Source organism: Algoriphagus sp. 4150, from assembly GCF_031457395.1.
Taxonomy (GTDB): Bacteria; Bacteroidota; Bacteroidia; order Cytophagales; family Cyclobacteriaceae; genus Algoriphagus.
This window is the reverse complement of sequence record NZ_JAVDWS010000010.1, coordinates 1-57671: the sequence shown is the minus strand read 5'-3', so window position 1 is coordinate 57671 and position 57671 is coordinate 1. Positions and strand designations below refer to the sequence as shown.

The following is a 57671-nucleotide window of genomic DNA, read 5'->3' as shown; positions in this document are numbered from 1 at the left end:
CTACGGCTTAAAAAATGCCCAATGAAAGGAGTGTGATAATTTACTATTACGCGTTTGAAGCTACCAAGATGAGCTATTCCGGTATTATTCTTCAAATTCCAATTCTCTACCACCGAAATGCCCGAATTGATGAATCTCGTAGTCTTGGATAGGTCCTCCACTACTACCAAGTATTTGTTGAGGCCGGGAAACAATCCCTCTGATCTATTGATTATCCATTCGGTATATGGAGAATCCGGGAGAAACACGAGGTTTTCAGCTATCATATTCTTCTAATATGTTCAGTAAATTTTGGCTTATATAGTCTACCTGTTCTAACGTCAAATCAATAAAGAATGGCATACGAATCAGTGTTTCTGAGTAGTGATCAGTCCAAGGCAGCTCCCTTCCATCGTGGCACCTCTTATAAAATTCACTTTTGTGAAGGCTGAGGTAATGAAATACTGCCATAATCCCGGATTCTTTCATCCTCTGGATGATAAAATCCCGCTGCAAGGCATCCTTCGCTATGATATAATACATGTGGGCATTGTTCTCCGCATAGCCGGGAATTTCAGGAGTCCTTATTCCGAATAATTTCAATTTGGCTTCAAAATGGGAATTGTACCTATTCCAAATTTTAATCCGTTTTTCCTGAATTTCTTGCAAGTGTTCCAATTGGGCCCAAAGAAAGGCAGAGGTAATCTCAGATGGAAGGAAAGATGAGCCTATATCCACCCAGCCGTATTTGTTAATTTCTCCTCTGAAAAACGAAGCTCTGTTGGTTCCTTTTTCCCAAATAATCTCAGCCCTATTGATAAATTGCCTATCATTAATAGCCAATAGGCCACCTTCTCCGGATGAAATATTTTTTGTTTCGTGGAATGAAAATGCCGCTAAATGACCTATTGATCCTAAAGGCATTTTCTGCCCATTTCTAGAAGTATAGCAGGAGTCTATTGCTTGTGCGGCATCTTCTATCACAAATAGATTATATGCTAAAGCTAAATCCATAATCACATCCATATCACAGGCAACTCCGGCATAATGCACAGGAACTATAGCTTTGGTTTTGGAGGTAATCAGAGATTCCAGTTTATTTTCATCCAATCCAGGATGGTTGGGTTTACTGTCTACAAACACAATTTTGGCTCCTCTCAAAACAAACGCATTAGCTGTAGAAACAAAGGTGTAGCTAGGCATAATCACCTCATCCCCAGGCTCTATACCTATAAGAATGGCAGCCATTTCCAAAGCATCTGTGCAGGAAGTGGTAAGCAGTGTTTTTTCTATCTGATATTTTTCCTCGAAATAAGTTTGGGCCAATCGCGTATACTTCCCGTTACCCGAGAGTTTACCTGAAGCTACAGCATCTTCAATATAAGCCAGTTCTTTGCCTGTAATGAACGGCTTGTTAAATGGAATCATTAAGTTATTGAGGAATTATACCTGTAAATATTACTTTTCCGAACGTTATTGACTGATAATCAACAGTCTTCTGTCAGAGCTCACAACCCACTCTGCTTCGATTCATGTTAACCTATGCCCGCCGAAAATGGATGCTTTGCCAAAGGACTTATTGCCAGAGGATGATAATCCCCTTTTAATCCAATAGGCTCCATATATCTGATATCGTGAACAATCTCAATACTTGGTCTTGCTTCATCCAATCCGAATCCATTTCCATCCAAAATATGCTGATAACTATGTGTATGTAATTCCGTGAATCCATCTGAGAATTCTATCTCGTTTCCTTCCATTGTAAGGGATCTGTAGGTTCTTCCACCCCTGGCTTTGACAGCATCCGGCAAGGTATCGGCATTGATGCTTAAGAACCAGCGAACGCGTGCCCGCTCCAACTCAAAATAGCCTGAAGCTCTATCGTGTGTATGGACATGTACCACGTTTTTCTTTACCGCTCCAAAAACCCATGTGAGCATATCGTAAAAGTGAACACCTATATTGGTAGCTATTCCTCCGGATTTGCTCACATCTCCCTTCCAGGAAGTGTAGTACCAATGGCCTCTAGAAGTAATATATGCCAAATCAATGTCATAAATTTTACCTTTTGGTCCCTCCTCTATCTTTTTCTTGAGTGCTATTATAGAAGGATGTAACCTGAGCTGAAGAATATTAAAGACTCTTACTCCATGCTCTTTTTCTACACCCGATAATGCATCGATATTCCAAGGGTTTAGAACCAAAGGCTTTTCACAAATCACATTAGCTCCTACCCTTAATCCGAAACGGATGTGCGAATCATGAAGGTAATTGGGAGAGCAAATACTCACGTAATCAATAGGATTATCCGTCCGCTTCAGTTTCTCTACATGCCTGTCAAATCGCTCAAATTCGGTAAAAAAGTCAGCCTCAGGAAAATGACTATCCATTACCCCTACGCTATCAAATTTGTCATACGCTGCCAAAAGTCCATTTCCGGTGTCCTTGATCGCCTTCATGTGTCTGGGCGCGATGTATCCCGCAGCACCTATTAATGCAAAATTCTTCATACTTAAAACTTGGTTACTTGGTTATTTTGGAGCAAATAGCGATCGCCTGTTTCCTTGCATTCGGCTTCGCCTTGCTCATTAAAGATTAATTTGGATCCAAATTCACTCATCCACCCAACTTGCCTGGCAGGGTTTCCCACCATCAAGGCGTATGCAGGTACATCTTTGGTAATAACTGATCCTGCTCCGATAAATGCAAACTCTCCGATATCATGCCCACATACAATCGTTGCATTGGCTCCTATGCTGGCTCCTTTTCCAACATACGTCTTGGCATATTCTGATTTTCGGTTTACTGCACTTCTTGGGTTGATTACATTGGTGAACACCATAGAAGGACCTAAAAACACGTCGTCTCCACAGGTCACTCCTGTATAGATGGAAACATTATTCTGCACTTTTACATTGTTTCCAAGCACAACTTCGGGTGACACTACAACATTCTGCCCGAGGTTACAGCGCTCGCCAATTCTACAATTCGGCATGATATGAGAGAAATGCCAAATTTTCGTGCCTGCCCCTATTACACATCCTTCATCTATGTAGGCACTTTCATGTGCAAAATATTCTTTCATTCAAAAAACGATTTTATCATTTCAATAATATATTCTTGATCCTCTATTTTCATTTCTGTGTGAATAGGAAGTGAAAGCACTTTCCTGCAAAGCGATTCGGCCACAGGGAAGTCTCCACTCTTAAATCCTAAATTCATATAGGCTTCCTGCTGATGTAGTGCAACCGGATAATAAACCATAGAAGGAACGCCTTTAGCGGATAAATATTCTTTCAAGTCATCTCTACCCGCTCCTTCAACTTGTACGGTGTACTGGTGAAATGCATGGGTGGAATAGGATGATCTTACCGGGATTTTTATAGTATCATGCCCTTCAAATGCCCGGTCATATGTATTTGCTACTTCATTTCGCGAAGCTGAATAGCGATCCAAGTGCTTGAGTTTTACATTCAGGATAGCAGCTTGTAGAGTATCCAACCTTGAGTTTACTCCGACAATATGGTGGTGGTATTTCTTTTTTTGACCGTGATTGGCAATCATTCTCAGCTTTTCGGCCAAATTTTCATCATTGGTAAACATGGCACCTCCATCTCCGTAACAGCCCAGATTCTTGGAAGGGAAGAATGAGGTAGTACCTACATCCCCCATTGTTCCTGCCTGTCTTGTTCTACCATCCGAAAAAGTGTATTTCGCACCGATTGCCTGGGCAGTGTCTTCAATCACTTTCAAATTATGCTTCCCTGCAAAGGCCAAAATCTCTTCCATATTAGAACATTGTCCATACAAGTGAACCGGTACGATCCCTACCGTTTTAGAGGTCAGTTTTGATTCCAGTTGGGAGATATCGAGTTCATAGGTCTCTGCTACCACATCTATAAATACCGGCTTCAACCCCAATAACGCAATTACCTCTGCTGTCGCTACATAAGTAAAAGCCGGAACAATGACTTCCTGTCCGGGCTGAAAACCCAGACCCATCATGGCTATCTGAAGGGCATCGGTTCCATTGCCACAGGTGATCACATACTTAGCTCCTGTATATTCAGCCAGTGCTGTGGAAAATTCTCTTACTTGAGAGCCATTGATAAATGAAGAAGTATCAATCACCCCTTGAATGGCCTGATCTACCTCGTCCTTTATCAAATCATATTGGGACTTTAAGTCCACCATCTGAATCGTACGCATAATTAGAATTACTTGATATAGAGAGAAAGCAATATTCTGTAGGTGGAATACAAAACGCCAAAGAAAAATCCCAGAAATAAACTAAAAACAATAATTAAAGGCTTATTTGGCTTACTTGGTCCCAAAGGAATACTAGCCTGATCCAAAACCGTGAAGATCGGTGTGTCTTTTTTGAGCTGAATTGTAGCTTGCTCCAATTCTTGCTTCATCGAGTTGAAAACATTAAAGGCAATATTAAACTCAAAATCCAACTGCTCCTCTTTTGCCATTGCCTTTCTCGAAACAATGCCCTGGTTCGAGTCTCTGTAAGAAGCAAGTTTCATCTGTGCTTGTTGAAATTTATTTTCAGCCTCTTGCACCCGCTCCTCGATAAATTCCAGATTGACCTTTTGCTTGGCAGTTTTGTAATTAGTGACGTACTGAATTAGTCTTTCAAAGACTAGCGCATTGACCTGAGCTGCAATTAAAGGCTCAGGCATAGTTACCTTTAGCTCGATCAATTTCCTCTCATCTTCAAGGAAGATCCGGTCTTTCAAGTGATTCATGGCAAAAATTTCCGAGGAAGACACTAATACATAAGGCACTATTGTAGAATCATCCGGTTCAACTTTTCCCTCTAAAGCCGGTGTTTCCTGAGAAGAAAAAAGGCCAGCAATCCTTGCCGGAATACTAAAAATAAAGTTAAAGGTTTTCTTAATAATATTCCCCGGTCTTTCTTCCGCATAATATTCCTCCAAAGTCATCTCTTTGCCTTTGGAATGGAAGAAGAATGATTCCTTAGATATCCCGATCAAAAAATCCCTACTATGAATTACATCCGGAAATAATTCCGAGTTTAAAACAGCATGTTCTCCCTGCATTTGGGGGAGGGAAATGCCTGCAAGTCCTGCAAGTGCCCCCATTTGGCCTAATTGCACGCCTTTTTCAGTTTCTTCAAGAATTACAAGAGAAGTTGAGGTGTATTCTACGGGGCTGGTGAAAGCAATCAAAACACCTAAAACAAGCCCTCCTAAAGAGAATTGAACTAACCTTTTTTTGTTTAATAGGATTTTTTGGATCAATTCTATGTAATTCATCTCCACACTTGCCTGATCACCCATTGATGTCAACTATTATAAATTTATCGAAAATTAAAATTACTCAAAATCAAAGTGAAAATTGCGTTGCAGGTATTCCTTTAACCTTACTTCCGGAAGAGAAATTTTTTGTTACTACTGCTCCGGCTCCCACCACTACCCCATCTCCCAGATTTACTCCGGGAAGAACCACCGCCCCTGCACCAATTCTACAATTGTTTCCAATCTTCACAGCACCAAGCAAAACAGCACTCGGCCCTATTTCACAGAATTCACCCAATTCACATTCATGGTGGATATTTGCTCTTGTATTGATCAAACTGCCTTTGCCTATTTTTACATTTGGTCCTATAAAACAATAGGAAAAGACATCAAAGTCAGATTCCCCCGTAATCTCTAGTTGCGCAGAATTTGATAAAATTGAAAAATTCCTGCCTCCCAATGATGTTAGCCGATTATAAAATTTCTTTCGGATTAAGGGATTGCCTACTCCTAACACAAATTGTGGATCTTGAAGAAAAAGAGAGGATAGAGAAATTCCTGTACCAGACTTTAAAAACAAGTTTTCATCAAAATCCGATTTCTCCATTGCCTCATCAAATACGAACAGATTTTCGGGTTTAAAACCCATGCCTATCAATTCAGCCTTAACCTCCAGAGAATGTCCCCCAGCTCCCGCGATTATCATTAGTATCTATTTTACTTTAGGTTTATGAATTCCAACGAGGCCGCAAAAATCTCCCAAACACCAAGGCTTCAACGTTACCCACTGCTATAGCGGTGATCGTCAAATCGGATCCGGTTTAGCTAATTACTATTGATTATTCACAATAGTTTGTACCAGAAGAGCTACTGTCGCAAGACTTGAAGCCATTCCTACCCAGGTGACTGCACTAATCCTTGTCCTTTGTGGCTTCTTAGGAACCACGATCTCCGCTCCCGGTTCCAGCGGAGGGTAGATATTTATACCCAGAAAGTTATGGGTTCTTTGAGCATCTCCATTTGCATAGACCACGTAGGTCTTTGCTCTTCTTGCATCTTCCGTAAAACCGCCGGCTTTGGAAATATAATCTTTGAGATTACTGTTTTTATCAAATCTTGAAGTGGTAGGCAAAAGAACTTCCCCCACCATCCTTACAGTCTGCAATTGTTTGGGGATTTGAATAATATCTCCTTCCAATAAGATCAAGTCATCCTCAGAACCGGGGTTTCTCATGATTTTCTCCAAATCTATTCCCACCAAATCCTGCTCCTTTATCCTTACCTTGTTTAGAGCTGAGTCAAGAGGCAAGGAATCCAATCCTGTCCCTCCTGACATCCTATCCTTTCGTGCTGCTTGTTGATTTTTCAATTGCTCTAATTCATTTTCAGCAATTTTTTGTTCTATCCGCTCAAAAAGTATGGCTTCTGCCTCATTATTTTCACGATTGGTATTCGGATTAAGGCTTGATCTTATCTCAAGCAACGTCCTTTCTCTCTCATCTTCTTCGCTGATTCCCTTGAAGTAAACTGTCCTTCTGATCAAATTGGCTCCTTTGGGGTAAGCAAATTGTGACAATCCTCCGGCACGTTTTATTACATCTGAGATCCTTTCATTTGCACTTGAAATAGCAAAGTCTCCCGGGTATATCACTTCACCTTTTAGAGTTACCAACTGTTCTTTTTCAAAACCCGGACTTCTCCTGATGAAAACATGGTCAAAAGGCAACAAATTTTGATTTTTTTCCTCCTCCGAGAGTTGAAGGTTCGGATCAATGGTTAGGGTAGTGATTTGGGCTATTTTCCCGGTATTTACATCCCGAACCCGTCTGGCAATTTCAATAGAAGAATTAGAAGCTGACTCCAGTAGTCCACCTGATCTCAAGATCAAATCACCCACCGTCATCTGTGTAGCATATGGATATGTCCCGGGGTGATTTATTTCACCTGAAATTTTCACATAGTACTCTTCTTGAATGTCATACCTGCTCTGAATAAAAAGTAAATCTTCATTTTTAAGCAAAATATCTTCCCGGGTTCCATCCATTATTCCTTTCAAATCAAGAGGTTCGGCTGCCAGAGTAAGGTCAGAACTGGTTCTATAAAGAGTCGCGCGATTTAGAAAAGCTTCCGGCTTCAATCCTTGAGCTTTAGCGATCAATCCCTTTACAGTAAGCCCCTCTTCATCCAGAGAATATTCTCCCGGACGATTGACGGCCCCCGCCGCCTGCACTCGGTTAGAAAACCGGTCCAGTGCTTCTCCGATCAAGATTTCATCGCCGTCTTTTAAAGAAAAGGAAGCAAATTCTTCAGACGCTACATCAATTATTTTCCGTTGATTATTATCTATTCTCCTGATCGTCACTCTATCTCTATAAGCTAAGCTTTGGAACCCACCTGTAAATACATATAAATCATCCAAGGTCTCTCCCTGCTTTACTTCGAAAAGTCCCTGTCTCCTTACAGGTCCCATCACTTCTACTCTGGTCTGTACAGGTTGGACAATGATGACATCATTGTCCTGAAGTGTGATATTGGAATCCTGAACTCCATTAGAAAGAAATTCATAGATATCTACAGTGGCCACCAGACGGCTGTCACGATAAACCTGCACATTTCTAAATGCCCCATTTTCATTTGGCCCACCTGCAGCATATAGCGCATTAAAAACAGTGGCAAATGATGGCAAAGTATATGATCCCGGTTTAGTCAGTTCCCCTACCATAGAGATCTTGATGGAGCGGATATTTCCCAGCCGGACTTGAAGAAAAGTGTTTGGATTAGATCCCAATAACCCGGAATAAATTCTACCAAGCGAAGACTTTAATCTTGAAATAGCTGCCTCCACCGTTGAGCCGCCGACTTGCACCGGACCTACATTCGGTACATTTATTCTTCCTTCAGGGCTTACAATCAAATCGTATGATTCCTGAGATGCGCCATAGATATCCAACAGTAATTGATCCCCTGCTCCAATTACATAAGATTGCGGGGTCGGAATACTCAAGCTTGGACTGAAATCCAATGTTTTGTTGTGAAAAAGTTTGTACCCGAATATTTTCTTTTGGAAAGGAGTCAGGTCGTAATAAGGATCCGATTTCCGAACCGAATCAAACATATCTACGTGCTCATAGCCATTAACAGACCGAGTACCGTCCAAACTGATATTGCCTGCTTCAGAGCTTGACTTCATTCTAAGCTCATTGATTCGGCTGCGGAGCTTGGCTGCTTCTATAGCCGGCATTCCCCGCTCTCTGGCTAAGGATTCTATCTGCCCAACAGAAATCCCACTCGATTCCGCACGCTTGATCAATTGCTCAATTTGAGCATCGGAAAGATCATCCACTTTGATATTCTGTATTTCCGAAAGGCTCTGACTTTGCGCAGCCAAGGCTATCACCATAAAAACTCCCAGTAACAGGTAGTTTCGGGCATTATTCAACCAAATGTAATTTTTCAATTCAAAAGTATTCGTGTTCAATTTTATATTCACAAATGTACAAGTTGCTAATTTCAGAATTTCTATCTATTCTCAAACAATTTCGCACAGCTTCGCCCTTTCAGTCACAGAAGTGCCTATCGTAATTCTATTACATGAAGTCCAAAGCCGGCTAAGGCCCCTACTTCCCTTCAAACAAAACCAAACCTGTAGAATCCAGCCTTTCAGGAAGCAATGTCAGTACCACTTTTCGATCTATTAATTCCTCTATCTTATTCGAAAGATTTAGGATATAACTCTCGTTTAAATTATCGCCCGTAACCACTACGTCAATTTTACCCGAATCGATACCTCTGGAGAGGTCACCAACCAAAATTACTTGACGGACCTCCCCCATCCGCTCGAGTATATGTTCAAGTAATTTGTCCAGTCCCAGATACTTACGTATGATTTCTTGAATGTTGGAAAAAAATGGATGAAACACATTTGCCTTATACGCAATTCTGTTTTTATCGGTCTGCTTTACCAGAATTCCAGCCCGAGTCAAATTGTTCAACTCTTTACGGATGGCGTTGGTAGATTCTCCAAACTCATCTGCCAATCCTCTCAAATGACTTTGCGTTTCAGAGTTAACAAAAAACTTGATAAGTAGCCTCAACCTTGTCTTTGAGGTAATTAAGGATTCAAGCATGAAAATCCACTCAACTAGTGAGTAACAAAGGTACTCATTGCATTGATTAGGAAAAATTAATCATACGTTTTAATTAAAAATGAAGGCTCACAACTACATTCAATTTAAATCAATATACTTCTTGGTCTTCCTCCTTGCAGGGATCCAAAAGCATCATAAGAGATGGTAAATTCAAGAATTGAGGCCACCTAAGCAAAGGAAATAACATCGCCGGAAAAATCCTGTAAACTATTCGATTCGGATAATCATTTGGGTATTGATGAATAAGGGGTGCTTGACATACTTCAGCTTGGATCTTCTACCGAAGCCAAATAGAATTACAAATGTTGAGCCGTGTACTTCACCTCATTTTTCTCAATAACTTACCGGTAGGCAATTGGTTATAGGCTTTCTAGTCCAAATGCTGCAAGTGTGTCCGCTATTGGCAAAGCTTTCAGTCCAAGTTTTGTCAAAGTATATTCAACTTTTGGTGGAATTTCCGGATATGCCTTTTTAGAAATGAATTTATGTTCCACCAAAAAGTTTAATTCTTGAATTAAAACCTTTTCGCTTATTCCCGGTATAGCTCTTTTCAGTTCTCCATATCTTATTACTCTTTCATTAATTTGAAATAGAATCAACAATGTCCATTTACCGCCTAAAAGTTTTAAAGACCTTCTAACCGGACAGTTTTCATCTGACTTTAAAATATTATTTCGAATTTCTTTCATTTGATAATCAATATTTCTAACCTATAGGTAAGTACCATACCATAGGGTATGTACTTGTACAAAGGTAAGTTCCATTGTACGTTTGTACAAGCGACATTTATAAAAAACAAACTTATGAGTAAAGCATTGTTGATAATAGACATTCAAAACGACTATTTTGAAAACGGAGCTATGGAATTAGTAGGTTCTTTGCAAGCAAGTGAAAATGCCAAACTTGTTTTGTCAAAATTCAGAAGCGAAAAGTTGCCAATCGTTCACATAGAGCATCTTTCTGTAGCACCGGGTTCTTTGTTTTTTTTTTACCGGAAACCGAGGGACAGGAAATTCACGAAAATGTAAAACCTCTAGCCGGAGAAAAAGTAGTCACAAAATACTATCCGAACAGTTTCAGAGAGACGGATCTTTTAGATTACCTGAAATATCAAAACATTACAGAACTGGTATTTGTAGGTATGATGACGCACATGTGCATTGATGCTACCGTGAGAGCAGCAAAAGACCTTGATTTTGAATGCACTGTAATTGGAGATGCTTGTGCTTCAAGGGATTTAGAAATTAACGGTATATCGGTAAAAGCAGAAGATGCTCACAACGCATTTTTAAGTGCTTTATCTTTCTTTTATGCCGATGTGAAAAACACAAAAGACTTTCTTCATAGTTAATTAAACAATAATTAAAAAAAGCGATATGACAGCAATAGAAGTAGTAACTGCTTACTCAACAGCCCTATCTCAGGGAGACATTCCTACAGCATTTTCACATTTTAGTCCTGATACAAAATGGCACCAGCCGGGAAATCATCAGTTTGCAGGAACAAAAATAGGACTTGCAGCCATTGGCAAAATGCTTGAAGGCATGATGGGCACAACACAAGGTTCATTGGTTATAAATCCGACAGGCGCTTTGATGTCAAATGGAAATTTAGTTTCCTTCCCGGTTCATTTTTCCGGTAAAAATGGAGACAAAACAGTGGATATGAATGGTGTTGATTTGTTTGAAGTTGTAGATGGAAAGATTGTCCAAGTTTGGTTATTTTCAGAAGACCAAGCTGCCGAAGACGAATTTTGGAATTAAACCTTAATAGAAAGCCTTGAAGTCAAGAGAGATTATTCTGTTTAGGGTAGTCTCTCTCTATGCTTTTACCACTAGGATATCCATCAATAACGTCTATAGATATTGTCCGGCTTTCTTTTAAATAATTTCCTCAGCAAGCTTCCCGTCCAGGCACTAAAAGCCCCAAGGAAAAAACCCACTAATCCAGTAATCACGAAGAGGATTACTTCCGAATCCAGCCCCATCAATTCACCCATTTTCTCCGGCAATGAACTCCCTGAAACTGTGGTGATATACATGCTCTTGCCCAGCCAAGCCAACCCCATCCCAAAACCTCCTGCGAAAAAAGCCCTTGCGCCGGGACTACCAATTAGCGCTGTAAGGGCCGCAATAAATATCATTACAGCCCAGTAAGGCATAAATGGGTTGAATAGTAGCACAAGCAACGCCGTCAGAAAGGCTAATAAAATAAATTTCATGTGTTTATTTTTTGATTTTTAATGGTCAGATAGCCTGTCCCGATCCGCCGCGGCGGATCGGGAGAATCTCGCATGCATATTAATCAACCCTCTCCCGAATCAAGTTCGGGACAAGTTGTGTGTCGACTTCGACATGCTCGATTTCATGCCTCTTAGTTTAAAATAGTTTGGAACAATACGCCTTCAGCTTGATCAGAAGTTCTGATATCGAAATTCAAATACTCCCCATTTGCCCATTTCTGGATAAAATCGCTGTAGTATTTGCTCCCGGGATTTCCTGACTGCCCACCGGGATATATCCCAAAAGCCTTCATTTGATCCCCTAGCTCCACCACCATTCTCCAGCTTGCCCCATGCCTTTCACTTGTAGCATTCAGTATCCCCGAGCCTCCACCTGTATACACATTCTGAACGGAGAAGGATTTAAACTGAGGGACGAGATGCTGAATTGTAGTCCTTTTATAATTTGCCCAGGAGAAATCACCCTCATCAGCCTCCCATTTCTTCATGTCTGCAAGCATCTCTTTGAATCCCTGTCGGACATGTATCGCTACAGTCTCCGTTTCGGCCGTATTCTTCAAATCAAATACAGTCCCATCGGGCTCATTCTTCATTAAAAGCACTGTTTGATAGTAGCTGGGGAGTACAATCGGCGCCGAATTTTCTGATAATTCCTTCCAAATCTGACTGTACATTTTTCTCCACCAGATGTAAAATATGGTTGGGGCCTTTTGATTGGGATCAGCATAATAATCCCATTCCTTCAATAAACCTAGATACTTTTTCGCATCGGAATCAGATGAAAATTCACCTCCAAGCAACTCCAGCATAACAGGCAATGCCTCCGCAGCGTGTAAATAGTAATCATCAAACTGTAGTCCCTGCATATCTTCAATGGTGATGTTCTTCATCTCACCAAGACGGCGGTTCAATCGGCGATTTCTATAAAACTCGTAGCTATTGTCAAAGACATAGTAGGGATAGGTGGAGTCTGTAGGGTGCTGATTGGCAGAACTGACAAAACCGCGGGAAGGATTTAATGTTGCTGCATTTTGATCATTTGGAATATATCCCTGCCACTCCATTCCCGGATCTGCCCCATCCATGAAAAACTTGCCTTGTCCCTTCCATTTCAATGGAAATTTGCCTTGTATACGCATAGCTATATCACCACTCTTGGAGGCAAAAACGAAGTTCTGGGCGGGTGCAGTGAAATGATCCAAAGCGGCATTGTAATCCTCGTGGTTTTTGGCAGAATTCAGCAAAAGGAAAGTTTTCTGCTCATTTGAGCCTTCATGTACATTCCACTTCAGGGCAAAATTGACATCCTGACGGTTTGAATTAAAGGTTTTGTCATAAACTACAGGCCCATAATGGGTATAAACCACTGTATCGATATATGTTTTTTCATTTTTTACCTTGATTTCTTCTATTCTAAAAGTAGTCTGTTCCCACTTGTTGCCATAGCGGTAGGCTTTTCTTGAATTATCCTGAAAAGTGATTTTATACCAATCCCGCGTATCTCTGGTAGCATTGGTGACACCCCAAGCCACATTCTCATTAAATCCTGAAATCACCCCCAATGCGCCGGGAAGAGTAGCCCCCTTCACAGAATGCCCCGGCGTAGTCAATTGCATGGAGTACCACAGTGAAGGCAGATTTAAACTCAAATGCGGATCGTTGGCTAGAATCGGATTGCCGCTTTTAGTTTTTGAGCCTGATACTGCCCAATTATTCGAGCCTATCCCTTCTTCCGGCTGCGGCAAAGGGGTTATAAGCAATTGATCGTTAGGATAATGATAATCAATACTATCAGGTTTTGCTACTGAAAGTGGCTTAAACTTCCACTTATGACCCGGTTCAATAATGGGATCCACACCAACCGGATATTCGGGGTAAAGTTTGTCCAGCATTACGTCTCCGAGGATTTTACGGAGATTAGAATATTCCAAATCCCTATCTCCTACCAACATGTCCGTCATGTATTTCAGCAAAAGAATTGACTTGAAAGCTGACCAGTGTTCCGGTCTATAATTAAGGATTTTATATTCTACAGGTAACCTGGCGTCGGACAACTGATCTATGTACTGGTTCACCCCATCGGCATAGGCTTCGAGCAGAAGAAAAGAATCGGGGTCGTTCTCCTGTATAAACTTCATTCCCATTTCAGCCCCATAGGCTAAGCCCTTTCTTCGGGTCATTCTGTCCAGATCCAATGCTATAGGCCCCACGATTTCGGATATTCTCCCTGCTGCAGCCATGGTTTGAAACTCCATTTGCCAAAGTCTGTGTTTTGCAGTGATATACCCCTGTGCTCTATACAAGTCGGCATCGTCAGTCGCAAATACATGAGGAATTAAGTGTTCATCGTACACCACCTTCACCTCACTGCTCAAACGATCCAAGTGCAATGCATCTTCTGCCAATGCATCCTCTGAAATGGCATTCTGCCAAAACCCATGCGAGGGATCCAGCAAAGGGGCCATGGGAGGAATCGCTCCAAAAGGTAGGGAAACTGCTATCGCAAGTGCAATAGTCAGAGCCAAAACGACTAAAAAGCCTACATACTTCATCGGGTCAAGTTTAGATAAGGTGACGAATTTAGCCTAATCCTATTATTATTAAGCAATTCCTGCCAGCGTTTTGCTAGTTAAAGCTAAAAAAATAGCCCTCAATGGTAAGTATTGAGGGCTTTTGTGATCGGGAAGTATATCTAATTGATAGTGATAGGCAGCTTGAGTTTTTCCCATCGAATCACTATTCCCGGACTTTCTATTTCCATAGATAAAGATTCTTGGTTTGATTCTTCCCAAACAGGATTCACTTCTACCCTAAGCACATCATTTTTCTCATCATACTGAAAATGTCCATGCTCCAAGTCCCATTCTGAATTGAAAATCACTGTCCAAGGTCCGGTCTCTTTTGGAATCGTAAACAAGGAGTATTTCCCGGAAGGCAGTTTACGTCCCTCTACAGTCATATCCTCAGCCAATTCCACGTGGGACGCTTCATTAGCTCCAGTTCTCCATACTACATTATACGGCACCAAGTCTCCCCATAATTCTCTGCCTTTCACAGCAGGGGAGCCGTATTGTACCTTGAATGCCTTCCCCGCAATCTGGCCGCTTTTTTCCATCAATGGACTTGGTCTGGATTCTACCTTAGCGGCCACCTGCTTAGTCTCCGCCGCAACTTCAGACTCAGAAGATTCAGAAACCTTAGATTCATTGCACGAAGTAAACGCCATGGCAATAATAGCTGCAGATAAAATAGTTTGGTACGTTTTCATAGTGGGTAATTTTCTATCGAAATAACTAATAATTAGTAAATGAGCAAAATTAAAGCCTCTCTTTCATCATTTACGTTGTAAAGATTTGCTCCATTTCCAAAAACCATAACTTTACAAATTCAGTAAATGAATTTTGGCAGTTAATTTTCACTTGGATCGAAGATTGCTCTGAACACATTACGTTCAACAGCCGTAGGAGGATCATGATTTATCACACAATGTTATGCAGGATCAATTTTAATTCATGAAAATTATTTCTTGGCTTGTTTTCGCCGCTTCGCTTTTATTGTTTTCCAGTGTCTATATCTCACCCGAGTATTTCCAGTATGTGGGATTATTACCGTTTTTCATTCCGCTCATTTTACTGCTCAATCTATTTCTACTGGTAATACTGATTCTATCATGGAGGAAATTAGCAATTTTACCTTTTCTGGTTTTACTTATAGGGTATAAATTTTTTATAGCCACTTTTCAGATTAATCCGAAAAATGAGGGAGCGGAAGGGCTCAAGATACTTACTTACAATGCCCACATGTTCTACTACAATCCAAAAAGTGAAGTCTCCTCCGACTCAAATGTGCTCTCATGGCTACAGGAGCAACCTGCAGACATTAAAGTGTTTCAGGAGTTTCTGCAAGACAACACCACTCCTTCCAAGGATGCTTTAAAAATTCTGGGTAAGGATTCAAATTACAAAGTCGCCTATCATATCACCGACGGCAATCCCCGAAAAAGGTCAAATGGACTCGCTATTTTTTCTAAATTCCCGATCATCAATGACGGAAAAATCTTCAATACCCAAGGTACAAACGGTGCTATTTTCGCAGATATCCTTGTCAATAAAGATACAATCCGCATTTATAATGCTCACTTGGAATCTATGAGCATCAATTCTCAAGGATTGGAAAATCTGGAAGGGTTTAAGGAAAATTACAGACAAACACTGGGGAAACTTCAACGAGGCAGCTTGGCCCGTAACAAACAACTTAAAATTCTTATGGAACATATGAGTAACAGTCCCCACCCCCTGATCCTCATGGGAGACCTTAATGAAATCCCCTACTCCTACGCTTATTTCAAATTGGGAGAAAATTATGAAAGTGCTTTTGAAACAGCGGGAAGAGGCTTCGGCTTCACTTATAACAGGGTACTCTTCTTCCTAAGAATCGATCATATTTTCTCCAGCAAAAAACTTAGAGCTATCCAATACAAAACCCACAGAGAGGTGGATTACTCGGACCATTACCCGGTGTCAGCTACCTTTACCTGGGATGGGTTTGGACAGTAGGATATTTTTTTATCCCTTGAATTTTTTCTCCCACATCTTTTTCAAAGGCAGGAGTAACAGTGGAAGCAAGATCAGATCAGCCAATAAAGCAAATATCAGCGAAGCGGAAATCAATAGTCCTGTAAAGTGCGTCACCCCAAACTGGCTAAAAATCAGCAAACCGAATCCCGCAGTAAGTACTATTGTGGTTAAAACAATTGCTTTTCCGGTTTCCAGAAAAGTTCGTTTCAGCGCATAGATCAGGTTTTTTCCTGAAGCAAGCTCAAATTTCAGCCTACTCATAAAATGTATGCTGTCATCCACCGCTATACCAAATGCCACGGTAAAGAGAATCGCCGTAGTCAACTTAAACTCAATCCCCAGTATGTACATCAACCCAAACATCCAGATCAGCGGAATTAAATTGGGAATCAAAAGAAGGAATGATATGCGCCAAGACCTAAATAAAAATCCCGCGATTACACCCACCAAAAGAAACGCAACCCCAAGACCTTTTGCCATCTGCAACGTCACGGATGTATGTCCTTTGTCTATCAAATAAGCTGTACCTGTCCAGCGTACTTGAAGCAAATCGGCATTAATCTCTTCTGAGATAAATTCATCGAATTGCGCACGTAAGGTTGTCATTTTCAACGAACCGAGGTCTGCCGCCCGGGTGCTGATTCTCCCTGATCTCCCATCTGCACTCAGTACTTTTGGTTCAGCCAATTCCATAGCTCTATCAAGCCATCGAGTCATTCGCTGAAATTGTCCCCGCGAGGGTAGTTGAAAAGCATGTGGACTCCCCTGATTTTGAGCCTGATTGATAGATTTCACCAGTGTGAGTGGAGAAATGGTCTGACTCTGGCCAAACAACTCATGAATTTTGGATTCTACCTTGACTAACTCTACCAGTACATCATAGTCCACCAAAGAATTTGCGCTTTCACCTACTGACAGATGGATCTCCAGAGGATTTGAACCGCCAAATTGCCCATCAAAAAACGTGAAGTCCTGTTGGATAGGATGGTCAATGGGAAGATTATCCAGCAGGTATCCATTAATCTTCAAGTTCAAACCCAACAAAACACAAAGGAGAGTAACTCCAAGGAATGAGATCCGAACCCCGTTTCTATGTTTCAATTGCCAGGAAAAAATTCTAAGAAGCAAACCGGGTTTTTCAGACTTCGGGTGAGACAGAGAAGTCTTAATTGGGAGGAGATATAATAACCCCGGAGCTAGCAGCATGACTGCCACAAACATTACTACCACACCGAGACCGGTAGACCATCCAAAATCCTGCAGGGCTGGAATACTGGTAAAATAAAGTGAAATAAAACCCAAGGCGGTAGTCATTACAGTCAACCACACAGGAAAGGTCAATTCTCTGAAAACGATATAAATAGCAGATTCTTTCTCAACTCCTGCTTTCAGCTTTTTAAGTAAGTGGGTAAAAAAGTGAATCAAAGCACTTAATCCCACGATCAAAAAAATAGTAGGCTGCATGACTGACATGACATCTAGCGGCTTACCTAAAAAAATCAGCAGCCCAAATGCCCATGCAACCCCTATGATCAGAACTAAAAATGGAATAAGTACGCCCCACCAAGATCTGAAAATCAGAAGAAGTAAAAGCAAAATCAAAAGAATCGAACATGCAAAAAACAACCCGAATTCATCTTGCATAAGAACAATGAAATCTCCCTGAGTTTGAATTTTGCCTGCTACCGCTATAGGCTTTATGCTATTTTGAGTGAAGACTTCTTTGATCGAATTGTACAATAGATCTCCGTCAGATTTCGAAATATCCTGCTCATTCTTGATCCAAAGCAAAAGAGAGTTTCCATCTTTTGAAAGCAGCTGGGAACGATATTGATCCAGATTCCCCGAGGTTCTTGCCAGCGAAGTCGTGTCTGACCAGTCCAGCACTTTTCTATAGGTGACGCCAAAAACGCCAATGATTGATTGCTCCAAATTCAAAAGCGAAATCACCGTATCGACTTTGTCCAACTTTTGGATTTCTGATTGGATAGTATTGGCTTTCGTCAAAAAATTAGTGTCAAAAAGCTCCCCTTCCCTATTTCCCAGCGCTACAAGCAAATAGTCATTGTCATTTTCAAATTGCTTTTTGAAGCTTTGATAGAAATCCAGACTTTCGTCATCCTGAGGGAAAAATGTCTCGAAATTGTAATTAAACTGTGGAATCGGCCGAAAAATCACCAACAGAACACAAAGCATAACCGCCAAACTAAGAAAAATGTAAGCCTTTGATTTTTGAAGCATTAATTCGTTGACATGGATTTTCACTCAGGTTCTGCGCTCAAGTATAATAAGAATGAAGCTGCTTTGTACTAAATCAATTCCATTTATTCTCCGAAGTGATTAACTTGCCGAAAGTTGAAAACCAAACCTAAAAGATGAAGCAATACCACGAGTTGATGCGCAAAATCCTGAATGAGGGAGCTGTAAAAGGAGATAGAACAGGCACAGGAACGCGGAGTATCTTCGGTCATCAGATGCGGTTTGACTTGTCCCGGGGTTTCCCTGTGGTCACTACCAAGAAACTTCATCTCCGCTCGATTATTATTGAGCTGCTGTGGTTTCTCAGAGGTGATTCCAACATCAATTATCTCAAGGAAAACAAGGTGTCTATCTGGAATGAATGGGCAGATGAAAACGGGGATTTGGGACCGGTCTATGGCTATCAGTGGAGACACTGGCCGGATGGCAAGGGCGGAGAAATCGATCAAATCAAAAATCTCATCCATCAAATCAAAACCAAACCTGACAGCCGTAGGCATATAGTAAGTGCTTGGAATGTAGCCGATGTGGACAATATGGCTTTGCCTCCCTGCCATACGATCTTCCAATTCTACGTAGCTGATGGCAAATTGAGTTGTCAGCTCTACCAGCGAAGTGCGGATGTATTCTTGGGTGTGCCCTTTAATATAGCTTCCTATGCATTGTTTACGATGATGGTAGCTCAGGTTTGTGGATTAGAGGCAGGTGATTTCATTCACACATTCGGAGATGCCCATTTGTATTCCAATCACCTGGAGCAAGCTGAATTGCAATTGAGCAGGGAGATTAGAGAATTGCCGATTATGAAAATAAATCCGAATGTCACCGATATTTTTGAATTCAAATACGAGGATTTCGAATTGGTCAATTATGACCCACACCCCCATATCAAAGCTGCGGTTGCAGTGTAGCACATCTCTTTTAAATATAAATAAAGCCCTGAATCAGAATTGCTTCAGGGCTTTTTTCATGTGTTTATAATTGTTTTCTATTAACCACCCCGAATAGTCGGGGAAGGGAATCCCTGCCTGTAGGCAGGCTCGATTTCATAAGATTTTTCCGGGCTTTAGTCGACGATTTTTATATTCTGTCATCGTACTATAACTCTATAGGCATGCGTCAGATGGTGTGGACGTACAAGACCGAAAACTTACAAAAAGCTTCGTGGCATCAAATGTCCCGAAAACAGAAATTACTTCTTTAAGGATAAGGCAAGACTAAGACAAATCCGTGGTTTGCCAAAACTTAAAAAATCTAAACTTAACTTGAAGTTTATAGCCCATAGTGCATATTAGAACTTCAAAAAACTATTATTAGCAAATGAAAAGATTCCAAATACTCTGGGCGACTAAAAGAACAAGCGGACCTTTCAAAGGAGAACTCATGTCTATCGGCGGCATTAATGAATCCGGAGAACTATGGAACATTTCTGTTGATCAGGCTATCGAAGGTATCAAAACAGGGATCTGGGAATTTTATGTTGTAGAAAATCTACTGGAAATCCCGGTAAGCATTTGCACCTTAAATGAATCCGAGACTTTTCTCACCTCAAGAGGGCACGGTTACCTGCTCAATCTGTTAGAAGAATTGCCGGAATACTCATTTTCATAGAATCCCCATATCAAGTTGGATTACATAGATCCGAGTCACCGCTATACTTACCATAACTCAGTACACTATCAATTCCTGAGAATTTCAGTTTCGAAACCATCAATACTTAAGGTATTCTTGTTTTCCCAATACTTTTCAATCCCTTCTATCCCCTGCTTTGATGACCAAGAATTCAACGTTTCCCGTTCTTCCTTATAGTCCATAAAAGGAACAGCAAAACCGCAGGAAGTCTGAACCAAGTGTACATCCATCTCTATGATCTGTCTTGATCCTGTATTCTCAGGAAACAAACCAATATACTTCTGAAATTCGCTGTCTCTGGGATGATAAATTCTCGCCTTTCCATAAAGTCTCAGAATCAATGGTTTCCCTTCAAATGCACAGAACATTATAGTCATTCTGTTGTTTTTCAATAAATGCGCAGCAGTTTCATTTCCACTCCCTGTCAAGTTGAGCCAAATGATTTTGTTTTCATCAATGACTCTGAATGAGTCGGTTCCCTTGGGGGAAACATTCACACTGCCCTCAGCAGCAGCGGTACCTACAAAAAATATTTTTTGATTTTCAATGAATTCTTTCAATTCAGGAGTTATGAAATCGAGTTTCTTTCCCATATTTTTTTATGGCTAGTAATTTAATCCGGATTATACATGAAATCCGGCAAGTCAAAAGCAGTACACAACTTGGTCTTTGAAAAACAAATTACAAACACCTGAAATTTTGTTGACTTTTGATTCAAATAAAGTACTAGCAAACCGGATTAGTTCCCTGAACCTAAACAAATATATCTTTCTGTGATGGGATCAGCAGGTTCTATTCCCATCATGCCTAAGCATCTCAAAAAAATACGAATCCTTAGTATTTAAGTGTCGATTGTCTTCCGGTATACTATAATCCTAACAGTAAACTATAATGTAGCTTCATCATCAAAGCTGCCTGAGTGTAATCTGATCCCACTCCTCAATATCAAATACCCTCCTGTGATTCCCAGAGCTAACCTTAACGCCAGATTTCGCTTCGTCAGAGCAAGAGATAACACATAAGTACCTGCTATAAGAGAGGTCACTCCCTCTGAAAAATGTGTGATCTTTCTCAAACCAAACATGATATTATGTTTCTCATCATTCATAGTCGTGTGTATTATATTTCAGAATTAAAGTCCTAACCTGTCCCCAATTAATGCATATCAATCCGGATAATTCTAAATCCTATTAATTAAATTCCCTTCAGCACGCAATCTCTGTAGTGGATACCTGCACATTGGGCAAGGGTTTTACGTTAGGACGTATTTCTATTTTCACTCCTTTAGCCTTAAAAAGGCTTCTCAATGTACGCTCATAGAATCCTGCGCCAGAACTCCATAAATCCTCTCCATCCATATCTACTTCTATATGTTCTATATTTTTCAGAAATGGAGAAGAAACCAACCTTGTAATCCATTCAAAATCAGATGATTGAATTTTACCAAGACTTACTTTTTTCCCCAAATGCTTCGCCCAAGTAGCTGCAAACACTACGTCTTCCGCAAAAATATTTTCACAGGTGTCTTCTGTTGTTCTACAGGCAGGATTTCTCCATAATTCGATCAAAGTAAAATGCTCCCCATGTTTGAGAATGAAATGCTCCACAATTTCAGGCAAAGTCAGTCTTCTGATAAGGGAACGATCGGGGTTTTGGGAAAAATTATCAAAACACAATTCTAAGTCAAAACTTTCCGCCAACGTGGGCACAAGCCAATCATACCATTTTTTACCTTTTTTGGTGCTAAAATCTCCACAGGCTATTCCTAATCGCAGGGAGTCTATGCTCTCTGATTTAAGTCTGTTGATTTCGAGTGTTACTTCTTTTCGATTTCTAACAGGGAACCATACGACACCTTCCGTCGGAGGCTCTACTTGAGTAGATGGTTTGGCTGAAGTTGAACTTAAATTCATAATAACAAAAATTTTAGGTTAAAGTTGAAGAATTGACCTATAGCGTGATTCTCTTCTCTCACATCCAACCAAAAAAACTACCAAAACGAAAAATACTCACTAGAGCCTACAAACGGCCTTTATTGATTTTCTCTCTAAAAAATCAGAGACTAATTTTACTCAATATGTGGAAATCAGGCATAGATTCAACTAGAACTTTGATAATTCTCCACTTGATCTTCCAGGCAAATCAGCACTGGATCCTCTCCTATAAACAGCCTGTCACTACATCTACTACGCAAACTTAATGGGAGCAGGGAGATCGTTATCAGATCGATCACTCCGCTCCCTGAATATGTTACCGACAGGACGAATCTCTCATTCTGCCAACTCTTAAAATATGGTTCTCAGTCAAGCTTTTACCCAGATTCAAAAGCTAAACCTGGTCCGGAACTTCAAAACCTGGTCTGTACTTACGTGTGAGCATCTCATCTGCCTCAGAATCGTTGACAAAAGTCTCTGATTTCGGATCAAACTCCAGAACCCTATCCAATCGATAAGCGATATTTCCTAAATGGGCGAGTCCGGAAGACAAATGCGCTGTCTCCACAGGTCCATTCAGGATAGACTTATCGTGCTTGCGGACTGCCTCAATAAAGTTGGCAAAGTGAACATCGGTACCTCCTGCTCCCCGATCCATGCCTGAAGCAGCCTCTCCTCCATCATCACCGGATTTTCCCGGCGTCCGGTCATTTCCCAAAAAGGACGCATACTTATCGTATCCATCAATTACTATATATCCCTTATCTCCATAGAAGATATTGCCTACAGAAGCTCCTCCTTCTGTGTTGGTATACCAAGGTCTTACTTCAAACTGGATAATTTTATTTTCCTCGGGATAGTTATAAATCGAAGTCAATACCTCTGGCACCTCTTTACTGTCATTCCAGAGATATTTGCCTCCCATGGAAGTGATTTTGGTAGGGAAACCTACATCCAGTCCCCACATACAGAGGTCTGTCTCGTGAATACCTTGATTGCCCACATCACCATTTCCGTAATCCCAATGCCAGTGCCAGTTGTAATGCACAAGATTATGGGTAAATGGACGCTTTGGTGCAGGACCGGTCCAAAGGTCATAGTCCAACCCATCCGGTACCGGTGACAATCCCTTATCTCCTATATCTCCCCGCATTCTAAAAACCAAGCCACGGGCCATATACACCCTTCCGATGTAGCCATCCCTCATCAGCTGCACAGCTTCCTGTACAGCAGGTGAGCTTCGCAGTTGTACTCCATGCTGGACAATTCTGTCATATTTATTTGCCGCTTCTATCATCTTACGGCCTTCATATATATTGTGGGAACCGGGCTTCTCTACATACACATCCTTGCCTGCCTGACAAGCCCAAATTGTCGCCAGTGCATGCCAGTGATTTGGAGTGGCAAGACTAATTACATCAATGTTCTTATCATCCATCACACGTCTGAGATCCTGCTCCAAGGCAACATCAAGATCATATTTTTCTTTGAAGGTTTTTTGGCCTTCCTTCAGCAGATTCATATCCGGATCGCACAGTGTAGTCACCTGAACGTCTTTTTGAGACATAAATCCCTGAATATGGCTTTTTCCTCTTCCATTTATGCCTAAGACAGCTGCATTGATTCTGTCATTTGCTCCGAAAGCCGATGCCGGAATAATGGTAGGAAGGACTAGGGCAGCCGAACCGGCTATAGCCGTTTTTTTAATGAATTCTCTTCTAGATGACTCTTTGCTCATTGTAAAGGGGTTTTAGGGTTTATGCTTTTCTTAAATTCCTTGTTTCACATCCGTAATCCAGTTTCCAAAAACCAAAAGTGAAGGATAAAAACCGATGGTAAACAACATGAAATAGAGTTCCTGAAAATGCAAATAATAATGGATTTAACCCTCCTGTTCCTCTAAAAATTGACTATTAAACCAACTATTCTTCCTTATTAACCGGAAAAAGCAATTGAAACTTCCAAGAACAAAGCACAACCTAAACTGTATACTGTTTTGCTACACCTTACTTCATACAGGCCTGAGTAATGCCAGCAGCAAACTTGAACCGGAAATATGATTACTTACCTTGTTATTAAAATCAAAACTTCTGCCCTTCCCAGACAAGGGGATCCCAGACTGGATTCATCACATGGTTTTTCCTGACTTTTTATGCATTTTTATTTCCTGAAATTCCTTGCAAATACACAAATAAAACCAAAGTAAGCATGCTTGAGATAGAGCGTTTAGACCATGTACTGATTACTATACCTCCCAATTCGCGGGATGAAGCCAGAAAGTTTTATACCGAAGTATTACTCCTCAAAGAAATTCCCGGAAATCATCCGAATGGAGCTATTTGGGTACAACTGGGAGACATTGAGCTACATATACGCGAAGAAGAAATTCATCAAGCTAATTCCGGCAGACATCCCGGACTAGTGGTGAAGGACTTGGATCAAGCCAAAGCTTTTCTTCAAAAAGCAACTATTGAACTCAGCTACTCCTCAGTAATCGAGGGACGTAGCCGCTGCTTCTTCAGAGATCCTTGGGGCAATAGATTTGAATTGATTGAATTCGACAGGAAATAACCGGCTCTTTAGCTTTTTTCTGTCTCTTGGTCATACTCCTGACTATTGCCGACAAATTCAGCTGTAAATCCTATCCTAGCACACTTTTATTTTTCACTTCTGCCGGTTTTGCACCGCTTGGCGGCACAGACTTATTGCTTATCCAATCGAAGACGCAAGTATTTGAATGATAATCACATCAAAAAGTACGCTTTTTTCGCTTTAACCTAATTTTCAAATGCAATCAATCAGGAATTAAGCCCATTTAAAACGATTCTTCTGCTTAAATCGCTGAATTTTTCCTTTCTTCGGGCTCATAATAAACCCGAATTACACTTATTTTCAAGATTTCTAAGTTTTAAAACCTAAATATGAAAGAAATAGTAGAAGCTATAAACGATATTGTGTGGAGTAACGCACTCATTTTTCTTTGTCTGGCAGCGGGAGTTTATTTCTCCTTTGCCACCAAATTTCTTCAGGTCACTTATCTGAAAGAAATGATTCAGCTCCTTTTCAAAGGGGAATCATCTGAAAAAGGAGTTTCCTCATTTCAGGCATTTGCAATTGCTATTTCAGGAAGGGTGGGTACAGGTAATATCGCCGGGGTTGCCACCGCGATCGCCATGGGAGGTCCCGGAGCTATCTTTTGGATGTGGGTGATTGCATTTCTCGGCGCGTCTTCGGCATTTGTAGAATCTACGCTAGGCCAGATATACAAGGAAGTAAACAACGGCCAATACAGAGGGGGGCCGGCTTACTACATAGAAAAAGGTATAGGAAAAAAGTGGTATGCCATGCTTTTCGCCTTTGCCACTATCATGGCTACCGCCTTATTTATGCCCGGTGTACAAAGCAATAGTATCGCTTTAAGTATGGCCAATGCGTTTGATATTCCCGTTATATATACCGCAACTTTTATCACCGCACTAATGGCGTTGATCATCCTGGGAGGTGTGAAAAGAATCAGTAAAGTAGCGGAAGTGGTTATTCCATTTATGGCTGGGGCTTATATCCTGATGGCTGTCATTATTATTTCCATAAACATCACAGAAGTACCGGCCGTTTTTGCCTTAATATTCAAATCTGCCTTCAATATGGAAGCTGCTTTCAGCGGAGTGTTCGGTATGGCTATCGCTTGGGGTGTCAAAAGAGGAATTTATTCCAACGAAGCGGGGCAAGGTACTGCTCCCCATGCAGCAGCCGCTGCTGAAGTAAGCCATCCTGTAAAGCAAGGGCTGGTTCAGTCTTTCTCTGTGTACGTAGACACACTTTTTGTCTGCACGGCTACAGCCTTGATGATTTTGTTTACCGGACAATTCAATGTGGTCAATCCGGAGGGAGGTTTCCTAATGGAAAATCTTCCCGGTGTAGCTTACGGCCCCGAATACACACAGTTTGCCATAGCCTCCCAGTTCCCATCATTGGGTGCCGGCTTTGTGGCTGTAGCGCTTCTGTTTTTTGCTTTTACCACTATCATGGCTTATTACTATATAGCAGAGACCAACCTCAGCTTCCTAACTCGCTTTAACCCCAATCGCTGGAGCTTGACCGCACTCAGAATCCTAATTTTGGGAGCCACCTTCTACGGATCTATCAAAACAGCTGAGCTGGCCTGGACTATGGGGGACATAGGTGTGGGATTGATGGCTTGGCTCAATATTATCGCAATCATCCTTCTCCGCAAGCCGGCTTTCAAAGCTTTGGCTGATTACAAAAAGCAAAAGAAAGAAGGCAAAGACCCGGTGTTTATTGCCAAAGATGCGGGGATCGACAATGCGGATTTCTGGAAGTAAGATTGGTTTAACCACAAACACGAAGATTCGCGAAGGATAAATCATTGCCCCCGTTCGTGCCTGCGCTCCGGTAGGCGGGTCATCAGGGACGGCTTTCTACAACCATTTTTCTGTGAGTAAGATTAATGGAGACGGGGAGCTTCATTTCTCTTCCTACCAAACTAGCTATGCTTTTCTATGCTTCTATGTGGTAAAACTTTTCTAACCACATAGAAGCATAGCACTCATAGTTTTTGCCAGAAATATAGATTCGCCCTCAAGTAGACCAGTCCGCTTTATAGCTTTTCAGTGATCATTACTCACCACAAAAGAAACAAAGTACATAAAGTGCTAAGACCAAAGCCCCACTGTCTTTCAGGCCACCTCATCGTAATAACCGCCGTTCGTGCCTGTGCTCCGGCAGGCGGGTCATCACGAATGGCCTTCTACAAGCATTTTTCTGTGAGTAAGATTATGGAGACAGGAAACTTAATTTCTCTTCCAGCCAAACTAGCTATGCTTTTCTATGATTCTATGTGGTAAAGCTTTTTTAACCACATAGAATCATAGAAATCAGCGTTTTGTCCGAGATATAGACTTGCCCTCAAGTAGACCAGTCCGCTTTATGACTTTTCAGTTATCATTTTTCACCACAAAAGAAACAAAGTACACAAAGTGCTAAGACCAAAGCCACACTGTCTTTCAGACCACATCATCGTAATAACCGCCGTTCGTGCCTGCGCTCCGGCAGGCTGGTCATCACGGACGGCCCTTCTACAACCATTTTTCTGTGAGTAAGATTATGGAGACGGGGAAATTAATTTCTCTTCCTACCAAACTAGCTATGCCTTTCTATGATTCTATGTGGTAAAGCTATTTTAACCACATAGAATCATAGCACTCATAGTTTTTCGAGAAATATAGATTCGCCCTCAAGTAGAGCAGTCCGCTTTATGACTTTTCAGTTATCATTTTTCACCACAAAAGAAACAAAGTACATAAAGTGTATCTATAGTAATAATCTCGTGTAATACGGATGATGAAGATGTCATAAGAACCGAAAATGGGGAAATTTGGCGTAGTGGCGGCTTATATTATTGTGCAGAACAAATACATCTTGATAATGGTGACACGTTAATCGTCAACATCAAGGATGTGATCACCTATGTGGGAGGAGATAGAGTTACTATTAAGTATAAAGAACTAGGTAGAAATGAAAACTGTTCGTATGGAATCAATTGCCGGGTTATTGAGCTTAACAAAATAGAATAAAGATTAGCTGAATCAAAAATATATGTCAATCACAAAAGAATCCGAACTAATCGGAATGAAAAAAATCAGCGAGATAGTAGGATCTACGCTCAAACTTATGACTGAATACGCTAAAGTGGGCATGTCCACCAAAGAGCTGGACGAATACGGAGGCGGCATTCTGAAAAGTTACGGCGCTAAATCTGCACCTTATGAAACCTATGGGTTTCCCGGTTATTCGTGCATAAGTGTAAATGAAGTAGCTGCTCATGGGATACCTTCTGAGAAAATACGATTAAAAGAAGGTGATTTAATCAATATTGATGTATCCGCTGAACTCAATGGTTTTTGGTCTGACAATGGAGGATCATTTGTGATCGGAAGGGATATTCATAATCATCAACCTCTGGTGGATGCTTCCAAGCACATTCTTCGCAAAGCCATCAATGCAATCAAGGGCGGAGTAAAAATTGCCGATATTGGACATTTGATAGAAACTGAGGCCAGAAAATCGGGTTATAAAGTAATTAAAAACCTGGCAGGACATGGAGTAGGAAGAAGCTTGCATGAAGAGCCTTCTGATATTTTAAATTATAGGGTAAAATCCAACCGGGAACGATTTAAGAAAAATACTACCGTAGCCATAGAAACTTTCATCTCGACCAATTCTACCATTGCCGTGGAGCAGCGTGATGGCTGGACTTTAGTGGGCAATAAGGGCGGATATGTCACCCAGCATGAGCAGACAATTCTGATCACAGACAGTACTCCCCTAATTCTTACAGAAGCTAATGGAATTTGGGATTAAATAGGTTATAAACTGATCTAATCGAGAATTTACATGTATATTTTCGGTTATAATCGAGAATATACATGTATATTTTCGGTTATAATCGAGAATATACATGTATATTTTCGGTTATAATCGAGAATATGCATATTTTTGATTCATGATTTCTCGACAGATTGAATTAGAATTACGAAAAAGAATTCATCAAGGAAAGCTTTTGGTGATAATTGGCCCTAGGCAGGTGGGAAAGACTACGCTTATGAAGCAAGTCTTAGATTTTCCGAATAACAAAGTATTGTGGTTGAATTGCGACAATCCAGATGACCGGTTGAGTCTTCATGGAGCAACAACTTCTGCTCTTCAGGCACTTATCGGAGCTTACAAATTGGTAGTTATTGATGAAGCTCAACGAGTTCCGAATATTGGGCTTACTCTGAAAATTATGGCAGACGAATTCCGGGAAGTTCAAGTTATTGCTTCAGGTTCATCAGCTTTAGATCTAGCCAATTCAATCAAAGAGCCGCTTACCGGTCGCAAACGAGAATTCCAACTTTACCCAATTTCTACGGAAGAACTCTGCTTACATACTTCTTCCCGGGAAGAGAAACGACTCCTAGAACAGCGTATGGTTTTCGGCTTTTATCCTGAAGTAATCAATCATCCAAGCGAGGCTCAAGAAGCACTTCAGGAAATCACAAACAGTTATCTCTACAAAGATATTTTGAGTCTGGCAGAAATCCGCATGCCTGCAATTTTACAAAAATTACTACTGGCCTTGGCACTACAGGTTGGTTCCGAAGTCACATTCAACGATCTGGGGAATACGGTAGGAATAGATAAGGAAACAGCAGAAAAGTATATTGACTTGTTGGAAAAAGCATTTGTGATTTTTCGGTTGAACTCATTTAGCAGGAATATGCGTCGGGAGCTCAAAAAAAGTCGGAAAATATACTTTTGGGACAATGGAGTAAGAAATGCCATCATCAATAATTTCAATTCTCTGGATCTAAGGACAGATAAAGGAGCACTCTGGGAGAATTTTCTCATCAGTGAGCGGATGAAATATCTAAGCTACAACCGGATTCATTCTAATGTTTATTTTTGGAGAACCACCACAGGGAAAGAACTGGACTGGCTGGAAGAGCGAGAAGGAAAGCTGTTTGCTTTTGAAGCAAAATGGAATCCCGGGCGTAGAGCTAAGCTACCACTGGGGTTTGAAGAAGCCTATCCTGAAACTGAGTTTCAAGTAGTCCACAGAGAGAATTATTTGGATATCCTGACTCAATAAAGACATGATTACTTAAACCCGCAACGGTAAATATCACTATGTATATCTGCTCTTCTACCAGTAAGGGAGCAAAGCGACATAAGATTTGGTAAACTTTAGCGATGAGGTGACATCGGACATCCGTTTCCCATCTTCCAGCCAATAAAGCAAGGAAAATATGGCTACTGGCATCATTGCGGATAATCATAAATTTAATCATCTACTCTGTCGCGTACGCCCTATTTTTTGACATATTTAACCCTTAACTTTTTGGTGACTAAGCAGTAGGTTTGGATACTGGAAATAATATCACCTAAAAAAAAGTAACTATGGCACTGATCAATCCCCACATCAATTTTAACGGGAATGCGGAAGAAGCATTCAATTTTTACAAATCTGTCTTTGGCGGAGAATTCGCAAACATTACGCGTTTCAAGGACCTCTCCATCCCTGAAAATCCGATAGCAGAACATGAGGCAAATAAGATCATGCATATTGCTTTGCCTATCGGAAAAAATGTTTTGATGGGCAACGATGTCCCCGAAAGAATGGGCCGGGTAAATGAAAATGAAAACAGGTCTAAAATAGCTGTCAGTGCAGAAAGCAAAGAAGAAGCTGATCGGATTTTTACCGGACTTACAGATGGCGGAAGTATAGAAGTCCCGATGAATGAAAGTCCTTGGGGTTCCTTTTTTGGGATGTTCAGAGACAAATACGGGATTGAATGGATGGTGGATTTCGATCCAAAGCACAAAGGAACAGTATAAGCCGGCACTAGCTCTTCGAGGTTTGCAATCCCGAAGGGCTATCCCGGGATTTCCAAATCCATACTACATGCTCCCGTTGGTGCATTTGGGTCAAAATCGTTGGCATATACTCGATGAAAAAATTCCGAATAGCCAAGTTAACCACACATCCAGCTTCTGGAGAAGCAGGATAACAATGCTTTGTGACATCTGCGGTTTAAAAAGATGCCCCCGATTCATTTTTTTATGTGTTTATAATTTGATTTTTAGCGGTCACATAGCCTGTCCCGATCCGCCTCGGCGGATCGGGAGAATCTCGCACAGCGAATAATCACCCCTCTCCCGAAGCAAGCCTGCCGGTAGGCAGGTTCAGGACAAGTTGTGTGATCCTGTAGGTACGGGATCATGATCGATTTCATACAGACAAAAAGGCAGTTGGTGTAATCTATTTGAAATCGTTAAGTTTTCATCACTCTTTTGTATTAAAAAAGAATTTATAGTAGGAATTAAAAACTATCAGACTAGCATCATGTTCATTACTGCACTCACCTCTTTGACTGCATCTAAGTCGGAAAAACCCAAATTTTCATTTAAGTACAGAAATGATGGCCGTCTATTGCCTTTCAATAGTTGCCTAACATGTTTACTCCTTTTCGTTTCAGTTTTCCAATCCCTAGTGGCTCAGGAAATTGGATTTCCCTGTGATTGGATCAACCCAGTTGGGCACGAAACAACTTCAGATGGACAACTTTTATTTAAGGACCACACCACGCAAACAATCCATGAATTTACTCCGGATAGTTCAGATCAGAAAGCAGTAGTGAGTAGAGATCAGAAAACCGTCGTGCGTTTCGGCCCCATTTCTAAGACAGAGATATACCGTTTAGATAAAAATTCATGTACTCTTATAACCTCCATTCCTGTCAAAACTGAATATGCTACCTTCAGCCATTCCGGAGATCAGCTGTTTTTATTGCATTCCAAGACCTGGCGGGACATATCCCTAACTTCTCACGAAACCAAAACCGGAACTCCTATTTCATCCAGAAAAGTTTCTTCACGAGCAAATGCTCTTACCCTGAATAGTAATGATTCACTGGTAGGTATTTCGTCAGGATCATTGATAAAGATTATGGGAGCAACTAATCTTAAGACAGCAAAAGTGTTTTGGGAAGAAAAGAGACAAATGCATGTGGAGTTTAATCCTGTAAAACCCATGCAAGTAGCCAGTGCCACGCCTGATGGAACTATCCAAATTAGAGACTTAGAACAACATGCCTTGTTGGCTGAAATAAAAGCTCATGGCAAGACTATCAACACGCTTCAGTTTGATCCAACCGGAGAATTCATTTTCATCCAAGATGAGAAAAATAACTTATCTGTTTGGGATATTTCAAATGAAAAAGAAGCCTTATATAGAAAAAATGTGGAAGGAAATCTTGTATTTGATGGATCCGAATCAATTCACTGGCGGGAAGGAACTGAACTTGTCACACAGAATCTATCAGAGTTAGCAAACAGTGTTCAATTAGACAGCGGCTATTCTTTCCTCTTTCCCTTAGAAAATAAGCTACCGGGATTTGTCTTTTTTCCACAACCTATTGTAGACTGGAGGCCAGAAACAGGAATTCAATTTGGCGCAAGTGCTTCTTTCTCCTTTTTCCCTAAGTCATTCAGACAATACCCACCGGCGATATTACCATCTTCTATAGTCCCGAAAATCACCTATGGACCGGATGGCAAGCAGCTATTCACATCTATAGAATCTGAAGTTTATTCCGCAAATGGTTGGAATTTCAACAATCGGATTGAATATAATAACAGAGCAAGAAACTACTATTTCGGTATTGGAAATCTCGCAAGTAGAGATATTAGAGAATCCTATTCCACCAATGTTTTTTCCTTTAAAGGCGATGCCATTAAACATTTGAGTAGGGTATGGAAAGTGGGACTTGGCTACACTATCCGGCATGATAGCCCGGCAGAATTCGAAGAAAACAAAACAATTTCAGCAAAAGGCGTATCAGGCGGCTGGCTAATAGGCGGAGGGCCTGTGGTACAGATTGATTTTAGGGATGATTTCATTTTCCCTACCAAAGGGAGCTTTTTGGATACCAGGTTTTATCTCTATCGTACTACTTTTGGAAGTGATTTTCAATATAAAGAAGCATTGTTCGACTATAGAAAATATGTACCAATTCGAGTTGGTAAGATCCCCAAAGTATTGGCTTTCCAGGCTTTTAGCCATCTTACATTTGGACGGGATGTCCCCTTCTATCAACTTCCCCACATTACCTCTGACAAGTTGCTGCGAGGAGTATTTCGAAACCTGTACATAGATAGACAATCGGCTTATATTCAAAGTGAATTCAGGTCATATTTCTCGCCAAGCGATACACGATTTGGCTATGTGCTTTTTATTGGGGCAGGAGATGTGGCCGATAGCTTTCTGAAAGACTGGCAACCTGACATTAAACTTGTTTACGGTGCAGGTTATCGTCAGCAATTGGTACCCAAACTGCGTCTGGACTTTCGAATAGATTTTGCCATCAGCAATGAGGGCGACTTGGGGATATCCGGTGGAGCGGGTGTGACGTTTTAACTAGAGGTGATTGGAAAAAATGGAATTGATAAGTACAATGCAGAATTCCAGGAAGCATAAATGGCTTAAATACATCCTAAATCCAACATTGATTTTGGCGGCAACCCGAAAATGGTTGTATAGAGATGGTAAAAAGGTCGCACTGATCATGATGATCTATACACCGATCTATCTTTTGCTGATGCTCTTGACTTATAGGCAAGGGCAAGAAAGTATGGTAAGTATCTATGGAACACCCGACCTATGGTTGATACTGGCAATCCATGGCATCCTGGAAGTAACGTTGATTTACTATATCCTAATTTTTCATGTTGCCTTACCTCTTCTTAAATCCAGAAACTTTAAAAAGTTCCTATTTCAAATCTGCATTTTTTTCATGGTGCTATTTGTCTATGAGTATTTTCTGAATTTCCATGTAGGTTCGCCGGCAGTTAAATACGGGATGACATTTGAAGATTTTTTGATTTGGCACGTTTTAGTCAATATTGCGATACTGTTTATTGGTTTTTCCGTAGCCATTTTGATAGAATGGAATGCCAAGGGCAAACTGGAAAAAGAACTTGAAAAGCAGAAGAATGAAGCGGAGCTATCAGCAATAAAGCATCAGATCAACCCCCATTTTTTGTTCAACTCCCTAAGTTTTATTTACAGTAAAGCGATTTTAAACAACGATGAGGTAGCCCAAGCCGTCCTACTCTTATCGGATATTATGAGATATGCTTTGAATCGTGATGAGGACAAATACGGAAAAGTCGATGTAATGCAGGAAATAATCCATGTGAAAAATGTAATCCAAATCAACCAGATGCGGTTTGACAATCAACTCAATATCCGATACCTTGAAAAAATAAACAACGCAAATGCCCGGATTCCACCATTGGTACTGATCACACTTGTCGAAAATGGGTTTAAACATGGTGAAATGAATGATCCAAACCACCCGTTAACGATCCAAATAGAAATAGATTCAATAAAATTGCATTGGTACATGTGCAATAGAAAAAAAAGAGGCGCAAAAGAACTATCACATGGAATAGGGCTTAATAATGTCCGTAAGCGACTTGAATTGGTATATGGCATTAGACATCAGTTTCAAATCAAAGAAGACGAAAATTTCTATATTACTGATCTAACAATTGACTTGTAGATACCATGATAACCTGTATAATCATCGATGATGAACAGCATGCTATAGACTTGCTCAAACTTCATATCAATCAAGTACCTTTCCTTGTGTTGAAAGGAGCTTTCACAAATCCGGTAACGGCATTGGAATTTCTCCATGAAGAACAAGTAGACCTTATATTTCTGGATGTGCAATTACCGGGGATGAATGGCATCGAGTTTTTGGAAACCATCCAAAATAGAAATAAGGTAATATTGACAACGGCATATAACAGTTATGCTATTGAAGGCTTTGACCACGCTGTCGTGGACTACCTGCTCAAGCCCATTGCTTTTCCACGTTTTATGCGGGCTGCACAACGGGCCCTGTCATTTTTCAAGCCGGTTTCTGAACAGGTAGAAGATGATTATATATTGGTAAAGACTGAATCTAAAAGCAAATTGGTAAAAATCAACTTTAAAGATATTCTGTATGTGGAAGGACTTAAAAACTATGTGCGTTTTCATACAATTGACGGAACACCTATAGTCGCACTACTTAATTTAAAGGACTTGGAGATTCGTCTTTCCAAAAATAGTTTTGCCCGTATCCATAAATCTTTTATTGTATCAATCAGTGCCATAGAGCAAATTAATGGAAACCAAGTGAGGTTGAAAGGCAGTGCCAATCTAATTCCTATAGGGAGTTCCTATAGGGAGATTTTTATGTCCGCTTTAGAAAAAAAACTGCTTACCAATAAAAATTCAATTGACTAGTTTGAGTGGAGATTCCGACGAACTGAAGTTTACGGAAAATATATTCTACGCATAGCTAATTGACCTGCACGAAATCCTTAATTTAGGATCAGTAAAGTCCAGAGAACTGGAGACAACAGCTATTAAGTGTAAGTAAATAATTTGGTGTTCATTGATAAATGAAGAAAATTTTCACCCTAAGCATTCTACTCATTACAAGTCAGCTTCTGTTTGCTCAGGAACTCCCAGTTTTTCTCAAAGAAAGAATTGACTTTTGTAATTCGAATTTCACAGAGGATAAAGCAATTCAACTTCGAAAAGAGCTAAACGAACTTGAAAATTATTTTGTGAGAAAAGGTCTTTTAGCTGATAAATCCGGGATCAGTTACTACGCCGTATATGAGAGAATAGCCAAAGAAAATGACCTTAATTTTGAAATTGACACAACTTTCGAGTTGTTAGAAACTCTTGAATTTCAAGAATATACAACTTGCTTTTATAAAGTTCTAACTTCTGAGCAACTATCCCAATTGAATTCTAAACATTTAGAAGCTGCGGAGAAGATAGCAGAAGATAATGATAGTAATATTACTCCGGGAATAGTCGCTCAAAAAATCATTAACAATCTCGATGCAAGTGATTTTGATCTAGAGTTTTACAAAGTGTCATCACTTTTGGCTTTTTACCGTATTGCATCTCCAATGACATCATTGAACTTTGGGTTACCGGAATTTGGTAAAACTACTGCTTCAAATATTCAAACAATTAAAGTAGAGCTAGATAAGGATAGTAAACTCAAAATTGACAATAACACGTTGACTATGGATGAAGCAAGGCAACGAATTCATGAATTCTTATTAATAGAACCGAATTTAAAAGGAATCGAATTAACCACATTTAGAAACACACCTTATAAATCTTATTTGGAAGTTATTGAAATGTTTAACTCTGTTTATTCTGACTTAAATAAAAACATGGGTAATGTGTCGAAGAATATTATAATCAATGACCCTAAATAAAAAAACATAATAAGTAACCAAGTTAAGCCCCACCTATCCGGCTTCTGGAGAAGCAGGATAACTCTAGTGACCTCTGCGTAATCCTCCGTGGGCTCAGAGTGGTTAAAAAAATGCCCCCATCAAGCTTATCGCTTTCAGGGGGCATTTCAATTATAACTAACTTTTATACCTTACTTAATGATTTTCGTGCTTAGTTGGATCATAGTTGGCTTCCAATTCTGCCAAGCCTTTTTTACCGTACGCTATCTTGGTAATCACCACATACAGCACGGGCACAAAGAAGATCGCCAAGAAGGTAGCTGCCAGCATCCCTCCGATCACCGTAAATCCGATCGTCTGTCTTGCCACAGCGCCTGCACCATTGGATATAGCCAAAGGAACCACACCAAGGATAAAAGCCAGGGATGTCATGATAATCGGACGAAGCCTCAACCTCACCGCTTCCAGCGTAGCCTGAATCAATGGCATACCTACATCCACCCGCTCTTTGGCAAATTCCACGATCAAAATGGCATTCTTGGCAGCCAAACCAATCAGCGTAATCAAACCAATCTGGGCGTAGATGTTATTATCCAATTTCGGAAGGAAGTGAAGTGCGATGATCGCTCCAAATGCTCCCAACGGCAAGGCCAGCAAGACGGAGAATGGCACAGACCAACTTTCATACAAAGCTGCCAAAAGCAGGGATACCAGCACAATAGCAAGCGTAAAGATCAAAATAGTAGCATTGCCGGAAGAAAGCTCTTCCCTACTCAAGCCGGAGAAATCATATCCATACCCTGCAGGTAAAACTTCCGCCGCCACTTCCTCCAAAGCCGCAAGTGCCTGCCCACTACTAAATCCGGGAGCCGCATTCCCATTTATTTCGGCAGATCGGAATAGGTTATAGTGAGAAATCACAGGAGCATTTTCTACCACATCATATTTTATCAATGCACTTAAGGGAACGGATTCTCCCCCATTACTCTTCACATAATATTGTTCCAAATTATTGATTCCAGCCCGATAGGCTGTATCCGCTTGCGTCACCACGCGGAAATTCCTACCGTATCTGGTGAAGTCATTGATATAGGAGCTCCCCATGTAATTGGACATGGTAGTAAAGATCTCGGTCAGAGGAACACCTAATTTCTTGGCTTTTTCTCTGTCCACAGTCACATGATATCCGGGAGTTTTGGCGGTAAAGAAACTGTATGCCATTGCGATTTCAGGGCGTTGGTTTGCTGCGGCAAGGAATTGTCCCATCGTCTGCTCAAACTCCTTGATATCGCCTGTAGCCGACCGTTGCTCCAGCATAAAACTGAACCCACCGGTACTACCCAAACCCGGAATCGCCGGGGGCGGTACCACCACGATGTTTCCTTCTGAGATAGCCGAAAATTTTTGATTTAAAGTACCCAAAAGGCCATTTAACTGAAGCGCAGGATCCTTTCTCTGATCCCATGGATCCATCTGTACAAAGAACGTTGCTGCGTTTGGCTTAAACGAGAAGTTGATCACATTCAATCCACCGATACCTGTGACGTGATTAATGCCTTCAGTTTCTTCCAAAATCCTATTCATTTTCTGCATCACCTCCTGAGTTCTGTTACTTGCAGATCCTTCAGGCAATTGCAATGTCACAAATAGTCTTCCCTCATCCTCTGTAGGCAAGAATCCTGTAGGTTTGGTCTGGAACAAACCGAAAGTACCTGCGAAAATGCAAATGAGCAAAATCAATACAAGTGGTGCTCTTTTGATACTATTTCTCACACCATTGGTATAGCTGCTTGTAGTCCGTTCAAACCACAAATTAAACTTATAGAAAAACTTATTCAGGCCTTTTCCCTTCTCATTTACTTCAGAAGGTTTCAGAAGCAGCGTACACAGTGCAGGAGTCAAACTCAAAGCCACAAATGCAGAAATCAATACTGAGATCGCAATTGTGATCGCAAACTGCTGATACATTCTACCTACAATACCCGGAATAAATCCTACCGGAATAAACACGGCTGCCAAAATCAATGCAATCGCAATTACCGGCGCAGTGATGTCTTTCATCGCCAAGCGTGTGGCTTCTTTTGCAGATATCTTCCTAGAGTCTATGTAATGCTGCACAGCCTCCACTACCACAATAGCATCATCCACCACAATACCAATCGCCAACACAAATCCGAAGAGTGTCAGTGTATTGATCGTAAAACCCAGTAAGGGGAAGAATATAAAGGTACCGATGATGGAAACAGGAATCGCAAGAACAGGAACCAATGTAGCTCTCCAACTCTGCAAGAATAGGAATACTACCAGAATTACCAGAATCAACGCCTCCACGAAGGTGTGCATCACTTCGTTGATCGAAACTTCTACCACAGATACTGATTCAAATGGAACCGTATACTTCATGTCTGTAGGGAAGCTCTTCTGTAGTTCATCCAACGCTGCATAAACACCTTCGGCTGTTTCCAGCGCATTACTTCCCGGGGCTTGGTAAACCAGCAAAATCGCTGCTTCTTCCCCATCAAGTGTAGAATATCTACCATAGTCAAACTGACCCAATTCTATTCTGGCTACATCTTTTAGATATACTAAAGAACCATCTTCAGGATTTGTCCTCAATACGATGTCATCAAACTCCTCCGCTCTTTCCAATCGGCCGTTCACGGTAATAGGATATTCGAATGCCTGCGTATCATATTGAGGCATACTTCCCACCGTCCCCGCTGCTACCTGCAAGTTTTGCTCCTGAATGGCAGCTGTTACTTCCCGTGCTGAAATACCGTATTGGGCCAGTTTATCAGGCTTGAGCCAAACCCTCATACTGAAGTCCTGACCAATTGCCGTGATATCACCTACACCTTTTACCCGAAGCAGTGCATCCTTGATGAAAATATTAGTGTAGTTGGACAGGAATTTTCCGTCATGAGACCCTTCAGGAGAAGTGATACTCAGCACCATCATAATGGATGGATTTCTCTTTCTCACAGTTACTCCCAGTCGGCGGACAGCCTCCGGAAGAGAAGGTTCGGCAATGGATACCCTGTTTTGCACATCCAAAGTAGCTATATCTATGTCCGTCCCTACCTCAAAAGTGACGTTCATCTGCATTTGCCCTGTACTGGTGTTATTCGAAGAAATATAAGCCATCCCCGGAGTACCGTTCACTTGGGTCTCTATCGGTGTGGCTACCGTCTGCTCTACCGTCTGTGCATCCGCACCCGTGTAATTGGCAGATACCGAAACCACGGGAGGCGTGATGTCAGGATACTGGGTAACGGGGAGATTTAGAATCGCCAAAACTCCGACCAGCACGATGACGATCGAGATCACCATTGCCGTCACTGGCCGTTTTATAAATACGTCTGATATCATTATTAATTAATCAAGTCTTATTGAAAAAACGATTTATTGGGCAGCAGTCTGCTCAGTAATCTGAGCACCTTCACGCAACTTCTGGATACCGCTCACTACGATTTTGGCACCTTCCTGCACTCCACTTCTCACCACGATGCCCTCGCCTATCTGTGTGCCTAGAATCACATTTTGCTGCTTCACTGTATTATCTTCCTGCACCACGTATACAAAATATTCCCCCATCTGCTCAGTCACAGCACGGTATGGAATCACCAATTGCTCTCCAATATCCTCATTGAGTACCTGAAGATTTACAGTCATTCCTGCAATCAGGTCACGCTCAGGATTGGGAAATTGAACACGTAGATTGATAGTGCCCGATTGTCTTCCCACAGCTCTGTCTATAGTGGTGAATTTCCCGTTGTATGGATATACACTACCATCACTGAATTTTATCCTAAACAGTGAATCAGGCTTCTCTTCCGACTTTAGAATCTTATTGAATCTTGTTATCTCCCGCTCATTGATTACAAAATTCAAGGCCATTGGATCGTTTGAAGAGAGGGTATTCAACAAAGGCTGACCGGGGGAAACTTGTGTCCCAAGTCTCACCTGAGAGATACCCACAGTACCGTCAAAGGGAGCTACCAGTACCGAATAATTATAATCCGTGCTAGCTGATTCGTACTGAGCCTTTGCTGAGCTTACCTGGGCTTTGGCATTCAATACTTCCGTCTGGGCATGATCCAAGGTCTGCTTTGCTATAGCATCCTCGGCATCCAATCTCTTATAGCGCTCATAATCCTTTTCCATTCTCGCCAGATTTGCCTCTGCACTTTGTACCAAAGCATCAGCCTGCTGTACAGTAGCGGCATATTTGCTACGGTCAATCTCGTAAAGCTTCTGGCCCTTCTTCACTTCCTGACCATCCTGTATATAGATATTGGTAATATACCCGCCTATTTGCGGACGGATTTCCACCTCATTCAAGGGCACAAGGGTTGCTGGATATTGGTCAAGGCCTGTCACGGATTTTTTCACCAAAGTATAAGTAGTGACTGCGGTGGCTGCCGGAGCTTGTTGTCCGGCCTGCTGCTTTTGTCCGCAAGAAAAACCCGCTAGAATCAAGGCTGAAAAAGCCACTAGTTTGTATGATAAGTTCATCTGATATAAAATTTAATGCTGTTCTTATTAATTGATAGTACCTAATGCTTTTTCCAGATCAAGTTTGTCTTCCAAGACTTGGTAGAAAGCATTGATATGGTTAATCTGGGCTGTTTGAAGATCTGTCTCAGCTACCACCAATTCCACATAGGCTTTGATCCCTTCATCATATTGCATCTTGATGATATTGTAAACTTCCTCAGCCATTTCCATATTCTCTCTGATCATCTGCCATTGGTAGATACTGCTGTTGTAATCTGCCAGAGCGGTGGAGTATTCCGTCTTTATCTGATTCCCCAGATTTTCAATTTCCACGTTCCCACGCTCTACCTGAAGTTCGGCGGCTTTCACTTTATGAACCCGTTTTCCTCCCTGGAAAATCGGAATAGCCAGATTCAATCCCACTGCTGAAATAGGATAGGATGTATTGTATAAGTCCGAGAAATTCGGGCTGAAATAATTCCAATTGTATCTGTAATAGGCAGACAACTGAGGAAGGTAATTCCATTTTTCATACCCGGTCTGGATTTCATTGAGCGTTTGCTGGGTTTTCAAAAGTTGGTATTCTATGCGGTTCTCAAGGATTAGCGGATCTGCTGCATCCCCGGCGATATTTCCCACGGCTCCTTCCACATCAAACTCAATCCTAAAATCCAGACTATCAGGATAGCCCATCAATTGCTTCAGGTAGTCATATTTGGCATCGAAAGAGTTAGCCACTCTATTTCGGTCACTCTTCACATTGGTCAGGGCAATCGACGCACGCTGGTAATCTGTCTTGTCTACCAATCCCGCATCAAAGCGGCTGTAAGCATCTTTGTATTGCTTCTCCAGACGATCCAGATTTTGATCAAGGATTTTCAGTTGCTCTTCGGATAATAGAATAGAGTAAAAAGCTTTACTCACATCCACCACGGTATTGATCCGCGCATCCTCTATCACTTGCTCAAGTTGCTGACGGTAGTACTTAGAGGATTTCGAAGCGAAAAGCTGGTCCCGATTGAATAAGGTCTGGTCCGCCTGAAGCAAAACATTTGAATTGTAAGGCTGGCCAAAAGTGATCAGTTGATCACCAATGATCTGCTGCTGAAGCTTGATATTATAGGCTCCTGCCGCAGAGGCAGTAATCTGAGGATACCAGTCGGCCAAATTTGATTTGATATTGCGGTCTCCTATCTCCCTGTCTAGCTGTGCCTGTCGGATGATCGGACTCCGCTCCAGAGCAAATTCCACCACCTGCTCCAAGGTCAACACACCTTGGGGCACAGTACTTTCTTCCTGACTGTAGGCAGCTTTTGACAAGAGTATAATACTCAGGCTCACCAACAGTAAACGTTTTTTGAACATCTGTGTAATAATTAATTGGTTTAGTTTGAAAAAGGTGTTTGGGTTATGCGCTCTTGATCCCATCCCAGATCAGCTGGGAGATCTCTTCTAGATTCACATTATTTCTGGCTAGTTTGTTTTTAAAATTCATTTTGACTCTCACGATAGATTTTATGTTGCTATTGACCAAAATGGATAATACTACGGGATTGATGTCACGGATAGCTCCTTCGTCCATGCCTGACTGAAAAAAACCGTATGCCCATTCATGCCAAACATTAGGTTTATTTTGAGTCTCCTCAGAATTGAATGGAGAATTCAGAAACTGATCATAGAACCCATGAAATGAAGGGTTTAACTCATAAAAATCGGTTAAATTTTTCCAATAATTATTAAATCGATCTTTAAATACCAGCGTAGTATCGTCCCGCTCTGAGACATATTTCTTGATTTCCCCGGCTACATACTCGTAAATCCCAAAGATCAATGCCTCCTTATTTTCAAAATAAGTATAAATGGTACCGGCTGCAACGCCGGCATTCTTTGCCACTTGACTTACAGGGCTTGCATGAAAGCCATGCTCCTGAATCAAATCAAGCGCACTTAGGATGATACACTTCTTTTTATCTATCAAATTATCCATGGATTTATAGGATGAATGAACGTTCAATCACAAAGCCCTCCCCAAAGTTCCTGCAATCGAAAAAATAAATCAGAAATTTTAAGGATGGCATTTATCGTTTACAAGAATTAAAAATAAATCAGTTGAAAATGAATAAGTTCTATACGATCAAAGCAGTTTCCGGCATTTTACACAGGGATTTAATATTATTTTAACCCAATAATTGGTAACATTGCATCCCAATTGAAAACAGCTGCGGATGTGGCGAAATTGGTAGACGCACTAGACTTAGGATCTAGCGCCGCAAGGCATGGGGGTTCGAGTCCCTCTATCCGCACTAAAACCTCTCAGAATAATCTGGGAGGTTTTTTATTTTTATTAACTGGGTCAGATCCTAGGATAATTTTTTCTATAATCCCTATTTTGCAATTTGTCCGTACCCTATTAACCTTATTCTATGAAAAACTTACTAGTCCTTTTATTGCTTCTTCCCTCCGTGGTTTTTGCTCAAGCGAAAGTCGACACGATAGAAGTCTACAGCGAAGCAATGAATAAAACGCTAAAAGCAGCCGTCACTATTCCTTCTTCTTATGACGGCACTAAGCAATTTGCCACTCTGTACCTGCTGCATGGCGGAAGTGGAGTTTTCAGTGACTGGCATCAAAAGGTCACCGAACGGGGACTCCTCAATCGAATGGCTGAGGAATACGAATTGATTATTGTCACTCCGGGCGTAGGGCCGCATAGTTATTATTTCGATAGCCCAAAAATGGATTCGGTACAATATGAGACTTACATCACCACTGAACTTATCCCCCACATAGACAAAACGTACAAGACCCTGGCTCAAAAAGAATCCAGAGCAATCACCGGCTTATCAATGGGCGGGCACGGAGCCATCGTACTCAGCGCAAAGCATCCCGATCTCTTCACTGCCGCTACCAGCATGAGTGGTGTAATGAACATCGACACCCGCTTATGGAAAGTTCCGGCAGAATTCAGTACCCTTAGACAAAGCCAACAACAAGAAATGTTGGGTAAGGATCTTCTGTATGATGCACCGTTCAGTACTTATACAGCAGTGGGATTAGTCGACAAAATGAAAGAGAATGGAATTGCCTTGTTAATGGACTGTGGTGTGGATGATTTCTTATTGGAAACCAACAGACAAATGCATCAACTACTTCTGGACAATGGCACCCCACATGACTACACTGAGCGTCCGGGAGCCCATACTTGGGAGTACTGGACTGACGCGCTTCCCTTCCATTTACTCTTCGTGGATAAGCACCTCAGCAGATAATTCCGGGGAATATTAACTACGATACATGTAAATTAGCTTAGAATTCTGAGCTAAAATTTGCTTTTTGCAGACCATCCAAAAGATAATTATGTCGCAATTTGATACAATCAGGCCTTTTTATGACGCAGAAGCCAATGCTGCAATCCGCAAGATTGTAGACGATCCGATGCTCGAGGCAATGATGAGTTTCACCTTTCCGTCTGATACTAAGGAGCATTGGAAAGACCTGATGGTTCATACGCACTCGCTAAGAGACTTTCAGGTCAACTTTATTTACCCGGGAGTACAGAAAGTTTTAGAGAAAAGCTCAGAAGGATTGAGTACGGGTGGCTTTGAGCAACTGCAATCCAATACCGCTTACCTATTCATATCAAATCACCGGGACATTATCCTAGATACTTCCCTGTTGAATGCTTGTCTGTATGAAAATGGCCTTATCCTCACGACTTCTGCTATTGGGGACAATTTGATCCAGAAACCATTCTTGCATACGCTTTCGCGGCTAAACAGAAATTTTGCGATAAAGCGTGGACTTCAGGGTAGAGCCCTGCTCGAAAGTTCCCAGTTAGCCTCAGCTTACATCAAAAAATCTCTCCTTACAGAAAACCGATCAGTATGGACCGCACAGCGTGAGGGAAGAACCAAAGACGGCAATGATGCTACGCACAGGGGTGTACTGAAAATGCTCACCTTGGCAGAGGAGGGAGCAAATCCATTTGGTTTTTTTGAGAAAGTCAAAGTAGTGCCAATCTCCATTTCCTATGAATACGATCCTACTGATGTCTTGAAGATGCCCGAATGGCTAGCCAAGTCCCGGGATGAAAAATATGTCAAGGGTGAAAATGAAGACTTTCTGAATCTTCTTCGGGGAATCATCGGTACCAAAAAACGGATTCACCTACAAGCAAATGGGATTCTGGACAAGGAAATCCGGGAAATCTCCCAAATGGAGCTCAGCCAATCTGACAAACTCAGCAAGCTAGCCGAATGCATTGACCAAAAAATATGGACCGGATACAAGCTTTGGCCAAGCAATTACATTGCGCATGATTTACTCTATGGAGACAGGGAATATGCGAATTTCTACACAGATGCTGAAAAGATATCCTTCGAAAAAAGAATGAATGAAAAGGTCAACACAAAGAATGAATTTCTGATCAAGAGCTTTTTGGCGATGTATGCCAATCCGGTAAATAACCAAAAAGCTGCTCTCAGTACTAATTCACCTTCATCTCAATCCTAAACTTCGTGCCCTTACCCAACTCGGAGACTATTTCCATACTTCCTCCCCGTTGATCAACCAACTGCCTGACTAGCTTCAATCCCAACCCATATCCAACCTCTCCGCGGGTACCTTCATGGGAAGAAGTACCTTCCTGTAGGATCTCATTGATTTTGGAATCAGTCATACCCATTCCGTTATCTTCCACACTAAGCTCCAAAATCAAATCCAACTCCCTTCGCTTCAAATTCATTACTACCTGAATCTCACCTCCGGGGTTAGTGAATTTGATGGAGTTGGAGAGTAAATTGCCCAAAATCTGAAGCACATAGAGCTTGGAAAAACATTCAAGCTGATTTTCTTCACTTAGTCTTAAAGTGAAGTCCAGTTGTTTGACCTTAATCTGTGGAGCCAAAAGACGCATTATCGTTTCTTTGAGCTTAAGCAGATTTGTTTCGCCTTCTTTCAAATCGCGCATTCTATGTATACTCCGGTCAAATTCTCTGGACAGAATGTCTTTGGACAGATCAAGCAATGACAAACCGCTCTGCTTGATCATTTCCGAATATCCCATTATTTCTTGCCTGTCTATCTGATCACCTTCATCCAGAATCAAATCTGACAAACCGATGATCCCTCCTATTGGGCCACGGATATCATGGGCCAACTTTTTTTGACACAATTCAGATTCAAGAAGGTTATTCTTGAGATTGGCTACCAGATTATTTACCCGCAATCGATCTACTATCTGCATTGCTATCAATCTCAAAATTGCTTTCACATCCTCAGAAAGACACTTCAGGTTGCTATCCATCACACACAGCGCCCCTAGGTTATACCCTTCCGGTGAGGTCAGTGGCACTCCCATGTAATAGCGGAGATTTGGAGATCCCTTTACATAGAATTTATTCTTAAAACGCTCATCAATACTTAAGTCCTCCACTTCAAATCCCTCATTAGAGTAAGTTTGGATGGTGTATTGGCACACAGAATCTTCTCTTGGCATTTGGGAAATATCCAACCCAAATGAAGATACACTCCACTGTGTAAACGAATCGATGAGATTGACAAGGGAAATTTCTGTCCCCGAAATCTTGGCAGCGAGCTCGGTAAGGTAATTCAGCCCCTGTTTTGGTTCATAGTAGTCGATCCCAAGATTACTCAGTGCCAGAAGCCTGTCCAATTCATTCTCGTGTAAGGAAGATATTTGATTCATTTTACTACTTTTATTTCTCAGGTTACAAAAAATCCACATTTAGAATTCCTATCCAAACGAAATGAATTTTTCTTTCCTATCTCATAACTATTTACGCAATTGTAACATTCCAGGCTCTCTTTTGACAGGAATCTTGCTAGCATTCAATCTATTAATCCTCACGCCTAGTAAATCTGTTGCTCAAGCCTCCACAGAAAAAATTCCTGTAGGTCAAATTATCACTCCCTATGGGGAGATCCTAATTCAGCTCGATGATCGAACGCCAAAACATAGAGAAAGCTTCATAGAGTTGGCCAATGCGGGCTATTGGGATTCTTTGACATTCGACCGGGTCATCCCAAACTTTGTCGCGCAAGGAGGCTGTCCTGATACAGAGGAAGGATTCAATGACCCCGAATACTTACTGGAACCTGAATTTATCCCTGAGCTCACTCACGTCTATGGTGCCGTAGGCGCAGGAAGGGATGATAACCCCGGCAAATTATCTGCAAGATGCCAGTTTTATATCGTTCAAAATCCCGATGGTTTACACAGATTGGATGGTGACTACACGGTTTTTGGCCATGTAATCACCGGTATGAGCGTAGTAGAGCAAATCGTCCATTTAAAGCGCAACAGTAAAGACGAACCTATCAAGCCAGTGACTTTATCAGTCAAAATAATCCAACTATCCAAAGAGGAAGTTATCAAAAGATCCAATTGAGCAATGTTTGGATTTCAATACAGAACCCAAGACCAATAATCCAGAATGTCAACACAAAACAAACCGATCAGAATTCTGGTCGTCGGCTGCGGAAATATGGGAATTGCCCATGCAGTAGCATATCACAAGTTTCCCGAGTTCGAAATCTGTGGACTGGTATCCAGAGGTGATTCCAAGAGTAAACTTAACGGCCAACTTCAAGCCAATTATCCCTTATATTCAGATTTTGGAAAAGCTTTGGCAGAGTCAAAACCTGATGCAGTATGCATTTCCACTTATCCCGACACCCACGAGGATTTTGCCGTAAGGTCACTGGAGGCCGGATGCCATATTTTCATCGAAAAACCCCTTGCTGACTCCGTCGCAGGATGTGAGCGCATTATTGCAAAAGCTAAGGAAGTCAACAAAAAAGTAGTTGTAGGCTATATATTGAGACATCATCCATCGTGGATACGATTTATAGCAGAAGCTGAAAAGCTCGGAAAGCCGCTTGTGATGCGGATGAATCTCAACCAACAAAGTCAGGGCTACATGTGGGATGTACACCGTAATCTGATGAAAAGTCTTAGCCCAATCGTAGATTGTGGGGTGCATTACATCGACGTGATGTGTCAGATGACGAGATCCAAACCTGTCTCTGTTTCGGCTATCGGTGCCAGACTTACTGAAGATATCGCTGAAGATAATTACAATTACGGCCAACTTCAGATCCGCTTCGAAGACGGCTCGGTCGGTTGGTACGAAGCAGGCTGGGGACCGATGGTCAGTGAGACAGCTTTTTTTGTGAAGGATGTTTTTGGACCGAAGGGAGCCGTTTCCATTACCGCAAAAGACGCCGGTGCAAGCGGACAATCCGATAAGGTGGATTCACATACCAAAACCGAGTCCATCCGGATACACCATGCGGCAATAGATTCTGAAAACAGGTTTACGAAGACTGATGAATGGATAGATCTGGCTGATGAACCCGATCATCAGGAGCTTTGCAATCGCGAGCAGTTGTATTTTCTGAAAACCATTGAAGAAAATCTTAATCTGGACGATCACTTGGAAGATGCGCTCAACAGCCTCAAAATTGCCTTTGCCTGCGATGAATCGGTCAGAACCGGTGAAACAGTAATGCTTTGATATAGTTAGCTGTAAAGATTCCGGAAGCCTTGTCTTCTTTGGTTTATATGGCTGGAAGATGGGAGACAGAAGACCGAAGCGACCTCAATTCTGGCGTTTATCATTGCTTGTAATGCTTTTAAACCCCTTCCGGCAAAAAAACGACGATAGATAAACTAATCTATACAAAATTCTTTGGCACTAAAAAATGCAGGTGCTACCTTCCATTTTGATTTAAGCATGGAAAATAAAACAGTACTAATTACAGGCGGAGCTTCCGGAATCGGGCTCGCCATGGTTCAGCTATTCGCAGCAAAAAAAACTAAAGTCTATTTCATTGACATCAACCCTGAAGTGGGCGAAAAAGTGGCTCTGGATGAGCAGAAAAAAGGCTTTGATGTCACATTTCTTTGCGGAAGCGTAGCTGATCCTGCAGAATCAGAATCTTTGGTCCAATCCATCCCCGGCAAAATCGACACGCTGATCAACAACGCAGGAGTTTCCCATATAGGAAACTTGGAGACAACTTCCCCAGAGGATTTTGACCGCGTATTTCAGGTAAATGTGAAAGGGATGTTCAACTGCACCAAAGCTGCACTGCCAAAACTGAAGGAAAACGGTGGGGGATCCATTCTCAACATGGCTTCTGTAGCAGCTACGATCGGCATTCCGGATCGATTTGCGTACAGCATGACCAAAGGAGCAGCTCTTTCCATGACACTAAGCATAGCCAGGGATTATGTAGCAGACGGGATCCGCTGCAACTGCCTGTCACCGGGAAGGGTGCATACACCTTTTGTAGATGGTTTTTTGGCAAAAAACTATCCGGGTCAAGAACAGGAAATGTTTGAAAAACTCGCTGCAACCCAGCCCATTGGCAGGATGGCCACTCCGGCAGAGATTGCCGAGCTCGCCTATTTTGTAAGTGCGGATACGGGAAGCTTTATCACAGGAACCAATATTCCGATAGACGGAGGATTCTTGGGATTGAAAATGTGATTCGATTTATGAGTTGGGAATTACGATTTACGAGCTCAATGCATTTAGTTAACTCAATGACAACCTTGACTCTTAACTCTTAATTCTTGACTCTTACTTCTTGATTCTAAAATCTTATATCTTGATACCTGATACTTACTACTTATAATCTCTACTTATAATCTGATTCGATTTAGGAGTTGGGAATTACGATTTACGAGCTCAATGCATTTAGTTAACTCAATGACTATCTTGAATCTTGGCTCTTAACTCTTGACTCTAACTTCTTGACTCTACTTACTTGATACTATAATCTAATTACTTGATACTACTATGAAACTTATACGATTCGGCAAAGCCGGCAAAGAACAACCCGGAATTCAGGACGAAGATGGCAAATACCTGGACTGCTCAGCATTTGGAGAGGACTGGAATGAGCAATTTTTCACGGACAACGGTTTGGCCAGACTGGAAGAGTGGCTAAATGCCAATCAGAAGAACTTAAATGAAATTCCTTCGGATTCCAGACTGGGTTCGCCTATCGCCCGGCCTTCCAAAATCATCTGTATCGGCCTTAATTACCGGCAGCATGCCATAGAATCCGGAATGGCAGTTCCCGAGGTCCCTATCATTTTCATGAAAGCTACTTCTTCGCTTTGTGGGCCTTTTGATCCGATTCTAATCCCAAAAAACTCGGTGAAAACTGACTGGGAAGTGGAATTGGCGGTAGTCATCGGTAAGCGGGCCAAGTACGTAAGCAAAGAAAATGCGATGGATTATGTGGCCGGATACTGTGTGCACAATGATGTCAGCGAGCGTGATTTCCAACTGCATCATGGAGGACAGTGGGTCAAAGGCAAAAGTGCGGACAACTTCGCCCCGTTAGGACCTGTCTTGGTCACCAAAACTGAAATCGAAGATCCGCACAACTTAAGACTCTGGCTGAAACTGAACGGAAAGATGCTTCAGGACAGCAACACCTCTGATCTGGTTTTTGACATTCCTACACTGATCGAGCACCTGAGTCAATACATGACATTATTGCCCGGAGATGTGATTTCCACAGGAACTCCCGCAGGCGTTGGCCTGGGCTTGACCCCTCCTACCTACCTGAAAGAAGGCGATGTGGTAGAACTGGGAATCGAAGGACTGGGAGAAGCCAAGCAAACAGCAATCAACGACCCTGAAGCATGAGACTGGATTCCCACCAGCACTTCTGGAAGTACAATCCCGAGAAACACTCCTGGATCACAGACGATATGAAGGTGATCCAAGAGAATTTCCTTCCTGAAGATTTGATCCCGATTTTAAAGGAGCATCAGATTGATGGTTGCGTGGCCGTGCAGGCGGATGAGAGTTTTCGCGAAACTGCCTACTTGTTGGATCTTGCAGAAGAGCATGAACAGATCAAAGCGGTAGTGGGTTGGGCAGACCTCGCAAGTGATGAGCTGGACAAGGATCTGGATCAGTTTGCTTCGCAAAAAAAGCTGAAAGGCTACAGGGAAATCCTACAGTCCAAGAATGTGGATTATATGCTGCGAAAGGACTTTATCCGGGGCATAGAAAAAATAGGGAAACGGGGCTACACCTACGATATTTTGATTTTCCATAATCAGTTGGAAGCAACTCTGCAATTTGTAAAAAAAGCTCCGGAACAACCCTTTGTCATCGATCATCTGGCCAAGCCTAATATCAAATTGGGTATATGGAGAGCATGGAAAAAGGAAATAGCACCACTTGCCGAGCGGGAATATATCTTCTGCAAAGTATCCGGAATGGTCACCGAGGCTGACTGGAAAAAGTGGACAGCAAAAGACCTACAGATTTATTTGGAAGTAGCTCTTGAGTTATTTGGGCCAAAGCGGCTGATGTTTGGCAGCGACTGGCCTGTCTGCAAGGTGGCCGGAGAATATGAGCAGGTATTGGAAGTAATCGAGCGGTTCACAGATAGACTTTCCAAAACGGAAAAAGATGCAATTATGGGAAATACAGCTGCGGAGTTTTATGGTGTGGCATTATAATTATCCACATTCGATAGCCATCGGATGATGCCCGTAACTCTATTCTCTTTGCTTTACTGGACGGAAGACCGAAGACGGGTGACCGAAGTGCCTTTACGCCAGTGTTTTTGGAATTCTATGATGCTATTATTGCTTTACTGCCGGAAAAGAGAATATATACATGCAGAATTATTTTCTACTTTGGAAAAGAAAAAATGCTAAAAGATTCGGTTTGTGGATGTATTTCAAGATTATCGAATTGTCGTGCCACTGTCACGACAATTGAGGTGATCACATGTAATTATCCTAAATCCATGTAAAAAGCCTGAAGTTATAATATGAAAGCAAAAGATTCCGATCTCCTATTTCAAGATTTGGCTAGCATCATAGAAAAAGGCAAAAGCCAAGTTGTTTCGCAGATAAACAGTACACTTACACTGGTCTATTGGCAAATAGGGAGTAAAATAAATAGCCATATTCTGGAAAATCAGCGCGCGGAATATGGCAAGGAGGTTATTTCCCAATTGGCAATCCAATTATCCAATGCATATGGCAACTCTTTTCAGGAAAAAAACCTGCGAAGAATGATGCAGTTTGCCGAAGTTTTTCCAGATTTTCAAATTGTCGCACCACTGGCACGACAATTAAGTTGGTCCCATTTCACCATCCTAATACCTATAAAAAAGCAAGACGCACGGTTATTCTATGCACAACAATCAGCAGAATCAAGTTGGAGCAAAAGAGAATTACGTCACCAAATAGAAAGAAAAGCTTTTGAACGAAAGGAAATAGCACAGATACAATTATCTGAAGCGGACACAGAAATAAAGACAAGTTTTAAAGATCCTTATTTTCTGGATTTTCTAGGTTTAAAAGATGGCTACTTAGAGAATGATTTAGAAGGTGCCATTCTCAAAGAATTGGAGCATTTCATACTGGAGCTGGGCAAGGGATTTGCTTTTGTGGAGCGCCAAAAAAGAATCATACTAGATGGCGTGGATTTCTATATTGATTTATTGTTTTTTCACAGAAAACTTAAGCGACTTGTAGCTATCGAGTTAAAGCTCAGCAAATTTAGGCCTGCCTACAAAGGACAAATGGAACTATATTTAAAATGGCTTAATAAATACGAAAAACAAGAAGATGAAAACCCTCCAATAGGCTTGATCCTATGTGCTGAAAAAAGCAATGAGCAGATAGAATTGCTAGAAATGGGAAAGGATGGGATTATGGTAGCTGAATACTGGACTGAATTACCTCCCAAAAGTGAATTAGAAACAAAATTGCATCAAGCGTATATAGATGCCAAGTCCAGAATAGAACAAAAGAAACTCTTATAAAATGAACCTAAACCTAACCAATAAAGTCATTCTGATATCCGGTGGAGCCAAGGGAATCGGCGGTGCCATTTCCAGAGGATTGATAGCTGAGGGAGCGATTCCTGTGATGATCGATCCTTCAGAAAAAGAAGGCGCCGAAATCCTTGCTTTGGGAGAAGCTCTTCAGATTCCCATCCGGCTGTTCGAAGCTGTGGATTCAGAAAAAACAGTAAAACTTACCCTTGAAAAATACGGAAGAATAGACGGCCTGATCAACAATGCCGGAGCAAACGACAGTGTGGGACTGGAAAATGGAAGTCCGGATGCATTTGAAAAATCCGTGGCCAAAAACCTTAACCATTACTATCATTTGGCACATTTTGCTTTGCCTTATCTGAAGAAATCCAAAGGAAGTATCATCAATATTTCCAGCAAAACAGCGGTGACGGGTCAGGGAGGAACTTCCGGCTACACGGCTGCCAAAGGTGCCCAGCTTTCCCTTACCCGAGACTGGGCGGTGGAACTTCTACCTTACGAAATCACCGTCAACGCCATCATTCCGGCAGAAGTATACACCCCGCTCTATGAAAACTGGATCAACACATTTCCCAATCCGCAGGAGAAGTTAGCTGAGATCACTGCTAAAATCCCTTTGGGAAAACGCATGACCACGCCGGAGGAAATTGCAGCCATGGCTATTTTCCTACTTTCCGACAAAGCCGCCCATATCACAGGACAGCATCTCTTTGTAGATGGCGGATATACCCATCTTGACCGAGCTTTATAACAATAACCATCCCCATGACCCAAAAACCTGCCTTAGTCCCCAAGGAACTTCTGCTTCCTTTTATTTTAATCACTTCCCTCTTTGCACTATGGGGCTTCGCAAATGACATCACCAATCCTATGGTGGCCGCATTTAAGCGTGTACTCGAACTGAATAATACGCAAGCGTCTTGGGTGCAAATGGCCTTTTACGGCGGCTATTTCACCATGGCCTTACCTGCAGCTTTTTTCATCAAGAAGTATTCTTACAAGACAGGGATTCTGCTCGGTCTCGGGCTTTATGGCTTCGGGGCATTGCTGTTTTATCCAGCCGCCGCTTGGGAGAGTTATGGTTTTTTCCTAGCCTCACTTTACATTTTGACCTTTGGTCTGGCCTTCTTGGAGACTACTGCCAATCCTTATATTTTGTCCATGGGTCCGGAAGCCACGGCCACACAGCGGTTGAATCTGGCGCAGGCTTTCAATCCCATGGGAGCATTGGCAGGGCTGTTTGTAGCCAAGCAATTTATATTGAATGCACTTCAATCGAACGCAACGGATGCCGATGGGAATATCATTTTCTCTTCGCTGGATGAAGCTGCCAAAGCCGTGATCCGTACGGCCGATCTTCTGGTTATCCGCAATCCCTATGTCATCCTGGGATTGGTGGTGATTGCGATTTTGGTGATTATTGCTTTGGCGAAAATGCCCGAGAGTAAGGAGACAGGAAAGGTAGAGTTCAAAGCCACTATGGCCCGCCTGCTGAAAAACAGAAACTTTGTGGAAGGAACGCTGGCACAGATGTTCTATGTAGGTGCCCAGATCATGGTCTGGACATATATATACCAGTATGCTGAGGTTCTCGGAATCTCGAATGCCGACGCGGTTAATTATGGTTACACCGCTTTGGTTGTCTTTTTGGTAGGACGGTGGATCTGTACATTCTTGCTTCGCTACATCTCCCCTACTAAGCTGCTTAGTATATTTTCCATGCTTGCAATTCTCTTCACGGCAGGTGCTATTTTTCTACCCGGAATAAGTGGACTTTATTCTTTGGTGGCAATTTCCTTCGCTATGTCCTTGATGTTTCCCACGATATACGGAATCGCTCTGGATGGATTGGGTGAAGATTCCAAGTTTGCTGCTGCTTATCTAGTCATGGCAATTGTGGGCGGAGCGATCATGCCCACACTACAGGGAATGATCTTGGACATCGGTGGAGTTGGATATGATGATACGTTGATTTTGGGAGTTCCTGAAGTCAATTTCTCATTTATTTTGCCCCTTAGCTGTTTTGTGATGGTGTTGTTGTTTAGTTTGAGGGTGAAGAAATTGGAAAATTGAAGTCCAAGTCTGAAGAACTTGAACGAGTGTTAGCAATTATAGTTAACCACGGTGGCCACAGAGGATATCGCAGAGGTCACTGATTAGAGTTGACTGTCAAGCAAGAAGTCCATTTTGATGAGGGGCTGCGGCAGTCAGGAGACTGCAGCGGAGTAGTTCGATCTTTAGGCGTCATTGCGAGAAGCGAGGCACGAGCGACAAAGCAATCTGTTCATGATAATAGATTGCTTCTCCGCCTGTGGCGGATCGCAATGACGGAAAAAGGATCTCTCTGCTATTGGCCCAAGTAACTTGTGCCAATCTTAATTGCAGTCTGAAGACTGCATTATAATGTGTCCAAGTCATGAGACTTGAACAAGGGATTACAGATTTTGAATTATTTGATTACGATAGAACCATGAAAACCCAAACCTTTGTATTGATCTGTGATCTGAAAGACGACCAAGAGTTGGGAAATTACTTCGATGCTATTGGCGCAATTATAGTTAACCACGGTGGTCACAGAGGATATCGCAGAGGTCACTGATTAGAGTTGACTGTCAAGCAAGAAGTCCATTTTGATGAGGGGCTGCGGCAGTCAGGAGACTGCAGCGGAGTAGTTCGATCTTTAGGCGTCATTGCGAGAAGCGAGGCACGAGCGACAAAGCAATCTGTTCATGATGCTTCTCCGTCTGTGGCGGATCGCAATGACGGAAAAAGGATCTCTCTGCTATTGGCCCAAGTAACTTGTGCCAATCTTAATTGCAGTCTGAAGACTGCATTATAATGTGTCCAAGTCATGAGACTTGAACAAGGGATTACAGATTTTGAATTATTTGATTAAGATAGAACCATGAAAACCGAAACCTTTGTATTGATCTGTGATCTGAAAGACGACCAAGAGGCAATTCAAGCCTATGTGGAATGCCATAAAGCCGTGGCTCCCGCAATCATAGAAAGTATCAGGGAAGCGGGGATTTTGCAAATGAGCATCTATCGCTGGCGTCACCGACTGAGCATGATACTGGTTGGGGATGAAAACTTTACTTTCGAAAAGAAAGCCGCCCTGGACAATGCCAACGGAAAAGTACAGGAATGGGAAGCTTTTCTCGGACAATACCAAACCAATCTGCCCGGCACTCCCGATAATTGGCGCTGGCAATTGATGGACAAAATCTTTGAATTCAACGCCTAAAATAACCCCTATGCAAAAATTACTCTTAGTACTCAGCCTACTTATGACAAGCATGATCGTCAACGCTCAAGAAATTATCCTTCCGCTATGGAAAGGCACTCCCCCGCTTCAGGAAGATATGGGTCTGGAAGAAAAAGCCGTAGAAGAAGGTATTATCCGGATAGAAAACGTACAGATCCCCCAGATCGAGGTTTTTCTGCCAAGCAAGCAAGTGCGTACCGGTCAGGCAGTTGTTATCTTCCCCGGAGGAGGCTACCATATTTTGGCTTATGATTGGGAAGGAAGAGATTTTGCCAAGTGGCTGAATACCCATGGAATTGTGGGAATAGTGGTCAAATACAGACTTCCCGACTCCAAATCCCTGACTGATGCCAAAGAGGTTCCCCTGCTTGATGCGCAGCGTGCAGTGCGCCTCGCCCGACATCATGCAGAAGAATGGATGATTGATCCCGACAAAATCGGCGTCATGGGCTTCTCCGCCGGAGGACATTTGGCATCTACAGTCAGCACCCAATATGCCCATGAGGTGGAAAGGTCAAAAGACGCAATTGATGCACTTTCTGCCCGTCCTGATTTCTCCATTTTGGCCTATCCGGTTATTTCATTCCGGGATGCGGCTGCCCATTCAGGTTCGAGGAAAAACCTAATCGGAGACAATGCCGACCAAGAATTGATTGACCGCTTTTCCGGAGAACTGAATGTCACTGCGGAAACTCCACCAACATTCCTTGTGCATGCTCAAGACGATGGCGGAGTTCCTATTGAAAACAGTTTTCTCTACTACAAAGCTCTGCATGCACATCAAGTACCCGCGTCCCTTCATATCTATCCCAAAGGGGGCCATGGTTTCGGTTTTGGATTGGGAAAAGGTGCTGTGGCAGGTTGGAGAGATGTGTTGTTGGATTGGATGGAAGATTTGAAGTAGTACCGTCATTGCGAGGAGGAACGACGAAGCAATCTATGCTTGCTAAACCGGATTGCTTCGTGCCTCGCAATGACGGAATCTATCCCACGTCATTGCGAGGGAAGAATGACCGAAGCAATCTCGGCTATTATAAACGGGATTGCTTTCCCGACTCATCGAGACAGGCTGTACCTCGCAAATACGGTACTTGAACTAGCCAATTCCGAACGTCATTGCAATGGAGGTACGACCGAAGCAATCTTGGCTTTAGTGCAGGGATTGCTTCGTACCTCGCAATGACGGAATCTATCCCACGTCATTGCGAGGGAAGAATGACCGAAGCAATCTCTGCTTGGTAAAACCGGATTGCTTCCCCGACTCATCGGGGCAGGCTGTGCCTCGCAATGACGATAAAAAAAAATCCTATACGACACCAAGGATTAATTACCACTCCCTAATTTCATCCCATAAATCTTTCCAATTGGGGTTCATTGAATTTATCAAATCCTCCTTTCCCTTCCTACTGCCACCTTTAATCTGCTTCTCCCTTGCAATTGCCTCATCAATTGAGTGAAAAGATTCAAAAAACACTAGCTTAGTCAAATTGTATTTAGTTGAAAATGAATTAGGATTGAGTTTGTTTCTATGTTCATATACTCTCCTTAAAAGATCATTCGTAACCCCAGTGTACAGTACTGTATGTCTATGATTGGTCATGATGTAAACAGCTCCACCCTTTTGCATAGTTTTAAATTAATAAAAAATAATATCCCTGAGTCTAGGTGTAACGATGCAATTTCAAATCATCCCAATTTAGATTGCTTCCCCGACTCATCGGGGCAGGCTGTGCCTCGCAATGACGGAACCTATCCCACGTCATTGCGATGGAGGTACGACTGAAGCAATCTCTGCTTGGTTAACGTCATCGGTAGGAGGTACAGCCTGTCCCGCACTTTTGTCGGGAACGAAGCAATCTCAATTTTCATAAAGGGATTGCTTCGTGCCTCGCAATGACGGAATCTATCCCACGTCATTGCGAGGCTTAACATTTAGAAAATGCACAAATCGAGATGACGTTGTAAATTTGCACTTCCTGTGCAAATTGGCCGGAGCTCGAATAGTGCAAGTTGCCTGTTTGCGAGTATGGTTGGAAAGAAAGGAGTCACAAATCATGGTACTTTTCCATTTCCGGAAAATGTCCGTTCGGTAGCCTTTCAATTGATTGATATTTCTTTCCGCACAGGTTTATTCTAACCGGTAGGACATGGATAAAATCAGGAAGAATGCCGCCGGGATAGA

At 41.9% G+C, this 57671-nt stretch carries 52 protein-coding genes and 1 tRNA gene (1 of these 53 running past the window's edge); 29 read left to right on the top strand and 24 right to left on the bottom strand.

What is annotated here, in order from left to right; translation table 11 throughout:
• The 10 genes from J2X69_RS13815 to J2X69_RS13770 all read right to left on the bottom strand — a co-directional run.
• Positions 1 to 266 carry the 5' portion of a TDP-N-acetylfucosamine:lipid II N-acetylfucosaminyltransferase gene (locus J2X69_RS13815; RefSeq protein ID WP_310104229.1) on the bottom strand. 877 nt of this gene lie to the left of the window's left edge, so the window shows 266 of its 1143 coding nt (coding positions 1–266); it begins with the start codon at positions 264 to 266; its stop codon lies off the left edge, out of view.
• Entirely contained in the window at positions 256 to 1407 is a 1152-nt protein-coding gene (gene rffA / locus J2X69_RS13810; RefSeq protein WP_310104226.1) for a dTDP-4-amino-4,6-dideoxygalactose transaminase, read from the bottom strand. Before rffA ends, J2X69_RS13815 begins: the two co-directional genes overlap by 11 nt.
• 107 nt (positions 1408 to 1514) lie before the next feature.
• A complete protein-coding gene (locus J2X69_RS13805; RefSeq protein WP_310104223.1) occupies positions 1515 to 2489 on the bottom strand; it encodes a Gfo/Idh/MocA family oxidoreductase in 975 nt (324 codons plus the stop codon).
• A gap of 2 nt (positions 2490 to 2491) precedes the next feature.
• Positions 2492 to 3064 carry an acyltransferase gene (locus J2X69_RS13800; protein WP_310104221.1) on the bottom strand — a complete coding sequence of 191 codons (573 nt, stop codon included), beginning with the start codon at positions 3062 to 3064 and terminating at the stop codon, positions 2492 to 2494.
• Positions 3061 to 4188: a DegT/DnrJ/EryC1/StrS family aminotransferase gene (locus J2X69_RS13795; protein WP_310104219.1), complete on the bottom strand. Its 1128-nt coding sequence runs from the start codon at positions 4186 to 4188 to the stop codon at positions 3061 to 3063. Before J2X69_RS13795 ends, J2X69_RS13800 begins: the two co-directional genes overlap by 4 nt.
• An 8-nt stretch (positions 4189 to 4196) precedes the next feature.
• Positions 4197 to 5288, bottom strand: coding sequence for a GNVR domain-containing protein (locus J2X69_RS13790; RefSeq protein WP_310104216.1), 1092 nt, complete (start codon positions 5286 to 5288; stop codon positions 4197 to 4199).
• 46 nt (positions 5289 to 5334) lie between these two features.
• Positions 5335 to 5952 carry a DapH/DapD/GlmU-related protein gene (locus tag J2X69_RS13785; RefSeq protein WP_310104214.1) on the bottom strand — a complete coding sequence of 206 codons (618 nt, stop codon included), beginning with the start codon at positions 5950 to 5952 and terminating at the stop codon, positions 5335 to 5337.
• 126 nt (positions 5953 to 6078) lie between these two features.
• On the bottom strand, positions 6079 to 8646 hold the full coding sequence (locus J2X69_RS13780; protein WP_409014422.1) for an SLBB domain-containing protein: 2568 nt from the start codon (positions 8644 to 8646) through the stop codon (positions 6079 to 6081).
• A gap of 217 nt (positions 8647 to 8863) precedes the next feature.
• The gene (locus tag J2X69_RS13775; protein ID WP_310104209.1) at positions 8864 to 9373 is read right to left on the bottom strand and encodes an ArsR family transcriptional regulator; all 510 of its coding nucleotides are present in this window, start codon (positions 9371 to 9373) and stop codon (positions 8864 to 8866) included.
• A gap of 380 nt (positions 9374 to 9753) precedes the next feature.
• The gene (locus tag J2X69_RS13770) at positions 9754 to 10083 is read right to left on the bottom strand and encodes a helix-turn-helix domain-containing protein (RefSeq protein ID WP_310104207.1); all 330 of its coding nucleotides are present in this window, start codon (positions 10081 to 10083) and stop codon (positions 9754 to 9756) included.
• A 114-nt stretch (positions 10084 to 10197) separates the two neighbouring features.
• On the opposite strand from J2X69_RS13770, the gene J2X69_RS13765 reads away from it, so the two are divergent.
• The 3 genes from J2X69_RS13765 to J2X69_RS13755 are packed head-to-tail and all read left to right on the top strand — an operon-like array spanning position 10198 to position 11157.
• The gene (locus tag J2X69_RS13765) at positions 10198 to 10422 is read left to right on the top strand and encodes an isochorismatase family protein (protein WP_310104205.1); all 225 of its coding nucleotides are present in this window, start codon (positions 10198 to 10200) and stop codon (positions 10420 to 10422) included.
• Positions 10407 to 10745 carry an isochorismatase family protein gene (locus J2X69_RS13760; RefSeq protein WP_310104518.1) on the top strand — a complete coding sequence of 113 codons (339 nt, stop codon included), beginning with the start codon at positions 10407 to 10409 and terminating at the stop codon, positions 10743 to 10745. The genes J2X69_RS13765 and J2X69_RS13760 overlap by 16 nt, the downstream gene beginning before the upstream one ends.
• 25 nt (positions 10746 to 10770) lie before the next feature.
• Complete coding sequence (locus tag J2X69_RS13755; RefSeq protein ID WP_310104202.1) at positions 10771 to 11157, top strand: nuclear transport factor 2 family protein; 387 nt, start codon at positions 10771 to 10773, stop codon at positions 11155 to 11157.
• Positions 11158 to 11240: 83 nt separating this feature from the next.
• Here J2X69_RS13755 and J2X69_RS13750 read toward each other — a convergent pair whose 3' ends face one another.
• From J2X69_RS13750 to J2X69_RS13740, 3 genes are all read right to left on the bottom strand, one after another.
• Positions 11241 to 11615, bottom strand: coding sequence for a hypothetical protein (locus J2X69_RS13750; protein WP_310104200.1), 375 nt, complete (start codon positions 11613 to 11615; stop codon positions 11241 to 11243).
• Positions 11616 to 11767: 152 nt separating this feature from the next.
• A complete protein-coding gene (locus J2X69_RS13745) occupies positions 11768 to 14188 on the bottom strand; it encodes a penicillin acylase family protein (RefSeq protein ID WP_310104197.1) in 2421 nt (806 codons plus the stop codon).
• A 140-nt stretch (positions 14189 to 14328) separates the two neighbouring features.
• Entirely contained in the window at positions 14329 to 14904 is a 576-nt protein-coding gene (locus tag J2X69_RS13740) for a DUF2911 domain-containing protein (RefSeq protein ID WP_310104194.1), read from the bottom strand.
• A gap of 244 nt (positions 14905 to 15148) precedes the next feature.
• Here J2X69_RS13740 and J2X69_RS13735 point away from each other — a divergent pair, with 244 nt between their 5' ends.
• Positions 15149 to 16192, top strand: a complete 1044-nt coding sequence (locus J2X69_RS13735; RefSeq protein ID WP_310104192.1) for an endonuclease/exonuclease/phosphatase family protein — start codon at positions 15149 to 15151, stop codon at positions 16190 to 16192.
• A 9-nt stretch (positions 16193 to 16201) separates the two neighbouring features.
• Here the strand turns inward: J2X69_RS13735 and J2X69_RS13730 are convergent, their stop codons facing one another.
• The gene (locus J2X69_RS13730) at positions 16202 to 18454 is read right to left on the bottom strand and encodes an MMPL family transporter (RefSeq protein WP_310104189.1); all 2253 of its coding nucleotides are present in this window, start codon (positions 18452 to 18454) and stop codon (positions 16202 to 16204) included.
• 134 nt (positions 18455 to 18588) lie between these two features.
• On the opposite strand from J2X69_RS13730, the gene J2X69_RS13725 reads away from it, so the two are divergent.
• Both J2X69_RS13725 and J2X69_RS13720 read left to right on the top strand, forming a co-directional pair.
• Entirely contained in the window at positions 18589 to 19383 is a 795-nt protein-coding gene (locus J2X69_RS13725) for a thymidylate synthase (protein WP_310104186.1), read from the top strand.
• A 409-nt stretch (positions 19384 to 19792) separates the two neighbouring features.
• Positions 19793 to 20083, top strand: a complete 291-nt coding sequence (locus J2X69_RS13720) for a hypothetical protein (protein ID WP_310104183.1) — start codon at positions 19793 to 19795, stop codon at positions 20081 to 20083.
• 68 nt (positions 20084 to 20151) lie between these two features.
• Here the strand turns inward: J2X69_RS13720 and J2X69_RS13715 are convergent, their stop codons facing one another.
• From J2X69_RS13715 to J2X69_RS13700, 4 genes are all read right to left on the bottom strand, one after another.
• On the bottom strand, positions 20152 to 20697 hold the full coding sequence (locus J2X69_RS13715; protein ID WP_310104180.1) for a pyridoxamine 5'-phosphate oxidase family protein: 546 nt from the start codon (positions 20695 to 20697) through the stop codon (positions 20152 to 20154).
• 293 nt (positions 20698 to 20990) lie between these two features.
• On the bottom strand, positions 20991 to 21212 hold the full coding sequence (locus J2X69_RS13710) for a hypothetical protein (RefSeq protein ID WP_310104178.1): 222 nt from the start codon (positions 21210 to 21212) through the stop codon (positions 20991 to 20993).
• Between the two features lie 97 nt (positions 21213 to 21309).
• On the bottom strand, positions 21310 to 22017 hold the full coding sequence (locus J2X69_RS13705; protein ID WP_310104177.1) for a hypothetical protein: 708 nt from the start codon (positions 22015 to 22017) through the stop codon (positions 21310 to 21312).
• 415 nt (positions 22018 to 22432) lie between these two features.
• Positions 22433 to 23776 (bottom strand): Gfo/Idh/MocA family oxidoreductase, encoded by a 1344-nt coding sequence (locus tag J2X69_RS13700; RefSeq protein ID WP_310104174.1) that lies wholly within the window; start codon positions 23774 to 23776, stop codon positions 22433 to 22435.
• A 470-nt stretch (positions 23777 to 24246) separates the two neighbouring features.
• Here J2X69_RS13700 and J2X69_RS13695 point away from each other — a divergent pair, with 470 nt between their 5' ends.
• The 9 genes from J2X69_RS13695 to J2X69_RS13655 all read left to right on the top strand — a co-directional run bounded on the left by J2X69_RS13695 (position 24247) and on the right by J2X69_RS13655 (position 35895).
• Entirely contained in the window at positions 24247 to 24609 is a 363-nt protein-coding gene (locus tag J2X69_RS13695; protein WP_310104172.1) for a VOC family protein, read from the top strand.
• A gap of 350 nt (positions 24610 to 24959) precedes the next feature.
• Positions 24960 to 26381, top strand: a complete 1422-nt coding sequence (locus J2X69_RS13690; protein WP_310104170.1) for an alanine/glycine:cation symporter family protein — start codon at positions 24960 to 24962, stop codon at positions 26379 to 26381.
• Positions 26382 to 27654: 1273 nt separating this feature from the next.
• Positions 27655 to 28419: a type I methionyl aminopeptidase gene (gene map, locus J2X69_RS13685; protein ID WP_310104168.1), complete on the top strand. Its 765-nt coding sequence runs from the start codon at positions 27655 to 27657 to the stop codon at positions 28417 to 28419.
• A 142-nt stretch (positions 28420 to 28561) separates the two neighbouring features.
• Entirely contained in the window at positions 28562 to 29689 is a 1128-nt protein-coding gene (locus J2X69_RS13680; RefSeq protein ID WP_310104166.1) for an ATP-binding protein, read from the top strand.
• Between the two features lie 308 nt (positions 29690 to 29997).
• Positions 29998 to 30435, top strand: a complete 438-nt coding sequence (locus J2X69_RS13675; RefSeq protein ID WP_310104164.1) for a VOC family protein — start codon at positions 29998 to 30000, stop codon at positions 30433 to 30435.
• 655 nt (positions 30436 to 31090) lie between these two features.
• Entirely contained in the window at positions 31091 to 33016 is a 1926-nt protein-coding gene (locus J2X69_RS13670) for a BamA/TamA family outer membrane protein (protein WP_310104162.1), read from the top strand.
• A 19-nt stretch (positions 33017 to 33035) separates the two neighbouring features.
• Entirely contained in the window at positions 33036 to 34163 is a 1128-nt protein-coding gene (locus J2X69_RS13665) for a histidine kinase (protein ID WP_310104161.1), read from the top strand.
• Between the two features lie 5 nt (positions 34164 to 34168).
• Entirely contained in the window at positions 34169 to 34897 is a 729-nt protein-coding gene (locus tag J2X69_RS13660) for a LytTR family DNA-binding domain-containing protein (RefSeq protein ID WP_310104159.1), read from the top strand.
• A gap of 158 nt (positions 34898 to 35055) precedes the next feature.
• A complete protein-coding gene (locus J2X69_RS13655) occupies positions 35056 to 35895 on the top strand; it encodes a hypothetical protein (protein ID WP_310104156.1) in 840 nt (279 codons plus the stop codon).
• A 174-nt stretch (positions 35896 to 36069) separates the two neighbouring features.
• Here the strand turns inward: J2X69_RS13655 and J2X69_RS13650 are convergent, their stop codons facing one another.
• From J2X69_RS13650 to J2X69_RS13635, 4 genes are read right to left on the bottom strand one after another with little or no spacing between them, the layout of a single operon-like run.
• Positions 36070 to 39243: a multidrug efflux RND transporter permease subunit gene (locus tag J2X69_RS13650; RefSeq protein ID WP_310104154.1), complete on the bottom strand. Its 3174-nt coding sequence runs from the start codon at positions 39241 to 39243 to the stop codon at positions 36070 to 36072.
• A gap of 33 nt (positions 39244 to 39276) precedes the next feature.
• Positions 39277 to 40389 (bottom strand): efflux RND transporter periplasmic adaptor subunit, encoded by a 1113-nt coding sequence (locus J2X69_RS13645; RefSeq protein ID WP_310104151.1) that lies wholly within the window; start codon positions 40387 to 40389, stop codon positions 39277 to 39279.
• A gap of 27 nt (positions 40390 to 40416) precedes the next feature.
• Positions 40417 to 41736, bottom strand: a complete 1320-nt coding sequence (locus J2X69_RS13640; protein ID WP_310104146.1) for a TolC family protein — start codon at positions 41734 to 41736, stop codon at positions 40417 to 40419.
• 43 nt (positions 41737 to 41779) lie between these two features.
• Positions 41780 to 42358 carry a TetR/AcrR family transcriptional regulator gene (locus tag J2X69_RS13635; protein WP_310104144.1) on the bottom strand — a complete coding sequence of 193 codons (579 nt, stop codon included), beginning with the start codon at positions 42356 to 42358 and terminating at the stop codon, positions 41780 to 41782.
• A gap of 234 nt (positions 42359 to 42592) precedes the next feature.
• Between J2X69_RS13635 and J2X69_RS13630 the strand changes: the two genes are divergently transcribed.
• From J2X69_RS13630 to J2X69_RS13620, 3 genes are all read left to right on the top strand, one after another.
• A tRNA-Leu gene (locus tag J2X69_RS13630) sits at positions 42593 to 42674 on the top strand.
• Between the two features lie 120 nt (positions 42675 to 42794).
• A complete protein-coding gene (locus J2X69_RS13625) occupies positions 42795 to 43640 on the top strand; it encodes an alpha/beta hydrolase family protein (RefSeq protein WP_310104142.1) in 846 nt (281 codons plus the stop codon).
• Between the two features lie 88 nt (positions 43641 to 43728).
• Positions 43729 to 44883 (top strand): 1-acyl-sn-glycerol-3-phosphate acyltransferase, encoded by a 1155-nt coding sequence (locus tag J2X69_RS13620; RefSeq protein ID WP_310104138.1) that lies wholly within the window; start codon positions 43729 to 43731, stop codon positions 44881 to 44883.
• On the opposite strand, the gene J2X69_RS13615 is transcribed toward J2X69_RS13620, so the two are convergent.
• The gene (locus J2X69_RS13615) at positions 44858 to 46078 is read right to left on the bottom strand and encodes an ATP-binding protein (protein ID WP_310104136.1); all 1221 of its coding nucleotides are present in this window, start codon (positions 46076 to 46078) and stop codon (positions 44858 to 44860) included. The two genes, J2X69_RS13620 and J2X69_RS13615, sit on opposite strands and share 26 nt — an antisense overlap.
• 61 nt (positions 46079 to 46139) lie before the next feature.
• Here J2X69_RS13615 and J2X69_RS13610 point away from each other — a divergent pair, with 61 nt between their 5' ends.
• The 11 genes from J2X69_RS13610 to J2X69_RS13560 all read left to right on the top strand — a co-directional run bounded on the left by J2X69_RS13610 (position 46140) and on the right by J2X69_RS13560 (position 56393).
• Entirely contained in the window at positions 46140 to 46781 is a 642-nt protein-coding gene (locus tag J2X69_RS13610) for a peptidylprolyl isomerase (protein WP_310104133.1), read from the top strand.
• Between the two features lie 45 nt (positions 46782 to 46826).
• Positions 46827 to 47909 carry a Gfo/Idh/MocA family oxidoreductase gene (locus J2X69_RS13605; protein ID WP_310104129.1) on the top strand — a complete coding sequence of 361 codons (1083 nt, stop codon included), beginning with the start codon at positions 46827 to 46829 and terminating at the stop codon, positions 47907 to 47909.
• Positions 47910 to 48128: 219 nt separating this feature from the next.
• The gene (locus J2X69_RS13600) at positions 48129 to 48887 is read left to right on the top strand and encodes an SDR family oxidoreductase (protein WP_310104127.1); all 759 of its coding nucleotides are present in this window, start codon (positions 48129 to 48131) and stop codon (positions 48885 to 48887) included.
• Between the two features lie 312 nt (positions 48888 to 49199).
• Complete coding sequence (locus J2X69_RS13595) at positions 49200 to 50060, top strand: fumarylacetoacetate hydrolase family protein (RefSeq protein WP_310104125.1); 861 nt, start codon at positions 49200 to 49202, stop codon at positions 50058 to 50060.
• Positions 50057 to 50887, top strand: coding sequence for an amidohydrolase family protein (locus J2X69_RS13590; protein ID WP_310104123.1), 831 nt, complete (start codon positions 50057 to 50059; stop codon positions 50885 to 50887). Before J2X69_RS13595 ends, J2X69_RS13590 begins: the two co-directional genes overlap by 4 nt.
• 317 nt (positions 50888 to 51204) lie before the next feature.
• Positions 51205 to 52206 carry a PDDEXK nuclease domain-containing protein gene (locus J2X69_RS13585; protein ID WP_310104121.1) on the top strand — a complete coding sequence of 334 codons (1002 nt, stop codon included), beginning with the start codon at positions 51205 to 51207 and terminating at the stop codon, positions 52204 to 52206.
• 1 nt (position 52207) lies between these two features.
• The gene (locus tag J2X69_RS13580) at positions 52208 to 52972 is read left to right on the top strand and encodes an SDR family oxidoreductase (protein WP_310104119.1); all 765 of its coding nucleotides are present in this window, start codon (positions 52208 to 52210) and stop codon (positions 52970 to 52972) included.
• Between the two features lie 14 nt (positions 52973 to 52986).
• A complete protein-coding gene (fucP, locus tag J2X69_RS13575; protein WP_310104117.1) occupies positions 52987 to 54294 on the top strand; it encodes an L-fucose:H+ symporter permease in 1308 nt (435 codons plus the stop codon).
• A gap of 343 nt (positions 54295 to 54637) precedes the next feature.
• Complete coding sequence (locus tag J2X69_RS13570; protein WP_310104115.1) at positions 54638 to 54820, top strand: hypothetical protein; 183 nt, start codon at positions 54638 to 54640, stop codon at positions 54818 to 54820.
• A 306-nt stretch (positions 54821 to 55126) separates the two neighbouring features.
• Positions 55127 to 55468: an L-rhamnose mutarotase gene (locus J2X69_RS13565; protein ID WP_310104113.1), complete on the top strand. Its 342-nt coding sequence runs from the start codon at positions 55127 to 55129 to the stop codon at positions 55466 to 55468.
• Positions 55469 to 55478: 10 nt separating this feature from the next.
• A complete protein-coding gene (locus J2X69_RS13560; RefSeq protein ID WP_310104111.1) occupies positions 55479 to 56393 on the top strand; it encodes an alpha/beta hydrolase in 915 nt (304 codons plus the stop codon).
• A gap of 423 nt (positions 56394 to 56816) precedes the next feature.
• Here the strand turns inward: J2X69_RS13560 and J2X69_RS13555 are convergent, their stop codons facing one another.
• Positions 56817 to 57116 (bottom strand): GIY-YIG nuclease family protein, encoded by a 300-nt coding sequence (locus tag J2X69_RS13555; protein ID WP_310104109.1) that lies wholly within the window; start codon positions 57114 to 57116, stop codon positions 56817 to 56819.
• Positions 57117 to 57671 lie beyond the last annotated feature (555 nt).

Coding starts and splice junctions, on each gene's coding strand:
- rffA (WP_310104226.1), bottom strand. CDS start 1,407: ATGATTCCATTTAACAAGCCGTTCATTACAGGCAAAGAACTGGCTTAT.
- J2X69_RS13805 (WP_310104223.1), bottom strand. CDS start 2,489: ATGAAGAATTTTGCATTAATAGGTGCTGCGGGATACATCGCGCCCAGA.
- J2X69_RS13800 (WP_310104221.1), bottom strand. CDS start 3,064: ATGAAAGAATATTTTGCACATGAAAGTGCCTACATAGATGAAGGATGT.
- J2X69_RS13795 (WP_310104219.1), bottom strand. CDS start 4,188: ATGCGTACGATTCAGATGGTGGACTTAAAGTCCCAATATGATTTGATA.
- J2X69_RS13790 (WP_310104216.1), bottom strand. CDS start 5,288: ATGGGTGATCAGGCAAGTGTGGAGATGAATTACATAGAATTGATCCAA.
- J2X69_RS13785 (WP_310104214.1), bottom strand. CDS start 5,952: ATGATAATCGCGGGAGCTGGGGGACATTCTCTGGAGGTTAAGGCTGAA.
- J2X69_RS13780 (WP_409014422.1), bottom strand. CDS start 8,646: ATGGTGATAGCCTTGGCTGCGCAAAGTCAGAGCCTTTCGGAAATACAG.
- J2X69_RS13775 (WP_310104209.1), bottom strand. CDS start 9,373: ATGCTTGAATCCTTAATTACCTCAAAGACAAGGTTGAGGCTACTTATC.
- J2X69_RS13770 (WP_310104207.1), bottom strand. CDS start 10,083: ATGAAAGAAATTCGAAATAATATTTTAAAGTCAGATGAAAACTGTCCG.
- J2X69_RS13765 (WP_310104205.1), top strand. CDS start 10,198: ATGAGTAAAGCATTGTTGATAATAGACATTCAAAACGACTATTTTGAA.
- J2X69_RS13755 (WP_310104202.1), top strand. CDS start 10,771: ATGACAGCAATAGAAGTAGTAACTGCTTACTCAACAGCCCTATCTCAG.
- J2X69_RS13750 (WP_310104200.1), bottom strand. CDS start 11,615: ATGAAATTTATTTTATTAGCCTTTCTGACGGCGTTGCTTGTGCTACTA.
- J2X69_RS13745 (WP_310104197.1), bottom strand. CDS start 14,188: ATGAAGTATGTAGGCTTTTTAGTCGTTTTGGCTCTGACTATTGCACTT.
- J2X69_RS13740 (WP_310104194.1), bottom strand. CDS start 14,904: ATGAAAACGTACCAAACTATTTTATCTGCAGCTATTATTGCCATGGCG.
- J2X69_RS13735 (WP_310104192.1), top strand. CDS start 15,149: ATGAAAATTATTTCTTGGCTTGTTTTCGCCGCTTCGCTTTTATTGTTT.
- J2X69_RS13730 (WP_310104189.1), bottom strand. CDS start 18,454: ATGCTTCAAAAATCAAAGGCTTACATTTTTCTTAGTTTGGCGGTTATG.
- J2X69_RS13725 (WP_310104186.1), top strand. CDS start 18,589: ATGAAGCAATACCACGAGTTGATGCGCAAAATCCTGAATGAGGGAGCT.
- J2X69_RS13720 (WP_310104183.1), top strand. CDS start 19,793: ATGAAAAGATTCCAAATACTCTGGGCGACTAAAAGAACAAGCGGACCT.
- J2X69_RS13715 (WP_310104180.1), bottom strand. CDS start 20,697: ATGGGAAAGAAACTCGATTTCATAACTCCTGAATTGAAAGAATTCATT.
- J2X69_RS13710 (WP_310104178.1), bottom strand. CDS start 21,212: ATGAATGATGAGAAACATAATATCATGTTTGGTTTGAGAAAGATCACA.
- J2X69_RS13705 (WP_310104177.1), bottom strand. CDS start 22,017: ATGAATTTAAGTTCAACTTCAGCCAAACCATCTACTCAAGTAGAGCCT.
- J2X69_RS13700 (WP_310104174.1), bottom strand. CDS start 23,776: ATGAGCAAAGAGTCATCTAGAAGAGAATTCATTAAAAAAACGGCTATA.
- J2X69_RS13695 (WP_310104172.1), top strand. CDS start 24,247: ATGCTTGAGATAGAGCGTTTAGACCATGTACTGATTACTATACCTCCC.
- J2X69_RS13690 (WP_310104170.1), top strand. CDS start 24,960: ATGAAAGAAATAGTAGAAGCTATAAACGATATTGTGTGGAGTAACGCA.
- map (WP_310104168.1), top strand. CDS start 27,655: ATGTCAATCACAAAAGAATCCGAACTAATCGGAATGAAAAAAATCAGC.
- J2X69_RS13680 (WP_310104166.1), top strand. CDS start 28,562: ATGATTTCTCGACAGATTGAATTAGAATTACGAAAAAGAATTCATCAA.
- J2X69_RS13675 (WP_310104164.1), top strand. CDS start 29,998: ATGGCACTGATCAATCCCCACATCAATTTTAACGGGAATGCGGAAGAA.
- J2X69_RS13665 (WP_310104161.1), top strand. CDS start 33,036: ATGGAATTGATAAGTACAATGCAGAATTCCAGGAAGCATAAATGGCTT.
- J2X69_RS13660 (WP_310104159.1), top strand. CDS start 34,169: ATGATAACCTGTATAATCATCGATGATGAACAGCATGCTATAGACTTG.
- J2X69_RS13655 (WP_310104156.1), top strand. CDS start 35,056: ATGAAGAAAATTTTCACCCTAAGCATTCTACTCATTACAAGTCAGCTT.
- J2X69_RS13650 (WP_310104154.1), bottom strand. CDS start 39,243: ATGATATCAGACGTATTTATAAAACGGCCAGTGACGGCAATGGTGATC.
- J2X69_RS13645 (WP_310104151.1), bottom strand. CDS start 40,389: ATGAACTTATCATACAAACTAGTGGCTTTTTCAGCCTTGATTCTAGCG.
- J2X69_RS13640 (WP_310104146.1), bottom strand. CDS start 41,736: ATGTTCAAAAAACGTTTACTGTTGGTGAGCCTGAGTATTATACTCTTG.
- J2X69_RS13635 (WP_310104144.1), bottom strand. CDS start 42,358: ATGGATAATTTGATAGATAAAAAGAAGTGTATCATCCTAAGTGCGCTT.
- J2X69_RS13625 (WP_310104142.1), top strand. CDS start 42,795: ATGAAAAACTTACTAGTCCTTTTATTGCTTCTTCCCTCCGTGGTTTTT.
- J2X69_RS13620 (WP_310104138.1), top strand. CDS start 43,729: ATGTCGCAATTTGATACAATCAGGCCTTTTTATGACGCAGAAGCCAAT.
- J2X69_RS13615 (WP_310104136.1), bottom strand. CDS start 46,078: ATGAATCAAATATCTTCCTTACACGAGAATGAATTGGACAGGCTTCTG.
- J2X69_RS13610 (WP_310104133.1), top strand. CDS start 46,140: ATGAATTTTTCTTTCCTATCTCATAACTATTTACGCAATTGTAACATT.
- J2X69_RS13605 (WP_310104129.1), top strand. CDS start 46,827: ATGTCAACACAAAACAAACCGATCAGAATTCTGGTCGTCGGCTGCGGA.
- J2X69_RS13600 (WP_310104127.1), top strand. CDS start 48,129: ATGGAAAATAAAACAGTACTAATTACAGGCGGAGCTTCCGGAATCGGG.
- J2X69_RS13595 (WP_310104125.1), top strand. CDS start 49,200: ATGAAACTTATACGATTCGGCAAAGCCGGCAAAGAACAACCCGGAATT.
- J2X69_RS13590 (WP_310104123.1), top strand. CDS start 50,057: ATGAGACTGGATTCCCACCAGCACTTCTGGAAGTACAATCCCGAGAAA.
- J2X69_RS13585 (WP_310104121.1), top strand. CDS start 51,205: ATGAAAGCAAAAGATTCCGATCTCCTATTTCAAGATTTGGCTAGCATC.
- J2X69_RS13580 (WP_310104119.1), top strand. CDS start 52,208: ATGAACCTAAACCTAACCAATAAAGTCATTCTGATATCCGGTGGAGCC.
- fucP (WP_310104117.1), top strand. CDS start 52,987: ATGACCCAAAAACCTGCCTTAGTCCCCAAGGAACTTCTGCTTCCTTTT.
- J2X69_RS13570 (WP_310104115.1), top strand. CDS start 54,638: ATGAGACTTGAACAAGGGATTACAGATTTTGAATTATTTGATTACGAT.
- J2X69_RS13565 (WP_310104113.1), top strand. CDS start 55,127: ATGAAAACCGAAACCTTTGTATTGATCTGTGATCTGAAAGACGACCAA.
- J2X69_RS13560 (WP_310104111.1), top strand. CDS start 55,479: ATGCAAAAATTACTCTTAGTACTCAGCCTACTTATGACAAGCATGATC.
- J2X69_RS13555 (WP_310104109.1), bottom strand. CDS start 57,116: ATGCAAAAGGGTGGAGCTGTTTACATCATGACCAATCATAGACATACA.